We start from the raw sequence: 54,176 nt of genomic DNA on the forward strand, positions 1-54,176 counted from the left end.
GATGAAGGTGGTCGTCACACTCCATTCTTTAACAACTATCGTCCACAGTTCTACTTCCGTACCACGGACGTAACGGGCTCGATTGAGTTGCCAAAAGACAAAGAGATGGTGATGCCTGGCGATAACGTCACGATTACCGTCAAACTCATCGCGCCAATCGCGATGGAAGAAGGCTTGCGTTTTGCGATCCGTGAAGGTGGCCGTACTGTTGGCGCTGGCGTGGTTGCCAAGATTTTGGCTTAAGAAGTAGGTATTACTAGTAACAATATTTAGCGGTTTGCTAACCGGTGACATCAGTGCTGCTGATGTCACCGTGCCCTTTAGAAGTATAACGTGGCAGCACCACACCGCTCTTTGGAATTAATATGCAAAACCAAAAAATTCGTATTCGTCTTAAAGCGTTTGATTACCGTTTGATCGACCAGTCAGCAGCTGAAATCGTAGATACAGCTAAGCGCACTGGTGCGGTTGTTAAGGGTCCAGTACCTTTACCAACTCGTATTGAGCGTTTTGACATTCTGCGTTCACCACACGTAAACAAGACTTCTCGTGATCAGTTGGAGATCCGAACCCATCTGCGTTTGATGGATATCGTTGATCCTACAGAGAAAACGGTTGATGCCTTGATGAAATTGGACCTCCCAGCAGGTGTGGACGTCGAAATTAAGTTGCAGTAATTTGTTTTTTCCAGTCCTGGCGCTTGCCAAGACTGGGTTTTCGGGATAGAATCCAAGACTCTGCTGAATGAAATTTGGCAGTTTTTGAGGTTTTATTAGCATTAAAAACGTTGTAAGTTATTGATTTAGAAGTACTTTTACTTGTAAATCACTTAAATTAATTTTGCCGACCAATCGAAGTCGGCGTGGAGCATGAATATGAGCTTAGGCTTGATCGGCCGCAAGGTCGGCATGACCCGTCTATTTACGGACGAAGGGGAAGCGATTCCTGTCACCGTAATTGACGTGAGCGACAACAGAATCGCTCAAATCAAGACACAGGCAACTGATGGCTATGACGCTATCCAGCTGGCACATGGCACACGGAGAGCTACTCGCGTTAGTAAATCAATGGCTGGTCACTTTGCTAAAGCGGGTGTTTTGGCTGGTAATGCACTCAACGAATTTCAATTAGATGCAGCAAAAATTGCAGAAATGACATTAGGACAAGTAATTCCTGCTGACGCTGCGTTTACTGCTGGTCAAAAAGTGGATGTACAAGGCGTAACAATCGGTAAAGGTTACGCAGGTACCATCAAGCGTTATCACTTCGCTTCTGGTCGCGCATCACACGGTAACTCTAGATCACACAACGTACCAGGCTCTATTGGTATGGCGCAAGATCCAGGTCGTGTTTTCCCAGGTAAGCGCATGACTGGCCACCTTGGTGACGTTACACGTACCGTACAAAATTTAGTCATCGCACGCATTGATGCAGAACGCAATCTCATCATGGTTAAAGGCGCTATTCCAGGTGCCCCAGGCGGTAAAGTTATTGTTGCTCCAGCGGTAAAAACACCGTTGAAGAAAAAATAAGGAGAGCGAATATGGAACTTAAGCTTCTCCAAGACAACGGTACTTTAGGTGCGGGCGTACAGGCTTCGCCAGAAGTATTCGAGCGTGAATATAACGAGGCATTGGTACACCAGGTTGTAGTGGCTTACCAAGCAAATGCACGTAGCGGTAACCGTGCACAAAAAGACCGTGAGCAAGTGAAGCACACCACCAAGAAGCCTTGGCGTCAAAAAGGTACTGGTCGTGCCCGTGCTGGTATGAGCTCTTCTCCGCTGTGGCGCGGAGGTGGTCGTATATTCCCGAATTCTCCAGAAGAGAGTTTCAGCCAAAAAGTTAACAAGAAAATGTACCGCGCTGGTATGAGATCGATTTTGTCTCAGTTGGCTCGCGAAGGTCGTTTGAATGTGGTTGATCAATTCAATCTCGATGCTCCAAAAACCAGAGTTTTAGCCGAAAAAGTAAAAGTAATGGGCTTGGATTCAGTCTTGATCATCGTTGATCAAGTTAGTGAGAATTTGTACTTGGCATCACGTAACTTGCATAAAGTTGCCGTGGTTGAGCCACAGCACGCTGATCCATTGGCTTTGGTTCAATACAAAAAAGTATTGGTAAGCAAAGCTGCGATCGCAAAAATTGAGGAGTTGCTGAAATGAGCCAAGTCCGTAAAAACGATCACAACCTGATGAAGGTTCTGCTTGGTCCTGTTATCTCTGAGAAAGCCACTATGGTTGCAGAGAAAAACGAACAAGTAGTTTCCCAAGTTGCTCGCGACGCTAACAAGACCGACGTGAAACAAGCAGTTGAATTGCTCTTCAAAGTGCAAGTTGACTCAGTTCAAATCGTGAATCAAAAAGGTAAGCCTAAGCGCTATGGCCGTTTTGAAGGTCGTCGTGACCACACTAAGAAGGCCTACGTGAATTTGAAGCCAGGTCAAGAAATCAACTTTGAAGCGGAGGCGAATTAATCATGCCTTTGATGAAAACAAAACCGACCTCACCAGGTCGTCGCTCAATGGTCAAGGTGGTCAATCCTGACCTCCATAAAGGCAAGCCTTTTGCACCATTGTTAGAGCCACAGTTTCAAAAAGCAGGTCGTAATAACAACGGCCATGTCACTACTCGTCATAAGGGCGGTGGTCATAAGCATCACTACCGTGTTGTTGACTTTAAGCGCAACGACAAAGATGGTATTCCAGCAAAAGTTGAGCGCTTGGAATACGATCCAAACCGAAGTGCCAATATTGCATTGATCGTGTTTGCTGATGGTGAGCGTCGTTATATTCCTGCTGCTAAAGGCATGACTGTTGGTCAGGCAATCATGAATGGCTCTGAAGCGCCAATCAAGTCTGGTAACAACTTGCCAGTTCGTAATATTCCAGTTGGTAGCACGATTCACTGTGTAGAAATCCTCCCAGGCAAAGGCGCTCAAGTAGCACGTTCTGCTGGCGGTTCAGCAGTATTGCTGGCACGTGAGGGTGTTTACGCGCAAGTACGTTTGCGCTCTGGTGAAGTTCGCCGTATGTTGATTGAGTGCCGTGCCACTATTGGTGAAGTTGGTAACGAAGAGCACAGCTTGCGTCAAATCGGTAAAGCAGGTGCAAATCGCTGGCGTGGTATTCGCCCAACCGTTCGCGGTGTGGCAATGAACCCAGTAGATCACCCACACGGTGGTGGTGAAGGTAGAACTGGCGAAGGCCGTGTACCTGTATCTCCATGGGGCACTCCAACCAAAGGTTATCGCACACGTCGCAATAAGCGTACAACTTCGATGATCGTTCAACGTCGTCAAAAACGTTAAGCGATAAGGATAAATAGATATATGACACGTTCAGCTAAAAAAGGCCCATTCTGCGACGCCAGCTTAGTAAAAAAAGTTGAAGTTGCACAAGCCAACAAGGACAAAAAGCCGATCAAAACTTGGTCGCGCCGTTCAACAATCCTCCCAGACTTCATTGGTCTGACGATTGCTGTACATAACGGTCGCCAACACGTTCCGGTTTATGTATCAGAAAACATGGTGGGTCATAAGTTAGGCGAATTTGCCTTGACACGTACTTTCAAGGGTCACGCTGCTGACAAGAAAGTAACGAGAAAGTAAGGGGATGATGATGGAAGGTAAAGCTATTCACAAGGGTGCCCGCATTTCAGCGCAAAAGACACGTTTGGTTGCTGACCAAATCCGTGGTTTGCCGATTGCTCGCGCATTAAACATTTTGAACTTCAGCCCCAAAAAAGCTGCTTTCATTGTAAAAAAAGTCGTTGAGTCAGCGATTGCAAATGCTGAACACAATAAAGGTGCTGACATTGATGAGCTCAAGGTATCAGCCGTGATCGTTGATAAGGCAACATCCTTGAAGCGCTTTACTGCGCGTGCTAAGGGTCGTGGCAATCAAATTGAAAAACAAACTTGTCACATTAGTGTGACCTTGAGTAACTAAGGAAAAATATGGGCCAAAAGATTAACCCTACCGGATTCCGACTCGCGGTAACGAAGAATTGGACATCACGTTGGTATGCAAACAATACCGACTTCGCAAAGATGCTGAAAGAGGACGTAGATGTTCGCAGCTATTTGAAGAAGAAGTTAAAGAATGCATCAGTTAGCAAGGTTGTGATTGAGCGTCCCGCAAAGAACGCACGCATCACTATCTATAGCTCACGTCCAGGCGTTGTGATTGGTAAAAAAGGCGAGGACATCGAAGTGCTCCGTCGCGAATTGCAAAAACGCATGGGTGTTCCAGTTCACGTGAACATCGAAGAAATTCGTAAGCCAGAAGTTGACGCACAATTGATCGCTGACTCTATTACTCAACAGTTAGAGAAGCGCATCATGTTCCGTCGTGCGATGAAGCGCGCAATGCAAAGTGCTATGCGTCTTGGCGCACAAGGCATCAAGATCATGTCATCTGGCCGTTTGAATGGTGCTGAGATTGCACGTCGCGAATGGTATCGCGAAGGTCGCGTTCCACTTCATACATTGAAGGCCGACATTGGCTACGCAACTTCTGAAGCAGAAACCACTTACGGCATCATCGGTGTCAAAGTTTGGGTCTATAAGGGCGATACATTGGCTCGTGGCGCAGAAGCTCAAGCGGCTGCTCCATCTGCTGAACCCGCTGCCGAAGAAAAGAAAACTCGTCGTGCTCCAAGTAAAACAGCTGCTCGTAAACCAGCTGCTGGTGCTGACAAGCCATTAGTTGCTGCTAAACCAGCAGTAAGGCGTGTGCGCAAGGTTGAAGCACCTGCCGCCGATACGCAGAAGTCAGGAGAGTGAGCATGCTACAACCAAAGCGTCGCAAGTATCGTAAGGAACAAAAAGGTCGTAACACTGGCGTGGCAGCTCGCGGTAGTTCTGTAGCCTTTGGTGACTTTGGATTGAAGGCCGTTGGCCGTGGACGTTTGACTGCTCGTCAAATCGAGTCAGCACGTCGCGCAATGACCCGCCACATTAAACGTGGTGGTCGTATCTGGATTCGTATTTTCCCAGATAAGCCAATTTCACAAAAACCTGCTGAAGTGCGTATGGGTAACGGTAAAGGTAATCCAGAGTACTACGTAGCAGAAATCCAACCAGGCAAAGTGCTCTATGAGATGGATGGTGTAGACGAACAATTGGCGCGTGAAGCGTTCAAGCTCGCTGCAGCGAAGTTGCCATTGCAAACCACTTTCGTAATTCGCCACTGAGGTTGATCGGAATAGAAATTATGAAAAATAAAGAATTAGCAGTGAAGGATCTGACTGCCTTGAATGCAGAACTGACAGAGCTCTTGAAGGCAAATTTCAAGCTCCGTATGCAAAAGGGCACTCAGCAACTTACAAATACTAGCCAATTGGGTAAAACGAAGCGCGATATTGCTCGTGTGAAAACGTTTATTGCCAAAAAGACCGCGCAGAAATAAGGAAAAAGGGATATGACCGAGTTATCTAAACCCTTGCACCGCACCCTGGTGGGCCGTGTTGTTAGCGACAAAATGCAAAAAACTGTGACCGTGTTGGTTGAGCGTCAAGTAAAGCATCCAGTGATTGGTAAGTATGTTGGCCAGTCCAAAAAGTACCATGCACATGACGAAGCAGGCACTTACAAGATAGGCGATACCGTGGAAATTGCTGAATCTAAGCCAATTTCACGTACTAAATCTTGGGTTGTGACCCGCTTGGTTGAGGCTTCTAAGGGTATTTAAAGCATTTTTAAGGGATTTTGGCGAAGATCCTTCCCAAATCTCTGTTTTGCGTAGTAGAATGGATGGTTTCTCTAGTTTTATTGAGGAGCAGTGTTTTTCTTTAATTCCGGGTTTTAGCATTCGTTAAGGCCCATAGACGGAACCAAGACTGTTTGCCTTTGGCTAACAAGTTGGGGATTAGAAATGATACAAACTGAAAGTAGATTGCAGGTTGCCGATAACACAGGCGCCGGTGAAGTTTTGTGCATCAAGGTATTAGGCGGCTCTAAGCGTCGTTACGCCAGCATCGGAGATGTGATCAAAGTCAGCGTTAAGTCCGCTGCTCCACGTGGCCGTGTAAAAAAAGGTGATATTTATAACGCTGTTGTAGTGAGAACAGCGAAGGGTGTTCGCCGTCCAGACGGTTCATTGATTAGGTTCGATGCAAACGCTGCGGTATTGCTCAACGCTAAGTTAGAGCCAATCGGCACACGTATCTTTGGACCTGTCACACGCGAACTGCGTACTGAGAAGTTCATGAAGATCGTTTCACTCGCCCCCGAAGTTATTTAAGAGGCTGATATGAAAAAGATTCGTAAAGGTGATTCCGTCGTTCTGTTGACTGGCCGCGATAAAGGCAAGCAAGGAACTGTAACGGCTGTTCTCGATGACAAGTTGCTCATCGAGGGTGTCAATGTATACAAAAAGAGCGTTAAACCTAATCCTGCTGCTGGTGTTACTGGCGGTTTGATTGATAAGACTATGCCTGTTCACATTTCAAATGTGGCTGTGGTTGACGGGAACGGCAAACCATCACGCGTTGGTATCAAACTCGTGGACGGTAAAAAGCAACGTTTCCTTAAAACCACTGGCGCGACATTGAGCGCATAAGGGGCGGAGAGAAATTATGAGCACACGTTTTCAAGAGCACTACCAACAAAAAGTTGTAGCTGATTTGATCAACAAATTCGGTTACAAGTCTGTGATGGAAGTTCCACGCATTACCAAAGTGACCCTGAATATGGGTCTAGGCGAAGCTGTGAACGATAAAAAAGTAATCGAAAATGCCGTTGGTGATTTAACCAAAGTTGCCGGTCAAAAGCCCGTTGTAACCAAGGCTAAAAAAGCGATTGCAGGTTTCAAAATTCGTCAAGGGTACCCAATCGGCGCCATGGTGACACTGCGTGGTCAGCGCATGTACGAATTCTTGGACCGTTTCGTGACTGTTGCATTGCCACGCGTACGCGACTTCCGCGGTATTTCTGGTAAAGCATTTGATGGCCGTGGTAACTACAACATTGGCGTTAAAGAACAGATCATTTTTCCTGAGATTGAATACGACAAAATTGATGTCCTCCGTGGTCTCAATATCAGCATTGCGACGACTGCTAAAACCGATGAAGAAGCAAAAGCTTTGTTGGCGGCATTCAAATTCCCTTTCCGCAATTAAGAGGCTAACGTGGCAAAACTATCCCTAATTGAGCGCGAAAATAAGCGCGCAAAAACTGTAGAGAAGTACGCTGCCAAGCGTGCTGAACTCAAAGCGATCATTGCTGATAATTCACGCAGCGATGAAGAGCGCTATGAGGCTCGTTTGAAGCTGCAGGCTCTTCCACGTAATGCAAGCCCGATTCGTCAAAGAAATCGTTGTTCATTAACCGGTCGCCCACGTGGCACATTCCGTAAATTCGGTTTGGCCCGCGGTAAGATTCGTGAAATCGCCTTCCGTGGCGAAATCCCCGGTTTAACCAAGGCCAGCTGGTAAGCGGCGAAAGAATTAGGAGAACTCATGGGTATCAGCGATCCAATCGCCGACATGTTGACCCGGATCCGCAATGCGCAAGCAGTGCAGAAGCCTTTGGTCACAATGCCGTCGTCAAAAGTGAAAGTAGCCATTGCAAAAGTATTGCAAGACGAGGGCTATATTGAAAGTTTCGAAATCAAAGGTGAGTCAGCTAAACCAGTGCTCCACATTGATCTCAAGTACTATGCAGGCCGCCCTGTTATTGAGCGTATTGACCGTGTATCTACACCAAGCTTACGCATCTATAAAGGCCGTCATGACATTCCAGAAGTCATGAATGGTTTGGGCATCGCCATCATTTCAACCCCTAAAGGCGTAATGACAGACCGCAAGGCACGTGCAACAGGCGTGGGTGGCGAAGTTATTTGCTACGTAGCTTAAGGAGCGAAATATGTCCCGCGTAGGTAAATCACCAATTCCAGTTCCGAAGGGAGCTGAAATCAGCATCAACGGCGCAAACATTACTGTTAAAGGCCCATTGGGTACATTGACATACAACTTGCACCCTTCTGTTGGTTTGAAACAAGAAGATGGCGTGTTGACAGTTGTATTAAATGACAACACTCCAGAGGCTGGTGCCTATTCCGGCACAGCACGTGCTTTGGTTAATAACATGGTTGTTGGCGTAACTACTGGCTTTGAGCGCAAGCTCAGCTTAGTTGGCGTTGGTTACCGTGCTCAAGCTCAAGGCGAAACATTGAAATTGCAGTTGGGTTTCTCACACGACATTATTTACAACCTTCCAAAAGGTGTAAAAGCAGAGACTCCATCGCAAACCGAAATCATCATCAAAGGTTCCAACAAGCAACAAGTTGGCCAGGTCGCAGCTGAAGTTCGCGCATACCGTTCACCAGAGCTATACAAAGGCAGGGGTGTTCGCTACGTGGATGAGGTTGTGCATCTGAAAGAAACTAAGAAGAAGTAAGCGAGATTAGAAAATGAATAAAGACGAATCTAGACAAAGACGTGCTCGGCAGACTCGTATTCGCATCGCTGAAGCAGGTGCAAATCGCTTAACTGTTATCCGTAGCAATTCCCATATTTCTGCACAGGTATATAGCCCATGCGGAACCAAAGTTGTAGCTGCTGCTTCAACAATGGAAAAAGATATGCGCCAAGCAATCAAAAATGGCGGCAATGCAGATGCAGCTAAACAAATCGGCAAGTTAGTTGCTGAGCGTGCTGTTAAGGCTGGCGTTGTGGACGTTGCTTTTGATCGCTCCGGTCACCGTTACCACGGCCGTATTAAGGTCTTAGCTGAAGCTGCGCGTGAAGCCGGCTTGAAGTTCTAATAGGTTTAGGAAAAAACATGGCAAAAATGCAAGCTAAGATGCAAAACGAAGAGCGTGATGATGGTCTTCGCGAGAAGATGATTGCTGTTAATCGTGTAACTAAAGTAGTTAAGGGTGGTCGTATTCTCGGCTTCGCTGCACTCACTGTAGTTGGCGATGGTGATGGCCGCATTGGTATGGGAAAGGGCAAAGCAAAAGAAGTTCCAGTTGCTGTGCAAAAGGCAATGGACGAAGCTCGTCGCAAGATGATCAAGGTGCCTTTGCGTAAAGGTACGTTGCAACACTCCGTGCTTGGTCAACATGGCGCATCACACGTTTTGATCTCTCCAGCGAAAGACGGTACTGGCGTTATTGCTGGTGGCCCAATGCGCGCTATTTTTGATGTGATGGGTGTAACAAACGTTGTAGCAAAGTCACTTGGCTCAACAAACCCATACAACATGGTTCGCGCAACGATTGATGGCTTAAGCAAGATGAGTACTCCTGCTGAGATTGCTGCTAAACGCGGTAAGTCAGTAGAAGAGATTCTCGGCTAAGACCCATATTAGGAATCTACAAATGACAAAATCAAACCCCAAAGTCAAATTGCAATTAGTGCGCAGTTTGATCGGTACACGCGAAAGTCACCGTGCAACGGTGCGTGGCTTAGGCTTGGGTCGCATCAATTCAGTTTCTGAATTGGAAGACACTCCAGCTGTTCGCGGCATGATTAATAAAGTTTCTTATCTAGTGAAAGTCATTGGTTAATAACTAGCTAGTAAATAGGCGAAGAATATGCAACTCAATACACTCAAACCCGCAGAAGGCTCTAAGAAAGCACGTCGTCGCGTAGGTCGCGGCATTGGCTCTGGTCTTGGTAAAACTGCTGGCCGTGGTCACAAAGGTCAAAAATCCCGCTCCGGTGGTTTCCATAAGGTTGGATTTGAAGGCGGTCAGATGCCTATGTGTCGTCGTTTGCCAAAACGCGGCTTCGTATCTTTGACACGTCGTCACGTTGGTCAAATTACATTGAACGATTTAGCAAAAATCAATTTGCCAGAAGTGGACTTATTGGTTTTGAAGGCACACGGCTTTGCTGGTGAGCAAATCAACGCAGTCAAGGTTATCAAGACTGGTGAGCTCAAGATTGCAGTAACCATTAAGGGCATCACTGCAACTGCTGGCGCAATAGCAGCAATTGAAGCGGCTGGCGGCAAGCTTGTTGAGTTGGCTTAATAGGTCTTGTCGGGTCATATGGCATTAGCACCTACCAATAGCGCAAGCACTGCAACAGCAGGAGGCAAGTTTGGCGATCTTCGTCGCCGCTTGGTTTTCCTGGTGTTGGCGTTGCTCGTCTATCGTTTGGGTGCCCACATTCCAGTTCCTGGCATTGATCCAGACCAATTAGTGCAATTGTTTGCTGGTCAAAAAGACGGCATCCTGGGAATGTTCAATTTGTTCTCTGGCAGTGCTTTATCGCGCTTTACGGTTTTTGCTTTGGGAATCATGCCGTATATTTCTGCATCGATCATCATGCAGTTGATGATGATCGTTGTTCCTTCTTTGGAATCTTTGAAAAAAGAAGGTCAAGCAGGTCAACGCAAGATTACTCAATATACCCGTTACGGTACTGTGTTCTTGGCGACCTTCCAAGCGCTCGGAATTTCTGTTGCATTGCAGGTTCAACCTGGCTTGGTAATTAACCCAGGCTTGATGTTCGAATTGAATACTGTTGTAACGTTGGTTACAGGTACGATGTTCTTGATGTGGCTTGGTGAGCAGATTACTGAGCGTGGCTTGGGCAACGGTATCTCCATCATTATTTTTGGCGGCATTGTGTCTGGCTTGCCTAATGCATTGGCTAGTCTTTTAGAGCTGGTTCGTACCGGTTCGATGAATATTATTTCTGCTCTATTGATCGTGGTGATCGTTGTGGCAGTGACCTATTTTGTGGTCTTTGTAGAGCGTGGTCAGCGCCGTATTTTGGTGAACTACGCCAAGCGTCAAGTTGGCAACAAGATTTATGGCGGGCAATCTTCATACTTCCCATTGAAGTTGAATATGGCGGGCGTTATTCCTCCCATTTTTGCTTCCTCGATTATTTTGTTTCCGGCAACGATAGCTGGCTGGTTTACCTCGGGTGAGCCAATCAACATGTTTGCCAGAATCATTAAAGATCTGGCTGCAACACTGGCTCCTGGCCAACCGGTTTACACCATTTTGTATGCAGTCGCGATTATTTTCTTCTGTTTCTTCTATACCGCTTTGGTATTTAACAGCCGTGAAACTGCTGAGAATTTGAAGAAGAGCGGCGCGTTTGTTCCCGGTATTCGTCCCGGCGATCAAACGGCGCGCTACATCGACAAGATTTTGGTACGCCTGGTCTTGGCCGGTGCAATTTATATGGTTCTGGTTTGCTTGTTGCCAGAATTCTTGGTGTTGAAGTACAACGTGCCGTTCTATTTCGGTGGTACTTCATTGTTGATTATTGTGGTTGTTGCAATGGATTTCATGGCTCAAGTTCAGTCATTTGTCATGCAGCAGCAGTACGGCTCTCTGATGAAAAAAGCCAACTTTAAGATGGGCGCTTAACTGAATGTCTAAAGATGATGTAATTCAGATGGCGGGAGAAGTTGTAGAGAATTTGCCGAACGCGATGTTTCGCGTGAAGCTAGAAAACGGACATGTAGTTCTTGGGCACATTTCCGGCAAAATACGGATGCGCTACATCCGTATTTTGCCGGGAGATAAGGTGACGGTGGAGATGACTCCTTACGACCTGACGCGCGCCAGAATTATTTTCCGTGCGAAGTAAAGATTAGTAGTACCTATTTTTAAGGGGTGAGTTATGAAAGTTTTAGCATCCGTTAAGTGTATTTGCAGAAATTGCAAGATCATTAAGCGCAAACGCGTTGTGCGCGTGATCTGTTCTTCAGACGCACGTCATAAGCAGCGTCAAGGCTGATCTGGTTAATTAAGAGGAAATCTCATGGCACGTATCGCTGGGGTAAACATCCCAAATCATCAACATACTGTTATCGGTTTAACAGCAATTTTTGGCATTGGCACAAATCGTGCACGTCAAATTTGCAAAACCACAGGTATTGTAATTGACAAAAAAGTTAAAGATCTTACTGACGCTGACTTAAAAAAGTTACGTGATGAAGTAGGTAAGTTCATCACCGAGGGTGATCTTCGTCGTGAAGTAACTATGAGCATCAAGCGTTTGATGGACTTGGGTTGCTACCGTGGCGTTCGTCATTGTAAGGGCTTGCCAGTACGTGGTCAACGTACTAAGACCAATGCGCGTACTCGTAAGGGTCCACGTAAGTCCGGTACCGCACTGAAGAAATAATCAAGAAAGTTTATTGACATGGCACAACAAAAATCCGCTGCAGCTGCTTCACAGCGCGCTCGTAAGAAAGTTAAAAAGAACGTTGCTGACGGCATTGCACACGTTCACGCTTCTTTTAATAACACCATCATTACGATCACTGATCGTCAAGGAAATGCGCTTTCATGGGCAACTTCTGGCGGTCAAGGCTTCAAAGGCTCACGTAAATCAACACCTTTTGCTGCTCAGGTAGCTGCAGAAGTTGCTGGCAAAGTAGCTATTGAATGCGGTATCAAGAACTTGGAAGTTCAGATCAATGGCCCAGGTCCTGGTCGTGAATCAGCGGTTCGCGCATTGAACTCATTGGGCATCAAGATCACTGAGATTCAAGACGTAACTCCAGTTCCTCACAACGGTTGCCGTCCTCCTAAGCGTCGTCGTATCTAAGTTTAGGAAGTTGGTAGGAAAAGTTTTTAGTCGTTTTTTATTAAAGCCCACTGTTCGTCTGATTTAAAGGGCGAACTCACCGCCGGTCGAAAGACTGCGGCAAAGAAAGGAAAACATCGTGGCACGTTACTTAGGTCCTAAGGCCAAATTAGCACGTCGGGAAGGTACCGACTTATTTTTAAAGAGCGCACGTCGCGCTCTGTCAGACAAGAGCAAGTTAGATACTAAGCCTGGTCAACATGGTCGTACATCTGGCTCAAGAATATCGGATTACGGTAATCAGTTGCGTGAAAAGCAAAAGGTTAAGCGTATCTATGGCGTATTAGAGCGTCAATTCCGTCGCTACTTCGCTGAAGCAGAGCGTCGTAAAGGCAATACTGGTGAAACATTGCTCCAGTTGTTAGAGTCACGTCTCGATAACGTGGTCTATCGCATGGGCTTTGGTTCTACCCGCGCAGAAGCACGTCAATTAGTTTCTCACGGCGCAATTATGCTTAACGGCAACGCGGTAAACATCCCGTCTATTCAAGTTAAGCCGGGCGACGTTGTTGCTATTCGTGAAAAAGCGAAGAAGCAAGCGCGTATTACCGAATCACTTAATTTGGTTCAGCAAATGTCTGCAGCTACCTGGGTATCAGTTGACGCAACTAAGCTGGAAGGAACATTCAAGCAAGTGCCAGACCGCGAAGATATCAGCGGTGAAATTAATGAAAGTTTGATCGTCGAATTGTATTCACGCTAATTTAGGCACTCTCAAGGAAAAAATATGCAAACAAATTTGCTCAAGCCAAAGATTATTTCTGTTGAAGCGCTTACTGCCAACCAAGCTAAGGTTGTTATGGAGCCGTTCGAGCGTGGCTATGGTCACACCCTCGGAAATGCATTACGTCGCGTACTCTTGTCTTCAATGGTTGGCTATGCCCCAACTGAAGTAGCGATTGCAGGTGTAGTACATGAATATTCCACTTTGAATGGCGTTCAAGAGGATGTTGTTAATCTCTTGTTGAACCTCAAAGGCATCGTATTTAAATTGCAGTCTCGTGATGAAGTTACCATCAATTTGTGTAAAGAGGGCCCAGGCGTCGTTACTGCAAAAGATATTGATTTGCCACACGATGTTGAAATCGTCAATCCTGACCATGTGATTGCTCACTTGTCTGCTGGTGGTAAGTTGGATATGCAGATTAAGGTCGAAAAAGGTCGTGGCTATGTTCCTGGTAACGTACGCCAATACAACGACGAAACCTCTAAGATCATCGGCCGTATCGTATTAGATGCATCGTTTAGCCCGGTTAGCCGTGTTAGCTATGCTGTTGAGTCTGCTCGTGTTGAGCAGCGTACCGACCTCGACCGTCTCGTTATGACGATTGAAACCAATGGTGTGTTGTCTCCTGAAGAAGCAATTCGTCAAGCTGCAAGCATCTTGGTTGACCAATTGGTGGTATTCGCAGCTCTTGAGAGCAGCGAAGTTTCTGGCGATCTTGCACCAAGCCGCTCTTCAATGGTTGATCCAATGTTGATGCGTCCGGTGAATGATCTTGAGCTCACAATTCGCTCTGCAAACTGCTTGAAGGCTGAGAACATTTACTACATCGGTGATTTGATCCAACGTACAGAGAATGAATTGTTGAAGACGCCCAATTTGGGCCGTAAGTCCTTGAATGAAATCAAAGACGTATTGGCTGCTCGTGGCTTAAGTCTCGGCATGAAACTCGAAAGCTGGCCTCCAGCAAATCTCGAGAAATAATTAGAAAGGAAGCATCATGCGTCACGGAAACGGCTTACGCAAACTAAATAGAACCTCTTCACATCGCTTGGCGATGTTACGCAATATGTCCAATTCTCTTTTGGAGCATGAAGTGATTAAAACCACTGTGCCAAAAGCAAAAGAATTGCGTATGGTTGTTGAGCCTTTGATTACCTTGGGTAAGAAAGACAATTTGGCAAACCGTCGCTTAGCGTTTAATCGCACCCGCGATCGCAATATCGTGACTAAGCTCTTCACAGAACTTGGCCCACGCTACGCAACCCGTCCAGGTGGCTACCTTCGTATTTTGAAGTTTGGCTTCCGTCACGGCGATAACGCCCCAATGGCATTGGTTGAGCTGGTTGATCGCCCAGAAGTCGAAGAAACGGCAGCTGTAGCTGAAGAGGCTTAAGCCTTAGTTTTGCGGTAAATTAAAAAGCCAGGTTTCGGTCTGGCTTTTTTCATTAATCAGTTTATAAATACGGAATGTCCCAGACCACCCTACTTAACTCTAGTAAGCTTTTGGTGGTTGTTACGAGCCTTCCCGGCATGGAAGTTGCTAAGGGCTTGGCGCGCGCTCTGGTTGAGAAAAATTTGGCCGTTTGCGTGCAGTTAACGGAGGGTGTGCAATCCATTTATCGCTGGGATGGAAAGCTTTTCGAGGAGCAGGAAGTTCTGCTATCCGCAAAAACGTCAGCGAGCAAGTAGGCAGAAATATTGAGCTTTATTCAACAGCATCATCCTTACGATCTTCCAGAGATTTTGGCTTTCTCACTTGAGCAATATTCGCAGCAGTATGGTGAGTGGATACAAGCTGAGGTAAGCAAAATATGAAAGTCCAATCAGTTTGGAAATGGCTTATTGCGCTAGTGGTACTTTTCTCTGCTCAGTTTGTTGCTGCAACGGATTTTTTGCCTCCAGAAAAAGCATTCAGGGCTGGGGCAACTTGGTTGGAAAACTCCAATCAAGTTGAGCTAGAGTTTATGCCTGCTAAAGGCTACTACATTTATCAAGAATCACTTCAATTTCAGGCAGGTTCTGGACCCGATAAGCTATATAAAATAAGGCCTGCGCTGCAATTTGGGGTCGAAAAGTTCGATGACACTTTTCAGAAAAAAATGCAGGTCTATAAGCAGCCATTCATGGTGTTGCTAGATGTTAAGCCGATAGCCGGAAAACCCATTTATATCGAAACTACGCTGCAGGGTTGTGCGGAGGCTGGGATCTGTTATCCGCCCATGACGTTAAGATTTCTACTAGCTGCGCCGGGGGTAAAAGCGGCACCCACTCCAGATATTTTAGAGGGCGTATCAGGGCAGTTATCAAGTCAAGGCTCAGAGCCCTCTTTTGATTTGGCCGATTTATGGCGAGAGCGCGATGATGTGGGCGCCATTAACCGTTTTTTACAAAACACTACTACAGCGTATTTATTTCTTGCCTTCTTTGTTTTAGGGCTGGCCTTAGCGTTTACGCCATGTGTCTTGCCGATGTTGCCGATTCTTTCAAGCGCGATTTTCGGAATTTTCGGAACGGAGGATGGCAAGCCGATTTCCAAAGGACGCGCAAGCGCTCTAGCAGTTGCTTATGTTTTGGGTATGGCTTTGGTTTACGCTATTGCTGGCGTCCTCATGGCGGCTCTTGGCGGTAGCGTTCAAAGAGTGCTGCAAAGCCCGGTTGCTTTGGTCGTATTTGCAGTGCTACTTCTAGCCTTGTCGGGCAGCCTATTTGGTCTTTACGACCTGCGCTTACCCCAAGCCTGGCATCAGCATATTGATCGACTGGCAGGGCGACAAAAAGGGGGTAGCGTCTTTGGTGCCTTTGCCTTAGGCGGCATCTCTACCCTAGTAGCCAGCCCTTGTATTACCGCTCCTTTAGCGGGCGTTTTGGCGTTTATCACCCAAGCGGGTTCCCTAGCTTTGGGCGCGGGACTACTCTTTGTGATGGCCTTGGGAATGGGCCTGCCACTACTCCTCATCGCAATAGAAGCGCGCATTTTGATCCCATCGACTGGTATTTGGATGGTTTGGTTACAGCGAACCTTGGGGGTCTTATTGGTTGCAACGGCTATTTGGATTGCCTCACCATTGGTTCAAAAAAATGATTCCGCAACCACCCTAAAAATGATTGATGGCCAAAGCATTCATCAGGTTGGCGAGTTAACGTTTGTTGTTATTCACTCACCCACAGAATTGGATGTGCAACTTCAAAAAGCAAAGAAAGAGCAAAAATTGGTATTACTCGATTTCTATGCCGACTGGTGCATCTCCTGCAAAGAAATGGAGGTCAACACTTTTGCAAACTCTGCGGTGAGCAATGAGCTGAAACAGCTTGTTCTATTGAAGGCTGATGTGACTCGAAATAGCCCAGAAAACCAGGCATTGCTTAGACACTTTGATTTATATGGACCACCAGGGATTTTGATTTTTAATCAACGCTCGGAAGAATTAAAAGAGCAGCGCGTAATCGGCTACATGCCGCCCCAGCGTTTTGTAGAGCGACTGCGAAATATGCTAAAAAATTAAATCCTTTCAAGGATTACTTGGCTGCATGCATTAGGCGCGCAGCCTCGAGTGCAAAGTAGGTCAGCACACCATCAGCGCCCGCCCGCCTAAATGCAAGCAAAGAATCCATCATGACAGCGTCGTGATCGAGCCAACCATTTTGCGCAGCAGCTTTCAGCATGGCATATTCGCCGCTCACTTGATATGCAAAGGTGGGGTAATGAAACTCCTCTTTGACGCGTCGAACGATATCGAGGTAGGGCATTCCTGGCTTGACCATTACCATATCAGCACCCTCGCTAATATCCAGGGCAACCTCCCGCAAGGCCTCGTCGCCATTGGCGCAATCCATTTGATACGTTTTTTTATCAGCTTTGCCGAGATGCTTGGCTGAACCTACGGCATCCCGAAATGGACCATAAAAAGCAGAAGCATATTTTGCTGAATAGGCCATGATGCGAGTGTGAATCAGATTTTTGTGCTCAAGCGCGTCCCGAATTTTTCCAATGCGCCCATCCATCATGTCTGAGGGTGCAACGATGTCAACACCAGCCTCTGCTTGAGCAAGTGCTTGCCTAACCAAAATGGCAGTGGTCTCATCATTCAGAATACGACCTTGCTCGTCAAGCACGCCATCTTGTCCATGGCTAGTGTATGGATCAAGCGCTACATCAGTCATGATGCCTAAATTTGGAAAGCGATTTTTAAGTTGACGAACCGCATTCGGAATAAGACCAGTAGGATTAAATGCTTCTTGGCCATCTGGCGTTTTTAGGGCGCTATCAATTACCGGAAATAGTGCCAGGACTGGAATGCCAAGATCAACGCATTCTTGCGCAATTGGCATGAGCAAATCTAATGAGAGGCGGCTGACGCCAGGCATAGATGCTACCGCTTCCGACTTGCCCTGACCATCGAGCAAAAAGACGGGGTAGATCAAGTCACTGACAGAAATCCGGCTCTCTTGAATGAGTCGACGTGACCAATCCTCGCGACGCATGCGACGAGGGCGGTGTGCAGGAAAGCTGAGCAAAGTATTAGCGTGTGATTTCACCTTCATGTGTTTCTGCTTCAAAAAGCCATTGAATAATTAAATTATCTGCTTCTTCCAAGCCAATTCGCTTGGTGCTTGAAAATAATTGTGCCGTAAGCTGCTTCGATTCACCATTACCATTTGTGGGTGCGGGATCATATTGTTGCAATTGTTCACGCACCGCTTCCAGGGCGTGTTTGCACTCGCTTTTATTGAGTTTGTCACACTTGCTTAGTAAGACATGAATAGGTTTGCCGGTGGGGACAAACCATTGGATCATTTGCTCATCGAGGTCCGTAATCCCGCGCCGAGCGTCCACAATCAAAACCATGCCGACGAGTTGTTTGCGTTCTTGTAAGTAATCACCGAGAAGGCTATTCCAGTGATATTTGGTCTCATGGTTAACGGCAGCATAGCCATAGCCAGGTAAGTCCACCAAACAGGCCAAAAGGCCGTCTTTTGAAAAAAGACCGAAATAGTTGATGTGTTGGGTACGGCCAGGGGTCTTGCTGGCAAAAGCCAGCCTTTTTTGGTTACAAAGCACGTTAATCGCGCTGGATTTGCCAGCATTGGAGCGCCCGGCAAATGCCACCTCCCGTAGGGGTGCTGCAGGCAGGCAATGGGTGTCATTGACTGTAGTAGCGAATCGGGCTTGAAAGAGTTTAGACATGTCGAGAAGCTATTGTAAAATCACGCAAAATCATGAAATATCTCATGGGGTTGGGTAAAAGGTTGCAAATGTAGGGCCCAAACACTTTTAGGAATTTTTGCCAAGGTAAACATAATGCGTCAAACCTCCAAAATCTCCAAATTCACTAGCTTGCGTGCTGGTTTTGCAGCCCTATCCATTTTCGCCTTGATTGGCGTATCTGGGGTAGTCTTGGCGGCAGATGCTGCACCAATGACAGCAGAGGCTAAAGAAGCCGTTTCAGGCAAGCCAAAAGTTGATCCAGCTGCTGGTGGTGAGGCCCTTTACTCTAATGGCGATGCAAAGCGCGGCGTAATCGCCTGTTTAACTTGCCACGGCCCAAAAGGCCAAAGCGCAACGGGCACATGGCCTAAGTTGTCGGCTCAGCATGCTGCTTACACAACGAAGCAATTGAAAAACTTTAAGGATGGCACTCGTGCTAACCCAGTCATGATGGGCATGGCCGCAACATTGACAGAGCAAGATATGCAAAACATTTCTGCATTCTTGGCTAAGCAACCGATATCACAAGGTGTAGCGGTTAATAGGGACACTATTGAATTAGGACAGAGCATTTACCGTGGCGGTATTGCTGCAAAAGGCGTTCCTGCTTGCGCCGCTTGCCACAGCCCAACCGGCGCCGGTATCCCAGCGCAGTACCCGCTTTTGGGTGGCCAGTGGGCTGAATATACCAATGCGCAGTTATTAGCATTCCGCGATGGCGTTCGTAAGAATAGTAGCCAAATGACAACGATCGTTTCCAAGCTTTCTGATTTAGAAATGAAAGCTGTTGCAGATTACATCGCTGGTTTGCATTAAATAATTTTTAAAGTAATAAACCAAAACCCCGCTCATGTAGCGGGGTTTTTGTTGTCCATTGCTCGCAGTGAAAATGCTAAGAAAGTTTTCTTACTTTGGTAAAACACTTTCGCTAGCAAACAGATCATTCGTTTTCTCTCGAGCGCAAATGACGAAAGCATTTTGTCCATCAACCATAATCTCCGCAGGCTTTGGGCGAGTGTTGTAATTGGATGCCATGACAAATCCGTAGGCTCCAACAGAGAGAATAGCGAGAAGATCGCCTTCGTCAACGGCAAGCTGACGGTCTCTACCAAGCCAATCGCCGGATTCGCAAACGGGGCCAACAACATCGTAAGTAACCGATTTGGCATGTTTAGCCTGAACCGGAACAATGCCGTGATGCGCTTCATATAGAGCGGGGCGCATGAGCTCTGTCATAGCCGCGTCCACTATGCAAAAGTTTTTTTCAACGCCGGGCTTGAGATATTCCACGGTTGTTAGAAGCACGCTAGCGTTACCGACCAGAGATCTGCCTGGTTCTAGCACCACATCTAAATGGGCGAAACCACGCTCTGCGACATGATTTAACAGAGTGTTCGTGAATTCAGTGATACCGGGCGGGGTTTCATCGCTGTAAGAAATTCCAAGGCCACCCCCAAGATTAAGATGGTGAATGATGATGCCTTCCCGTTTGAGATGTTCAACCAAATCCAGTACTTTATCGAGAGCATCTAAGTACGGTGCAGTCGTTGTGATTTGTGAGCCAATATGACAATCGATACCAACCACATCAATTTGAGAAAGTTGGGAAGCCTCTCGATACGTTTTTAGAACCTCGTGATAAGCAATCCCAAATTTATTTCCCTTTAAGCCTGTAGAAATGTGCGGATGCGTTTTTGCATCGACATCAGGATTAACTCGTAATGAAATGGGGGCGCGAAGATTGAGCTCGCTAGCAACGCGAATAATTTTATGAAGCTCAGCAATGGACTCAACATTGATGCATTTAACGCCGACTTTTAAAGCCGTTGCAATTTCAGCGGCAGATTTGCCAACACCAGCAAAGACTAGGCTTTTCGGGTCAGCACCGACAGCCAATGCCCTTGCTAGCTCACCACCACTGACTAAATCAAAGCCTGCACCCAGTTGCTTAAAACAATCAATCACTGCCAAATTACTATTGGCTTTCATGGCGTAATGAATACGGGCACGACGCTTACCGTTGGAATCGATGCACGCTTTGTCATACGCTCGGTAAGCCTCAGTTAATGCTTTTTTGCTATACACATAGAGTGGCGTACCAAATTCTTTTGCTAAATCTGCCAATGGAATTTCTTCGGCATACCAATTGCCATTACGCTCGGTAAATCCTGATAATTTGGGAAGAGGAATTGCTTTGCTTGTCATTGCTGGGCCGACGGAGAAGTGCTGGTGGTAGCGGGTGGTGGATAGAGTTTGCCTTTTGGCTCAGGCTCGGTTGGAGCAGGTGGAATAGGCGGTACATTTGGTAGATAAAGAGGACCCCTAACCCCGCATCCCACAAGGGATATTAGGAGGCTAATGCCGAGGGCTCGATGAAGAATCGCTATCATGAATATCTCTAAAACGAATGATTGAATATAGCATGCAAGGCTCTGAGATGAATCCAAATAATTCTGGTGTAGAAACGATCGATGACAAGCAGTTTCACCAACTAGGTAGCCAATTGTTGCAATCGATCGAAGTGGCTCTAGAGGCCGCTGATGATGAATTAGATTTAGATTTGGACGTTGAGCGCCAAGGCGGCAATGTCATCACTATTCGTTTTCGAGACAAAAGCGTCATTGTGGTGAACACCCAACCTCCTTTGCATGAAATTTGGGTGGCTGCTAAATCGGGTGGATATCACTATCGCTGGGCAGGCACCATGTCGCAGCCATTGTGGCTAGATACCAAGACCGGTAAAGAGCTTTTGAGCGATTTATCTACCTTTGCTAGCACTCAGGCGGGACGGCCAGTCAAAATTCAATTGCTGTAATTAGTAGGAAATTATCGGCTTAGGCAGCCCCAGCTGCGGCCAAGGTTTCCATGACCTGAGCATCTGGGACGCTCAGTATTTGGGCCTTACCAATCTTCTCTAAAACAACATAGCGAATTTGGCCGCCCTCAGTTTTCTTGTCCACTTGCAAAAGCTCCATATAACGCTTCGCACCAAATTTTGGTGGGTTGGTAGGAAGATTCATCGATTGAATGATTTTCGTGATACGCTCAACATCAACCTTGCTAATCAAATCGAGTCGGCAGGATAGGTCGGCCCCTAGAGCCATTCCACAACCAACAGCTTCGCCATGTAACCACTCTCCATAACCCATCCCTGCCTCAATAGCGTGTCCAAATGTATGGCCAAAGTTTAAAGTTGCGCGGATACCACCTTCGCGCTCATCAGCAGAAACGACTGCCGATTTAATTTCGCATGACCGCAATACCGCATGGCTCATCACATCAGTATCACAAGCGAGCAATAATTTTGCATTAGCTTCGATCCAATCCAAAAATTTTGCATCGGCAATTGCACCATGTTTAATAACTTCGGCAAGGCCTGCCGAGAGTTCGCGCGCGGGGAGTGTTTTTAAAGTATTGAGGTCGGCAACAACTGCAACTGGCTGATGAAAAGCGCCAATCATGTTTTTACCCAGCGGGTGATTAATGCCGGTTTTGCCGCCAACCGAAGAGTCTACCTGTGACAAAATTGTCGTAGGCACTTGAATAAAGCGAGTGCCGCGCATAAAGCTGGCTGCTGCAAAGCCAGTCATATCTCCAATCACGCCACCGCCTAAAGCAATGAGCATAGTTTGGCGATCGGCTCCAAATTTCAGCAGATCGTCAAAAATGAGCTGAAGATTTTTCCAGTCCTTATAAGACTCTCCATCAGGCAACACAATGGTTTGGACAGACTTACCAAAGGTGCTTAAAGTTTTGGTGAGGCGTTGTGCATACAAAGGCGCAACAGTCGTGTTGCAGACGATATAAATTGAGGTTGACTTTTCGCAGGCGTTAAATAAAGCTGGCTGATCAATTAAATCAGTTCCTATGTAAATAGGATAGCTGCGATTGCCTAAATCAACTTCAAGTGTTTTCATCATAAATTTCAGTTAGAGAGTTCAAGCTGCATGATTAATGTATTGACCAATTGATTGACACTAGGCTTGCCAGTTTCAATGATATGGTCAGCTATCTTACGATAGAGTGGGTCGCGAATGGCATATAAATTTTCTAATATTTTCTTGGGGTTACCATTGCGCAGCAGAGGGCGTCCCTCGCCCCCCTTGGTCCGATGCCATAGCTCCGTTGGGTTGGCATAAAGATAAATGACGGTGCCCTGTTCACTTAATGCTTTGCGATTTTCCGGTAAAAGTACGGCGCCACCGCCTGTCGCCAACACAATATTTTTTTCGCTGGTGACTTCGCGAATAGCTTGTACCTCACGTTTACGAAAACCCGCTTCTCCCTCCATCTCAAAGATGACCGGAATTTTGACTCCACAACGCTCTTCAATAACATGATCGGCATCAAAAAAACGGCGCCCTAATTTTTTTGCAAGTACCTTACCAACGGTTGACTTCCCGGCGCCCATTAGGCCGATTAGAAAGATATTGTTGGTCGCAGAGTTCATCCTCTGATTTTATTAGGGTTTATCGAGAACAGTAGGGGTTAAGAAGACTAAGAGCTCGGTTTTATCTTTTAATTTGGATTTATGACGAAATAAAGCCCCAATCAGAGGAATATCGCCTAGCAAAGGAACCTTTACCTCATCCTCGCTCTCGGTTGTTTGAAAGATCCCGCCAATAATTGCGGTTCCACCATTTTTAACGGTGACTTCAGAGCTCAGAGTTTTGGTATCGATTGCGTAGCCTTGCTCTGTTTTCATGCCAATGGTGTCCTTGTTAATCCCCACTAGGATCGAAATCTTTCCGTCTGGATGAATTTTTGGCAATACCTCCAATCGCAGATTTGCTTTTCTAAATTGCAGTTTGCTGCCATTTTGTGAGGTTGTTTGATAAGGCAATTCAGTGCCTTGTTCGATTGTTGCTTTAACCTGATCCCCTGTCATAATGCGCGGGTTGGAAAGTATCTTTCCCCGCCCTTCAGATTCAAGGGCTGATAGTTCAATTTGCAGAAGTCGACTTGCGTTTTTCGAAAGTAATGTTGCAGCAACGGTTGCGGGATGAAAGCCGTTTACTCCTGCACCCGCTAAATCAACATTTCCATGCATCTTATTGTTCCCGAGTTGCCCATGCCGTCAGCTTGGTGGCTTAATTTCGTACCTAGCTCTCTAGCAAAACGCTCGTCAGCCTCTACGATTCGGGCTTCAATCAGAATTTGCCTAGGGCTATTGATGTGGTCCCCACCAAATAAAAGTGCGGCATCTTCACGGCGATGTTTTTGGAATGCTGAAATTTCTGCATAAGGACCAATCCAATAAATATCCCCGTTTCGAATTAAGCGCAAACCGCGGCCAGCCAAAATGGAATGCAGTGCAGTTTGCCATGGGGTCTGATTTAGATCGACTGTGATTTTGCCTTTGATGGAATCGCTTAGTAAAAAATTGGTTTGTCCAATCTTGGCAAGAATTTGTAAAAGTTCTGCAACTTCAATATCTACAAACTGCAAACTGATGGGCACTTCAAATACGTTATGGGGCGCTGATGCCGCATTTGCGTTGGCGCTAAAAATCACTGCCAATAGGACAATCCGAAAACGTGATTGGACATATTTTTGAATCGACAAATCATTCAGGTCTTGACGGTTTAAGGGTGAGCGATTTCCCTTGTGGGTGTGGAAGGTAGCAAGTTCTTTTTTCAGGTTGGTGAGTCGCCATTCACCCAAGGAAATCGATCCCTTTTTAAGCATTACCATCCCTTTGCCATTGTGAAAAAAGCACGCTGAGAGTCCTGGATTTGGCTTAGGCCTAAATAGCGCCAATGTCGTAGTTCAGACTCCAGAGGTATTGCCAAATCCATTGGTTTTGAGTTCTTAGAGGACTTATTTTTATTAAAAGAGTGAATACTTACTTCTAATAAATCCATTGATTCATATATTTCATCCTCTACATCCAGGATTTCTTCTCGTAAGGCGACCAACTCTTTTTGAAGTTTGGAGACCTCTAATTGAAGATGATGATTCGATGCTGAAAGATCACTCGGAGCTTGCTCAAAGAGAGCAAAAAGGTAAAGGCCAAAACAGGCCAATTCTATTCCAAGTCCTGCCAAAACCCCAATCTTCTTGAGGTCAACTAAGCCAGGGAGTTGGATTTGAATGGGTGCTTTTGCAGGAGCTTTAGGGGAGGCTGGCTTCCGTATTCCATGGAGGTCTGGAATGACAGGATCATCGCCCAGTTCGTATAAAAGCTTATCAAAGGATTGCGGTGAGATATGGCGTGAAGGCATGCCCTATTTTTAAAAAAGGAAGTCTAAAAATCAATCAGGATTTCGTGACTTTTGTGTCAGAAAGTACAGGTTTTGAATGTTTTAGTGAAATCACTTAAGCACCCTATAATTTGAGCTTATGGCGCTTCCCCCAAAAGACAAGCTGACGTTTAATCAACGTCCTATTCGTCAGCCCGATAGACGCTTGCGTCAACCTCGTTTGGATCCTGGTTTGCCACGCAAGTCATCGGGCGGCCCCCTTATTAAAGCGTTGCTCATTCTTGGGGTTGCCTTAGCGTTAGTGGTAACTATGTTGTTAGGTTATGCATTTTTAGTTGCCAAACCCAATCTACCGAAAATTTCTGCCTTAACGGACTACAACGCCAAAGCGCCTTTGCGGATTTATACGGCGGATAAAGTTTTAATTGGTGAGTTTGGCGAGGAGCGCCGAAAAGTCATTCCGCTAAGTGAGATGCCGGCAAGCATGAAAAATGCTGTGTTGGCAATTGAGGATGATCGGTTTTATTCGCATGGTGGCGTTGACTATGTGGGCATTATTCGAGCTGCCGCTACAAATTTACGTGGCCATCTATCTCAAGGCGCGTCGACCATTACGATGCAGGTTGCGCGTAACTTCTTCCTCAGCAACGAGAAGACCTTTAGTCGCAAAATTTATGAAGTCTTGTTGGCCTGGGAAATTGAATCGCAATTAACCAAAGACAAGATTCTTGAAATCTACATGAACCAAATTTTCTTGGGTCAACGCGCGTATGGATTTTCTAGCGCAGCACAGATTTACTTTGGTAAAGATTTACAAGACATCACGATCGCTGAGTCGGCAATGTTGGCGGGTTTGCCTAAAGCCCCTTCGGCCTATAACCCAGTAACAAATTTCCGGCGTGCAAAGATTCGCCAAGAATATATCTTGCAACGAATGCGGGATCTCGGCTACATCAGCACTGACGAGTACCAGAAGGCGATGGCAGAAGAATTACACATTCGAGGTCTAGGGAATGAGTTTGCCGTAAGGGCTGATTTCCCTGCGGAGATGGTGCGCCAGTTGCTGTTCAGTCAATATGGCGAAGCTATTTATTCTCAGGGTATTGATGTCTACACAACGATCGTTAAGGCCGATCAAGATGCAGCCTACAAAGCGGTTCGTCGTGGAATTTTTGAATACGATTTACGCCATGCCTATCGTGGGCCAGAAGGTTTTATTGAATTACCCGAAGATCCAGTGAAGCGTCAGCGTGCCATTGATGAAGCATTGTTAACCTATCCACAACTCGATGATCTGCAATCTGGTGTTGTGTTAGATGTGAAGCCAAAAGAAATGCAAGTCATGATTTCAACGGGTGACACTATTACGGCAAAGGGCGAAGGTATGAAGCTGGCTGCCGCATCGATAACGGATAGCACGCAACCCAAAAAACGCTTACGTCCAGGCGCGATTGTGAGATTGCTTTCCGATGGGGGCGTTTGGAAACTGGCACAACTGCCACAGGTGGAGGCCGCTTTTGTGTCTATGAATGCCGATACAGGAGCAATTCTTTCTCTAGTGGGCGGATTTGATTTCCGACGCAATCAATTCAATCACGTCACGCAAGCATTGCGGCAACCAGGCTCATCCTTTAAGCCGTTTATTTATGCTGCTGCGATTGAGAAAGGTTTCACCCCCGGCACCATGGTCAATGATGCCCCGTTATCGATTGGCAGCATGGAAACTGGCAGTCAAGCGTGGGAACCAAAAAATTACGATGGTAAATATGACGGCATGATGCTCTTGCGTACTGCTTTAGCAAAATCCAAGAACTTAGTCTCTGTGCGCATCATTCGAGCTATTGGCCCATCATATGCACAAGAATATATTCAGCGTTTTGGGTTTGAGCCAGAGAAGCATCCCCCGTACCTCACCATGGCGTTAGGTGCTGGATCAGTCACTCCATTGCAAATGGCTTCGGCATACAGCGTATTTGCGAATGGTGGCTATCATGTAGATCCATTTTTAATTAGCAAGATGGTGGACTCTAAAGGCAATGTGCTTTTTGAAGCAAAGCCTACTATTGTTGGTGACGGTGCACCGCGTGTACTAGATGCTCGGACTGCCTTTGTGATGGATAGCCTGTTGCAGGAAGTAACGAAGACAGGCACCGCTGCTTCGGCTCGCGCTAAGTTGGGTCGTAGTGATGTCGCTGGCAAAACCGGCACTACGAATGAATCCCATGATGCTTGGTTTGCAGGTTACAACCCGAAAGTAGTCGCTATTGCCTGGATTGGTTTTGATAAGCCTGCAAGCTTGGGTGATCGAGAAACCGGTGGGGGCCTAGCTTTGCCAATGTGGATCTCCTATATGTCCACTGCTTTAAAAGATGTGCCACAGGAATCGCGTGCCGTACCTGAAGGCGTCACGCAAGCAGATGGCGATTGGTTTATTCCCGAATTTTCTCGTGGTAGTGGAGTGCGCGAACTGCAGTAGTTCGTCATCATCATGGCTCGGCAAGCGCGCACCGTTATTCCTGGCCAAGCAATGCACGTGTTGGTACGCGGCAATAATCGTGCAGCATTATTTTTTAGCGAAGAGGATCGTCGCATCTATTTAGATTGGTTGCGGGATGCCGCACGACAATTTGGTTGTGCTGTTCATGCGTTTGCATTGATGCCAAATCATGTGCATCTATTGCTTACACCACAAAATGAACATGCATTAGCAAAGACGATGCAATCGCTAGGTCGTCGTTATGCCCAATATTTCAATCAACTGCATCATCGCTCGGGAACAATTTGGGAGGGGCGATATTGGTCATCATTAATAGACCCAGATTATTTTTTACGGTGTCAGCGTTACATTGAGTTAAATCCTGTTCGGGCAGGCTATGAATCTTCTCCTCAAGATTCGCTATGGACAAGCTTTGCAACCCATATTGGTGGAAAAGCTGAGCCATGGTTATTTGACCATCCGTATTTCTGGAAGTTGGGTAATACCCCCTTTGAGCGGCAGTTGGCTTGGGCAAACTTTGTGAAGGAAGGCGCTCCACACTGGGAGGACCGACAGATTACCGAATCCCTCATTCGTTCAAAACCCTGGGTGAGTGATATTTACGCTAAAAAGCTTTTAAAACATTTTGGTGCTTCATCAAAATAAATGGGACAGAGTCATTTTATTTCTATTGCGTCGATATGGGTATTCACCTATATTTGATCCTCCAAAAGTAATTAGGCCTTCGAGCCATCGGAAATACTATGACTACACAAATCAAATCAGATCTTCGCCCAATCGCTCAAGGTTTATATGACCCTAGTAATGAGCATGATGCTTGTGGTGTCGGATTCGTAGCGCACATTAAGGGTAAGAAATCCCACGAGATCGTTTCCCAAGGTCTGAAGATTTTGGAGAATTTAGATCACCGGGGCGCGGTAGGCGCTGATCCGCTGATGGGCGATGGCGCAGGAATTTTGATTCAGATTCCAGACACTTTGTATCGGGAAGAGATGGCTAAACAAGGCGTCACATTGCCACCGTTAGGTGAGTATGGCGTAGGCATGATTTTCTTGCCGAAAGAGCATGCATCACGTTTGGCCTGCGAACAGGAATTGGAGCGCACTGTGCGCTTGGAGGGACAAGTCGTTTTAGGTTGGAGAGACGTTCCGGTTGATGTGAAGTTACCGATGTCGCCCACAGTGCAAATGACTGAGCCATTCATTCGGCAAATTTTTATTGGCCGTGGCCGTGACATTATGACTACTGATGCACTTGAGCGTAAGTTGTATGTCATTCGTAAAACCGCAAGCCATGCGATTCAAGATTTGCATCTCAAGCATGGCAAAGAATATTTTGTTGCATCAATGTCTGCACGCACGATTGTGTACAAGGGTTTGCTCTTGGCGAATCAAGTGGGCGCCTACTATCAAGACTTGCAAGATCCGCGCACTGTATCGGCTCTGGCCTTGGTGCATCAACGTTTCTCCACAAATACTTTCCCAGCTTGGGAGCTGGCTCACCCGTATCGCATGATTGCCCACAACGGAGAAATCAATACGGTTAAAGGTAATGTCAACTGGGTTAAGGCACGTGAAGGTGCAATTAGCTCCCCAGTGCTGGGGGACGACTTACAAAAACTTTGGCCCTTAATTTATCCAGGTCAATCTGATACTGCATGTTTTGATAACTGCTTAGAGTTGTTGGTGATGTCTGGATATCCACTGGCGCAAGCCATGATGATGATGATTCCAGAAGCATGGGAACATCATACATTGATGGATGACAATCGTCGTGCGTTCTATGAATATCACGCATCGATGATGGAGCCATGGGACGGTCCAGCAGCAATGGCATTTACGGACGGTCGTCAAATTGGCGCAACATTGGACCGCAACGGTTTACGTCCAGCGCGCTACTACGTAATCGATGATGATTTGGTCATCATGGCTTCTGAGGCGGGTGTATTACCGATTCCGGAAAGCAAGATTGTTCAAAAATGGCGCTTGCAGCCAGGCAAGATGTTCATGATCGATATGGAGCAGGGCCGCATCATTGATGACGTTGAGCTCAAGAATGCCGTTTCTAAAGCCAAGCCGTATAAGAGCTGGATTGATGCGGTTCGCGTGAAGCTTGATGAAGTTGACGCTAGCAAAGCGGACTTGATCGATGAAAAGACCACCATTCGTCCAGCAGCCAAGCTGCTCGATCGTCAGCAGGCGTTTGGTTACACCCAAGAAGACATTAAGTACCTCATGGCTCCAATGGCCATGAATGGTGAAGAGGCGATTGGGTCGATGGGTAACGATAGTCCGTTGGCCGTACTCTCCAATAAGAATAAGCCGCTATATAATTACTTCAAACAGTTGTTTGCGCAGGTGGCCAATCCGCCGATTGATCCTATTCGTGAAAACATGGTGATGTCTTTGGTTTCTTTCATTGGTCCAAAGCCAAACTTGTTAGATACCAACAACATCAATCCTCCAATGCGACTAGAAGTGAGTCAGCCAATTTTGGATTTTGATGACATCACGAAGATTCGTCACATTGGCCACTACACCAATGGCAAGTTCCAATCCTATGAGTTGGACATTTGCTATCCAGTAGCCTGGGGCAAGGCAGGTATTGAGGCGCGCTTGGCTTCTCTGTGTGCAGAAGCTGCCGATGCTGTTCGCTCTGGTTACAACATTTTGATCGTGAGTGATCGTCAAGTGGATGAGAAGCATGTTGCTATTCCAGCATTATTGGCAACTTCTGCTATCCATCAACATTTGGTTCAAAAAGGACTACGTAATAGTGTGGGCCTCGTGGTTGAAACAGGCAGCGCTCGTGAGACTCATCACTTTGCGCTCTTGGCGGGTTATGGGGCTGAAGCTGTTCACCCATATTTGGCAATGGAAACCTTGGTCGATATGGCCAAAGGTTTGTCAGGCGACTTGTCTGGCGAAAAAGCAGTGAAGAATTTTGTCAAAGCTGTTGGTAAAGGCCTTCAAAAAGTTATGTCCAAAATGGGTATCTCGACTTACATGTCGTATACCGGCTCACAAATTTTTGAAGCCATTGGTTTGAACCGCGACATTATTGATCAATACTTTAAAGGGACACCATCTAACGTGGGTGGTATCGGTGTATTCGAAGTAGCTGAAGAAGTCTTACGTATGCACAGCGCTGCTTTTGGAAATGATCCCGTTCTAACGAATATGCTCGACGCTGGTGGTGAATACGCCTTCCGTATTCGTGGTGAGAACCATATGTGGACTCCTGACACTATCGCGAAGTTGCAACACTCAACACGTATTGGTGCTGATAAGGGGTATCAGATTTATAAAGAGTACGCCAACATCATTAATGACCAAACCAAGCGTCAAATGACCTTGCGCGGCTTATTTGAGTTCAAGCTTGATCCAAGCAAAGCCATTCCATTGGATAAAGTTGAGCCGGCGAAAGAGATCGTGAAGCGTTTTGCAACGGGCGCGATGTCTTTGGGATCCATTTCAACTGAAGCGCATGCCACTTTGGCGATTGCGATGAACCGTATTGGTGGTAAGTCCAATACAGGAGAGGGCGGTGAAGATCCAAACCGCTACGTTAACGAACTCAAAGGTATTCCGATTAAGAAAGGCGAAACCCTTTCGGGTATTTTGGGAAGTGAAGTAGTCGAAGCCAATATTCCATTGGAAGATGGCGATTCTTTGCGCTCCAAAATTAAACAAGTTGCGTCAGGTCGTTTTGGGGTCACTACAGAATATCTCCGTTCTGCCGATCAATTGCAGATTAAAATGGCGCAGGGCGCAAAACCTGGCGAAGGCGGTCAATTGCCTGGCGGAAAAGTATCCGATTACATTGGTAAATTACGTTTCTCAGTTCCGGGAGTCGGTTTGATTTCGCCTCCTCCGCACCATGATATTTATTCGATTGAAGATATTGCTCAGCTCATTCACGACCTGAAGAATGTCAATCCGAAAGCAGACGTTTCAGTAAAGCTGGTTTCCGAGGTTGGAGTGGGAACTGTTGCCGCTGGTGTTGCTAAGGCAAAAGCAGATCACGTAGTCATCGCTGGTCATGATGGCGGTACAGGCGCATCTCCACTGTCCTCTATTAAGCATGCTGGCTCTCCATGGGAGCTTGGTCTAGCTGAGACTCAACAGACATTGGTGCTTAATGGATTGCGTAGCCGTATTCGTGTTCAGGCCGATGGCCAGATGAAGACTGGTCGCGACGTGGTGATTGGCGCTCTATTGGGCGCAGATGAGTTTGTTTTTGCTACAGCCCCCCTAGTCGTTGAAGGTTGCATCATGATGCGTAAGTGTCACCTCAATACCTGCCCAGTGGGCGTTGCAACTCAAGACCCCGAATTGCGCAAGAAGTTCTCTGGCAAGCCTGAGCATGTAGCGAACTTCTTCTTCTTCATTGCGGAAGAAGCGCGCGAAATCATGGCGCAACTGGGCATTCGAAAGTTTGATGACTTAATTGGTCGCGTTGACTTACTCGACACCCGTAAAGGTATTGAAAACTGGAAAGTGCATGGTTTGGACTTCAGCAAAATTTTTGCTGAGCCACAAGTAGCTGGTGATGTGCCACGTTATCAAGTGCTAACTCAAGACCATGGTCTTGAAAATGCACTCGACAATATTTTGATTGAGAAGAGTAAGCCCGCTTTAGAGCGTGGCGAGAAAGTCTCCTTTATCGTCCCTGTGAAAAACGTGAACCGTACTGTCGGTGCAATGCTGTCTGGCGAAGTAGTGCAACGTTATGGCCATGCAGGTTTACCGGATGACACGATCCACATCCAGTTGAATGGCACTGCAGGCCAGAGTTTTGCGGCATTCTTGGCGCGCGGTATCACCTTAGACTTGGTGGGCGATGGAAATGACTACGTAGGTAAGGGTTTGTCAGGTGGTCGCGTCATCGTTCGTGCTCCCCATGAATTCCGTGGCGATACCTCGAAGAACATCATCGTTGGCAATACCGTACTGTACGGTGCGATTGCTGGCGAAGCATTCTTTAATGGCGTTGCTGGCGAACGTTTTGCAGTACGTAATTCAGGCGCTACCACCGTTGTAGAGGGCACTGGCGACCACGGTTGTGAATACATGACCGGCGGCACGGTTGTTGTTCTGGGAGCAACTGGTCGTAACTTTGCAGCAGGCATGAGCGGCGGTATTGCTTATGTCTACGACGAAGATGGTTTGTTTGACAAGCGTTGTAACACCAGTATGGAAACTTTAGAAAAAGTGCTGCCATCCGCAGAGCAAAGCGCCAAGATTCCGAAGGCTGAATGGCATGCCCCTGTTGATGTGAAAGTCGGTGGCGAGCGCTTGACAGACGAGCAAATCTTGAAGAGCTTGATTGAGTGCCATTTCCGCTATACCGGCTCGGAGCGTGCTAAGGCAATTCTGGCTGATTGGGACAATGCTCGCAGTCGGTTTGTGAAGGTCCTCCCAACGGAGTACAAACGTGCTCTGGGCAAATTATGGGAGAAGGCGCAAAAGAAAGCAGTTACTGACTAATTAATACTGATAGACATAAAAGATACCAAGGATTCGATATGGGTAAGGTCACTGGATTTATGGAGTTTGAGCGCGTCGATGAGACATACGAAGCGCCCACTAAACGTCTCCACCATTACAAAGAGTTTGTTGCTGCATTAACGGATGAAGAAGCAAAAGTTCAGGGAGCGCGTTGCATGGACTGTGGCATTCCGTTTTGTAATAACGGCTGCCCAGTGAACAATATCATTCCCGACTTCAATGACTTGGTATTTCATAGTGACTGGAAAAATGCACTGGATGTATTGCAGTCAACCAATAACTTCCCGGAATTTACTGGCCGCATTTGTCCAGCGCCTTGCGAGGCCGCATGTACATTGGGCATCAATCGTGCGCCAGTGGGTATTAAATCCATTGAGCACGCCATCATTGATAAAGGCTGGGAAAGTGGTTGGGTAAAACCACAGCCATCGAAAACAAAACCCGGCAAAAAAGTGGCAATCGTTGGCGGTGGGCCTGCAGGCATGGCTGCTGCTCAGCAATTGGCGCGCGTTGGTCATGATGTAACTGTTTTTGAAAAGAATGATCGTATTGGCGGTTTACTCCGTTACGGCATCCCCGACTTCAAAATGGAGAAATGGCTTATCGATCGTCGCGTAGAGCAAATGCAAGCCGAAGGCGTGAAATTTGAAACCGGTGTTTTTGTTGGTAAGGAAGCAATAGGCGCTGCGGTCAAAAATTACTCGACCAAGACGGTTTCCCCAGATCAGCTCATGAAAGATTTTGACGCAGTGGTGATCACTGGTGGCGCTGAGCAGCCTCGTGATCTTCCTGTTCCGGGCCGTGAGCTTGATGGCGTTCATTTCGCATTGGAGTTTTTGATTCCACAAAACAAAGAAAACGCTGGCGACTTTAAGAATGAAATTCGGGCAACGGACAAAAATGTCGTAGTGATTGGTGGTGGTGATACAGGCTCTGATTGTGTGGGCACTTCAAATCGCCATGGCGCAACGAAGATTACCCAATTTGAATTATTGCCACAGCCGCCAGAAGTTGAAAATAAGCCATTGGTATGGCCGTACTGGCCAACGAAGCTTCGCACTTCTTCTTCTCATGAAGAGGGTTGCGATCGCGATTGGTCGGTTGGTACGAAGCGTTTTGAAGGTAAAAACGGCAAAGTTGAAAAACTAATTGGCGTTCGCCTGGAATGGAAAGACGGAAAAATGTCAGAAGTTCCAAATTCTGAATTTGAGATCAAGGCCGATTTGGTGCTTTTAGCAATGGGCTTTGTTTCACCAGTTCAGCAAGTTCTGAATGCATTTGGTGTTGAAAAGGACGCTCGTGGTAACGCTAAAGCAACCGTAGAGGGTCAAAATGCCTATCAAACGAATGTTCCGAAAGCATTTGCTGCGGGAGATATGCGTCGTGGGCAATCCTTGGTAGTTTGGGCAATACGTGAAGGTCGTCAATGCGCCCAGGCAGTAGACCAATATTTGATGGGATCATCCGTTTTGCCCCGATAATATCGGGGATATGAATAGTTCGTTTCCAAGCGCATTGGATACTAAAAAATCCCTAGGTGATGTTGTCGTTGCTATCAAGGACGTCGACTTCTCCTATGCGCCTGGCGAACGACAAATTCTGTCGGGACTCAATATGGAGTTTCGGCGTGGTCAAGTCGTTGCGGTCATGGGCGGATCGGGATGCGGCAAAACGACAATCCTGAGATTAATTGGCGGCCAATTTACAGCGCAATCTGGGCAAGTTTTCTTTGAAGGCAAAGACATCGGTACGATGTCGGGTAGCCAATTGATGCAAGCACGTCGTCGCATGGGCATGCTGTTTCAGTTTGGTGCGCTATTCACAGACCTTAGTGTTTTTGAAAATGTTGCATTTCCATTGCGCGAGCATACCAATCTGAGTGAAGAGCTTTTGCGTTCGCTAGTGTTGATGAAACTAAATGCAGTAGGTTTGCGTGGAGCTCGTGATTTAATGCCCTCGCAAATTTCTGGAGGCATGGCAAGACGTGTTGCGCTCGCTAGAGCAATTGCTTTAGATCCGCCGCTCATCATGTATGACGAGCCCTTTGCGGGCTTAGACCCGATCTCCTTGGGCATCACCGCACGGTTAATTCGAGATTTAAACGATGCCCTGGGAGCCACGAGTTTATTGGTGACTCACGATGTTGAGGAAACCTTTGAAATTGCAGGTTATGTGTACTTCATTGCCAATGGAAAGATTGGCGCGCAAGGCACTCCAGAAGAATTAAGTCGCTCTACCGATCCATTTGTTCGCCAGTTTCTAGACGCTGCCCCGGATGGTCCAGTACCGTTTCATTATCCAGGTCAAAGCTTTAAGGATGATTTTGGAGTGAGGGCCTAATGCCTCTATTACAGGCGTTGCTTAATCTATTTGGGGACCTTGGGTTTTTTATTCATCGCAATTTGACTAGTCTTAGTTTAGCTGCACGAATGTTTGTTGCAGTCATTTGGCGCTCTGGCTTTTTACTAAAAAGACCGCGTTTAGTAATTGACCAAATACTCATTGTTGGCAATCATTCGTTTGTGATCATTGCCGTATCTGGCTTGTTCGTCGGATTTGTATTGGGGTTGCAAGGTTATTACACACTCAATCGTTATGGTTCAGAGCAGGCATTAGGTTTGCTAGTTGCCCTATCTCTAACCCGTGAACTGGGTCCAGTGATTACCGCCTTGTTATTTGCAGGGCGCGCTGGCACGTCCTTGACCGCCGAGATTGGGTTAATGAAAGCAGGCGAGCAACTAACTGCTATGGAAATGATGGCGGTTGATCCATTAGGTCGCGTGATTGCCCCGCGCCTTTGGGCGGGCATTATTTCAATGCCGTTGCTGACTACCATCTTTACGGCAGTGGGTGTATTGGGCGGCTATTTTGTTGGCGTGCCGTTAATTGGAGTTGATTCAGGGGCATTTTGGTCGCAGATGCAAGGTGGTGTTGACCTCTTTTCTGATATTGGAAACGGCTTAATTAAGAGTTTGGTTTTTGGTGTGGCGGTGACATTTATTGCCTTGTATCAAGGCTATGAAGCAAGACCTACCCCTGAAGGTGTTTCACAGGCAACCACGCGGACTGTGGTAATTTCGTCATTGTCAGTGTTGGCGTTAGATTTCTTGCTCACCGCATTGATGTTCTCGAACTAGAAAGAATAAACTGAGGCCCTTATGAGAAAAAGTGCAATTGATGTCTGGGTAGGAATTTTTGTTGCCATCGGCCTGTTGGCGGCATTATTTTTGGCCTTGAAGGTGGGCAATATGAATGCTGTCTCATTTGCACCGACATACAAAATTTCCGCTCGCTTTGACAATATCGGCGGCTTGAAGCCTCGCGCTCCTGTAAAAAGTGCCGGCGTTGTCGTTGGTCGCATTGCCAATATTGCGTTCGATGACAAAATCTATCAGGCAACCGTGGTGATGACGATCGATGAGTCTTATAAGTTTCCCAAGGATTCCTCCGCAAAGATTTTGACTTCAGGCTTGCTGGGCGAGCAATATATTGGTCTAGAAGCGGGTGGATCTGACGATATGTTGGCAAATGGAGAGAAGATTACCCAGACACAATCTGCAATTGTTCTTGAGAATTTAATTAGCCAGTTTTTGTACAACAAGGCTGCAGACAGTGGTCAAGAAAAAGGCGCTACAAAATAATGTTTTGGGTGTGCAGGCTCACAAGCCAAATAAAGCAATTGCTTTTGCTGCTGGTAGCCGCCAGCTTAGTGGGTTGTGCCTCGATTCCGGCTGGTGTTGAGCCATCCCCGCAAGATCCTTGGGAATCCTTTAATCGCTCTGTGTTTGAATTTAACGAAGGTCTTGATGCTTGCCTCCTCAAGCCCGTAGTGGCAGGCTATCGTTTCGTACTCCCAGAGTTTGTGCGCGAAGGAATTTATAACTTCTTTAGCAACTACAACGATATTTACACCGCATTATTTAATTTGTTGCAAGGTAAGCCAGGTTACGCATTTAATGACTTCATGCGAGTTGTCGTTAATACGACGATGGGTCTGGGTGGCTTGATCGATTTGGCAACGCCAGGTGGTCTTGAAAAGCATAAAGAGGATTGGGGGCAAACCTTGGGTGTATGGGGTGTCCCAGCGGGTCCTTATGTAGTCTTACCCTTCTTTGGTCCCAGCAATGTACGAGACACCTTTGGTACCGTGGCGGACTTGGAGTCTGACTACCTATTTAGATTGCTGCCGAACGTTGCATTAAGAAATAGCATCACCGGATTACGTGTTGTAAACGCTAGGAATACTTATTACGAGGCGGGTGATTTGCTCGATGGTGCAGCCATAGATAAATACAGTTTTATGCGCGATGCCTATATTCAGCGACGTGAGTATCAAGTTAATGAAGGTCGCGATGACGAAGAGCCGCTCATGCCGGTCTACGAAAACCCGTACGAATAAATAAGCTGTTAGCGGGCTAAAATGAGCCCTTATTGACTGAATTAGAAATAACGACCAAGCGAGCTAAATTAATGAAAAAATGCGGATGGATTTCAAGTGTTTTAGCGGCTGTCTCACTGAGCTTTTCAAGCCCCCTATTTGCGCAAGCTCCGGATCAGACGACCCCACCAGATGCATTAATCAAGATGGTCGTTACTGAGGTCATGGCTTCTGTAAAAGCCGATCCTGAAATTCAGAAAGGGAATATCCCCAAAATTGTTGATTTAGTGGAAAAGAAAATCGTTCCCTATGCCGACATGCGTCGCACTACGGAAATGGCAATGGGGCCGAATTGGAAAAAAGCGACACCTGAACAACAGGCGCAACTCACTTTTGAGTTTAAGGGGCTGCTTATCCGAACCTATTCCGGTGCGTTGAGTCAGTTACGCGATCAGACTGTGCAATTTAAAACGCTTCGCGCAGCACCAGACGATAAAGAGGTCGTTGTGAAGACTGTTGTATTAGGTCGCGGCGATCCCGTGCCATTGGACTACCATTTAGAAAAAACCGATAAGGGTTGGAAGGTCTACGATATGAACATCATGGGCGTATGGCTTGTAGAGGCCTACCGCAATCAATTTGCGAATCAAATTAGCCAGAATGGTATCGAGGGCCTTGTGAAATTTTTGCAAGAGCGTAATAAGCAGTTAGCTGCCGCAAAACCTGCAAATTAATTCTAGAAATATGCCCTTTCTTTTGCCGCAAATAGTTACAGAAGCAAATGCTCTGCAGTTGGAGAAAGAGGGTGTGATGAACATTTCGTCTTTGCAAACGATTGATTGTTCAGCGCTGACTGATTTTGATTCAACAGTATTAACGGTGTTTCTGGCTTGGCAAAAAAAGTTACAAGCGGATGGAATAAAAATGGCGCTTGAGCGGCCACCTGAAAAATTAAAAGTGCTAGCCAGTGTCTATGGCGTCTCAGAATTGTTGGGTTTATAAACGTGCATTCTGCGATATCAATAAAACATGCATCAAAGCATTACGGAGCTCTTCAGGCTCTTGACGATGTTTCTTTGGAGATTGAGTCGGGAGAATTTTTTGGGCTTTTGGGCCCCAATGGCGCTGGAAAGTCTACGCTCATTTCGATCTTGGCGGGCTTAGTAAGGGCGGATAAAGGGCAGGCGGCCATTCTTGGGGCAGATGTGCAAAGCGCTTTCCGTGAGGCCCGCCGCATGCTTGGTGTAGTTCCTCAAGAATTGGTTTTTGATCCATTCTTTACAGTACGTGAAACTTTGCGCTTTCAGTCAGGTTACTTTGGCATTCGTAAGAACGATGCATGGATCGATGAGATCATGGCGAATTTGGATCTGACTGGTAAAGCCGATAGCAATATGCGCGCGTTATCTGGTGGAATGAAGCGCCGAGTCTTGGTTGCGCAAGCATTAGTACATCGTCCCCCTGTGATTATTCTGGATGAGCCAACTGCTGGCGTAGATGTGGAGTTGCGTCAGTCTTTGTGGCAATTCATCAGTCGCCTAAACCAAGATGGGCATACGATCGTATTGACCACGCACTACTTGGAAGAAGCGGAAGCTTTATGCCAACGAATTGCAATGCTGAAACAAGGCAAAATTGTTGCGCTCGATATCATCGCCAATTTATTAACGCGCTACGGCTCGAATAAAAAAAATGGTGATGGCAGAATGGACCTCGAAGATGTTTTTGTGAACATCATGTCGGGGAGCGCATTGTGATTAATCGTTTACAAAGAGTGCTAAATAAGCCGGCGCTTGAATACGGCAGCGGTTTCCCGACACTTCTCTTCAAAGAAGTAAAGCGCTTTTATAAGGTGGCTTTCCAAACAGTTGCGGCTCCTGTCTTAACAGCTATTTTGTATTTAATGATTTTTGGCCATGTATTGGATGGTAAAGAGGTTTACGGTCGCCTGAGCTACACAGCATTCTTAATTCCTGGCCTGGTGATGATGAGTGTTTTGCAAAATGCGTTTGCAAATACCTCATCTTCATTGATTCAATCGAAGATTACTGGCAATCTTGTCTTTATATTACTTGCGCCACTAAGTCACTTTGAGTTTTATGCGGCATATATTTTGGCGGCGGTATTCCGAGGGATTGTCGTGGGCTTCGGCGTATTTATCATCACAATCTGGTTTGGTATGCCTACGTTGGAATACCCGATTTGGATTTTGGTATTTGCGTTCTTGGGGGCGGCAATATTGGGAAGCTTGGGCTTGATTGCCGGCATCATGGCAGATAAGTTTGATCAGCTTGCGGCGTTTCAAAATTTCATCATCATGCCTGCGACCATGCTGTCCGGTGTTTTTTATTCCATTCATTCGCTACCGCCAGCCTGGCAAGTCGTGCCCCATTTCAACCCAATTTTTTACATGATCGATGGTTTTCGCTTTGGCTTTTTTGGAGTGTCCGATGTTGCCCCATGGAGCAGCCTAGCAATCGTGTTGTGTTTCTTTATTGTCGTCTCGGCTATTGCTTTGCGTCTATTGCAAAAGGGCTACAAGCTGCGCCATTAATCATTAAATTTTAGAAATCAAATTCGTGCGTTTTTGGAGAGAAGGATGTTGCCAACCCCTGAGCAAATTGAGGGCTATATTAAGCAAGGAATTCAATGCACCCATATCCAAGTCGAGGGTGATGGACAACATTTTTTTGCCACCATTGTTAGTCCAGAGTTTGAGGGCAAGCGTTTAGTGCAACGGCATCAGTTGGTTTATGGCGCAATGGGTGATCGCATGAAGGCTGAAGTACATGCCCTATCAATCAAAGCATTTACCCCCGAAGAGTTTGCACAAAGTTCTGCACAATAAAATTATTAAATTAGGCTAAATAGCCATTACTGGAATCGTTTCATGGATAAATTACGAATGGTTGGCGGAACCCCCTTAAAAGGTGAGGTCAAAATTGCTGGTGCTAAAAATGCCGCATTACCCATTCTGTGTGCATGTTTGTTGACGGATGAGCCGGTGGTTTTGCGTAATCTTCCAGACTTACAAGATGTGCGAACGATGCTCAAACTTTTGCAAGAAATTGGTGTCGCTGTGAGCTTCCCCAATCCAAGCGATCGCAATCATGTTGTACTGAATGCAGCAGTCATTAAGAGCTCAGAGGCAACCTATGAAATGGTTAAAACGATGCGCGCCTCGATTTTGGTTCTTGGCCCATTGCTTGCCAGAATGCATAGCGCGAAGGTTTCTTTGCCAGGCGGTTGCGCGATCGGTGCCCGTCCTGTAGACCAGCACATAAAAGGCTTAAAAGCCATGGGCGCGAGCACCAAGATTAAGAGTGGCTATATTCAGGCTGAAACCAAGCCGCTATCGGAGCGCCTCAAAGGCGCCTCTATTCTGACGGACATGATTACAGTCACCGGTACAGAAAATTTACTGATGGCTGCAACACTGGCTTCTGGTACTACCGTTCTAGAAAATGCTGCGCGCGAGCCAGAGGTGGGTGACCTAGCTGAATTGCTAGTCAAAATGGGCGCGAATATTTCTGGAGTTGGCACCGATCGTCTAGTAATTGAAGGTGTTGAAAAATTGCATGGTGCAGAACATTCTGTAATTCCGGATCGCATCGAGGCAGGTACTTTCCTTTGCGCAGTCGCTGCGGTTGGTGGGGGGGTGTTGGTCAAAGATTGTCGTCCAGATACTTTAGATGCGGTGATGGTGAAGCTGAGGGAGGCGGGGCTGCAAATGGAGGTAGGTCCCGATTGGATCAAGGCATCAATGCAGGGCCGCCCTAAAGCAGTGAGTTTTCGAACGTCCGAGTACCCTGCGTTTCCAACGGATATGCAGGCACAACTCATGGCTGTGAATGCCGTTGCTAGCGGCAGCTCCATGATCACAGAAACGATTTTTGAGAATCGCTTTATGCATGTTCAAGAGCTAAATCGTCTTGGAGCGGATATTGCAATTGAGGGTAATACGGCGATTTCACAGGGTGTAGATAAACTTTCGGGCGCGATCGTGATGGCTGCCGACCTGCGTGCTTCTGCCAGTTTGGTTATTGCTGGTTTGGCTGCTCAAGGCGAAACCCAGGTGGACCGGATTTACCATTTAGATCGTGGTTATGACCGCATGGAACAAAAGCTAACCCTTCTGGGCGCCAATATTGAACGCGTGAAGTAACTGACACGCCTAACTGGGCGATAATAACCTGATGAAATTGACGTTGGCCCTCTCTAAAGGGCGTATTTTCGAAGAGACTGCAGAGATCCTCTCTAAGGTTGGTATTGTGCCAAAGGAGGATCCTGAGAAATCACGCAAACTGATCATCGAGACATCTAATCCCGATGTACGGTTGATTATCGTGCGCGCCTCAGATGTTTCGACATATGTGCTATTCGGGGGAGCAGACATTGGCGTCGCGGGTCTAGATGTATTGATGGAAAAAGGCACGGATGGCTTGTACGTTCCTTACGATTTGAACATTGCAAAGTGTCGGATGTCCGTGGCGGTCCGTGAAGGTTTTGATTATGCCGCCGCTGTCCAGCAGGGGTCGCGTTTGAAAGTTGCCACAAAATACGTTAATTGCGCTCGTGAACACTTTGCGAACAAAGGTGTGCATGTCGATACCATTCAGCTTTATGGTTCTATGGAACTCGCCCCATTAGTTGGTTTGGCAGATGCAATTGTTGACTTAGTTTCTACTGGCAACACTCTCAAAGCCAATGGCTTAGTGGAAGTGGAGCCCATCGCTGATATCAGTGCGCGTTTGATCGTCAATCAAGCTTCCTATAAACGTAAGCGCACTCAACTACAGCCAATTTTTGAATTGCTGCAGTAAGCACATCGTCAATACTTAGCGGACACATTGCATGTCTTCATCGATTGAGGTTAAGCGCCTCAATAGCCAGGATTTAGGTTTCAAGGAAACACTGCTATCCAGCCTTTCATTGCCGACGGCTGATGATGTGGCCATCGATACCGCTGTGGTAAAAATTTTGTCAGCGGTGAAGGAGCAAGGAGACTCCTCGGTCCTCGCTTATACAAAGCAATTTGATCGGCTAAATGTTTCCAGCGTTTCGGATTTAGAAATTCCCCGTCAGGATCTAGAGTGCACCTATAGCGCCTTAGCGAACGAGCAGAAAAATGCGCTCGATATTGCTGCGAAACGAGTACGCGCATATCACGAGCGACAAAAGAGCGAAACGGGATGTCACTCTTGGGAATATGAAGAGGCCGATGGAACAAGATTGGGTCAGAAAGTGACGCCGTTGGATCGCGTGGGCATTTATGTGCCCGGTGGAAAAGCAGCTTACCCATCCTCGGTTTTGATGAATGCAATTCCTGCCAAGGTTGCTGGTGTTGCTGAGGTCATCATGGTGGTGCCAACCCCGGATGGGGCGCGCAACTCTTTGGTATTGGCTGCAGCATATTTGGCTGGTGTTGATCGCGTCTTTACGATTGGCGGTGCTCAGGCAGTGGCTGCCTTAGCCTATGGTACGAACACGATTCCTGCGGTGGACAAGATAGTTGGTCCAGGCAATGCTTACGTTGCTGCAGCCAAGCGAAGAGTATTCGGTACGGTGGGCATCGATATGATCGCCGGCCCATCTGAGATTTTGATCTTATGTGATGGTTCTAGCAATCCTGCTTGGATTGCAATGGATTTGTTTTCTCAAGCCGAGCATGATGAACAAGCCCAATCGATTTTGCTATGTCCCGATGCTGGATTCATAGCGCAAGTTCAAGAAAGTATTGATCGTTTGCTCCCTGAGATGCCGCGGGCAAACGTGATTGAGACTTCATTAACGAAGCGAGCGTTACTCATTCAAGTCCAGGATATGAATGAAGCTTGTGACATTGCTAATGCGATTGCCGCAGAGCATTTGGAAATTTGTGCTGAAGATCCGCGGAAATGGGCTGAGAAGATTCGCCATGCAGGTGCTATTTTTATGGGAAATTACACCAGCGAATCCCTCGGCGATTATTGTGCTGGACCCAATCACGTCTTACCTACGGCCCGAACAGCGCGCTTTTCGTCGCCATTGGGCGTCTACGATTTTATTAAGCGCTCTAGCATGATTGAGGTGAGTGAGGCTGGCGCACAAACCTTGGGTAGGGCGGCGAGCACCCTAGCGCATGGCGAGGGTTTGCAAGCGCATGCTCGTGCTGCTGAAATGCGTGTATCTAAGTCATATGGGAACTATGACTAGAAAAAAACTTTTGATTGAAGGTTTGAGGGGAATAAACCATTCATATGCCCTTGTAAATCAAAATCAATTATTGCAATTAAGAAACAGTCATTTCGAATCATTTCATAATGATCTGCCTTTTTATAATCACAAATGGAGTAAAGCATTAAATGGATCGGGGTTTGACGAGTCTAGCTCACAACAGTTAAGCAATATTCCATCACTAGACAATAATCTAATTCAGTCAGATATTACTTATAGAATCAGTTTCCCATATCGCTTCTATAGCGGTAATACAAAAAGGTTATTCGTATACGGCACATTTATCAAAATGATTTGAAGAGCGGCATTTCAAATGCACGTTTGAAAAACATCACTCCTTCATATTGGTCCAAGGAAAGCTTTTTACGTGCTGGATTTCTTGATGAGCAAGTGGTTGTAGTTCCGCATGAAGTGTCTGATGTGTTTTGGCCTATATCAAGCGATCGAAGGTTACATTTTTAGAAATGCTTTAAGGTGTCAAGATGATGATTTTTTACTTTTATCAATGGCGCCATGATGGGCAATAAAGGCATTGATAAATTATTGACATCATATGCTTTTGAAAGAAAAATATCCCCATATAAGATTGGTTTTGTAATCAATTCCGAAAAGCTTGCAGTAAACCGGATAAAAACTGTAAGTAATGTCTGGAAAATGGACGGGCTTACTTTGTTTTAAAAGGCCTGCAAAAACATGCGCCAGTACTTCATCAGAGCCATTGCCCAAAAACACTTGATTTGAATGAAGGCCATGTAATTTGGCAATGGCGTTTTTTAAGTCTGCGCCTTGATTGCTGCTAGCGCTTTAGGCAACGGTCCGTAAGGGCTTTCATTGGTGTTGAGCTTCACCAACCGATTCATTTTCGGCTGTTCCCCGGTATGTAGGGTGTCAAAGTTTCAACAACAGGGCTCCAAAAACGGCTCATTAATGTACTCAGTTTAAAAATCAGAGGGAATTAACAATAAGTTCTGCATTTAAATATCTTCTAGGAATGATATTATGAAGTTTCATTTAACACTTCGCCTCGCGGCGTTAGAAGCATGCGGCAAGCCGACGTCACCCGAAATACTTCGGAAACCAAAATTCAGATTTCCATCAATTTAGATGGTGCCGGTAAGGCTGAGCTAGCCTCAGGCGTTCCTTTCCTAGACCACATGTTGGACCAAATTGCCCGTCACGGGATGATTGATCTCAAGGTTGTCGCGCAGGGCGATACCCACATTGATGATCATCACACGGTTGAGGACGTTGGCATTACCTTGGGGCAGGCATTTGCAAAGGCGGTAGGGGATAAAGCAGGGATCACCCGTTGTGGGCATTCTTATGTCCCATTGGATGAAACCCTCTCTCGCGTGGTCGTGGATTTCTCTGGTCGTCCTGGCCTTGAATTTAATGTGCCATTTACTCGCGCTCGAGTAGGTAATTTCGATGTGGATCTCAGTATTGAGTTCTTCCGTGGTTTTGTAAACCATGCGGGAGTGACTTTGCATATTGATAATTTGCGCGGGATCAATGCGCACCATCAGATTGAGACGGTTTTCAAAGCCTTTGGACGGGCTTTACGTATGGCCTTGTCTGTTGATCCTCGTGCATCGGGTACCGTTCCATCAACTAAAGGCAGTCTTTAATCTTCATTTTTTAGTTGCCGGTTTGATAACAGCAAAGATAGGCTAATTTTGGCGCAGACTATTGCGATCGTCGATTACGGAATGGGCAATCTTCGTTCTGTGTATCAAGCGCTTCATCATGTGGCGCCTAGTGACAAGGTATTAATTGCGCATCAGCCGGAGGAAATACGATCAGCCGACCGTGTAGTCTTGCCTGGTCAAGGGGCGATGCCAGATTGCATGAAACATCTAGAGGAGTCGGGGCTTTTAGAATCCTTGTTGGAGACCTCTAAAAATAAGCCTTTACTGGGCGTTTGTGTGGGCGAGCAAATGCTATTTGATAAAAGTGCTGAAGTGCGGACAAATGAAGTTTGGACCCCGTGTTTAGGGCTGATATCGGGTGAAGTACGGCGCTTTGATTTGGCTGGTACAAAACAAGCTGATGGATCCGCATACAAAGTGCCTCATATGGGCTGGAATCAAGTCCGCCAAGATCGATCTCATCCGATTTGGGATGGAATCCCTGATCTGACAAGTTTTTATTTTGTGCACAGTTACTTTGTGTCTCCATGTCATAACGAAGATACTGTAGGATCTACAGAATATGGAGCATGGTTTACTTCTGCGGTGGCAAAGGATAATATTTTTGCAACACAGTTTCATCCTGAAAAAAGCACAGAATATGGATTGAAGCTTTATCAAAATTTTGTTTCTTGGCGACCTTAATCAATTTTTAACGTTTTACTATGCTGCTTATTCCCGCAATAGATCTGAAAGACGGCCACTGTGTTCGACTAGAGCAAGGTGATATGGATAAGGCTACGGTGTTCTCTGAGGATCCAGGCGCAATGGCTACTCACTGGATTAGTAAAGATGCACGCCGTTTGCATTTAGTTGATCTCAATGGTGCTTTTGCTGGAAAATTGAAGAACGAGTCAGCCATTAAATCGATTCTGAAGGCGGTTGGTGATGAGATCCCGGTTCAGTTGGGTGGCGGTATTCGTGATCTTGAAACAATTGAGCGTTTATTGGATGACGGTATCAGTACCGTCATTATTGGTACTGCTGCGGTTAAGAATCCCGGTTTTGTACAAGATGCTTGCACCGCGTTTCCTGGCCATGTAATGGTGGGTCTAGATGCACGTGATGGCAAAGTGGCAACCGATGGCTGGAGCAAGAACACGGGACATGAAGTGATTGATCTCGCCAAGAAGTTTGAAGACTGGGGCGTTGAAGCGATTATCTACACAGATATTGGTCGGGACGGCATGCTCAAGGGCGTCAATGTTGATGCCACCATTAAATTGGCGCAAGCTATTCGTATTCCAGTCATTGCCAGTGGCGGCTTATCCAGCAATAAAGATATTGATGCACTCTGTCAGGCTGAAGAGGATGGCGTCATGGGGGTGATTGCTGGCCGGTCAATATATTCCGGCGATCTTGATTTAGCGGTGGCCCAAAAATATGCCGATGAGTTAACGCTTAAATATAAAAAGAAACTCATCTAGTGTTAACCAAAAGAATTATTCCGTGCTTGGATGTGACGGCGGGACGAGTTGTTAAAGGGGTGAACTTTGTGGGTTTGCGTGATGCTGGTGATCCTGTCGAAATCGCCAAGCGTTATGACACTCAGGGTGCAGACGAACTCACATTCTTAGATATCACCGCCACTTCAGATGGCCGTGATTTAATCTTGCACATCATTGAAGATGTGGCATCGCAAGTATTTATTCCATTAACAGTCGGAGGGGGCGTGCGTGCAGTCGCTGATGTGCGTCGCTTGCTGAATGCCGGCGCGGATAAAGTGAGCATGAATTCTTCGGCAGTGGCTAATCCTGATTTAGTCTCCGATGCAGCTGCTTACTATGGATCTCAATGCATTGTGGTAGCTATTGATGCCAAGCGGACTGAGTCTGGAAACTGGGAAGTATTTACTCATGGCGGTAGAACAGCTACGGGTATTGATGTTGTTGAGTGGGCGACTGAGGTAGCTAAACGGGGTGCAGGCGAAATTTTATTAACGAGCATGAACCGCGATGGCAGTAAGGATGGTTTTGATTTAGCACCTACTGCGGCAGTAAGTGATGCGGTTTCGGTTCCAGTCATCGCTTCTGGTGGCGTGGGCAATTTACAGCACCTGGTTGACGGCATTACCAAGGGTCATGCTGATGCGGTTCTAGCTGCAAGTATCTTTCACTATGGTGAATTTTCCGTTGGGCAAGCAAAAGAATATATGGCTGCTCAGGGAGTCCCGGTTCGCATTTAGTGCAATTTCAGGATTTATCACTTTCACGGTAAAGTTCAGGTATGAACAAGCCCATGAGCACTTTCACTCCGATTGAGTCTATTCAAGCCGGTTCTTGGTTAGATGCGGTTTCTTGGAACGAACAAGGTCTCGTGCCCGTCATCGCGCAAGAGTTCGGCAGTAATGACATTTTGATGATGGCTTGGATGAATCGAGATGCGCTCATGGCAACGCTGCGTTTAGGTGAGGCGGTTTATTGGACCCGTTCACGTCAAAAGCTATGGCACAAGGGCGAAGAGTCTGGCCACACCCAAAAGGTAAAAGAAATTCGTTTAGATTGTGACGGAGATACGATCTTGTTGATCGTTGAACAAAAAGATGGGATCGCTTGTCATACGGGTGAGCACAGCTGTTTTTTTTCAGCAGTGGGATTCTAGTCAATTAACTTGGGTCAATGAGTCAACCCCCAAGAAATAAAAGACATAAAATGAAATCATGAGTAACCCAACAGATAAATCTTCCAATTTAGATTCCGCATTAGCTCATCTAGCTGATGTGGTGGATCAACGTCGCGACGCATTTAAGGCTGGCAACGCTGACCCAAAAACCTCTTACACAGCATTGCTTTTCTCAAAAGGGGATGATGGCATTCTCAAAAAAATTGGAGAAGAAGCTACCGAAGCAGTAATGGCCGCAAAAGGTGTTCGGGCATCTGGTTTAGCCCCAGAGCAACAAAAGTTATTTGTGGGTGAAATGGCTGATCTTTGGTTTCATTGCTTGATTGCACTCTCCCAATTTAATTTGCGTCCTGAGGATGTGATGGCAGAGCTTGATCGTCGTCTTGGTACTTCGGGTATTGAAGAAAAAGCAGCCAGAAAAGCCGCAAATAAAGAATAAGGTTTTTGATGTCACACGATCCAAATTGCCTATTTTGTAAGATTTCACAGGGCTTGATACCGTCATCCAAGGTGTACGAGGATGACGAGATTTATGCCTTCAAAGACATAAATCCAGCGGCACCAGTGCATTTTTTAATGATTCCGAAGAAGCATATTCCCATGTTGGAGTCAGCAGAAAGCATTGATGCTCCTTTGCTGGGTAGAATGATGGAATTAGCACCCCGCCTTGCCAAAGAGCAAGGTTGTCGTCCTGGAAAAGACGGCGGCTTTCGATTGATGGTGAATAACGGTGCGGATGGTGGTCAGGAGGTTTATCACTTGCATTTGCATGTGATGGGCGGTCCCCGCCCCTGGAAAAAGTAAGTTAAGAGATCAGTTCAGGATTCCAAGGAGATTCAAAATGGGTTCATTTAGCATTTGGCATTGGTTAATTGTTTTAGTGATCGTGATGTTGGTGTTTGGCACTAAAAAATTGCGCAATATTGGCCAGGATTTAGGTGGTGCTGTTAAGGGTTTTAAAGATGGCATGAAATCGACAGACGAACCTAAAGAACAAATTCAACAAAGTACTGCTAGCACTGATAAGACTGTGGATGTTCAGGCTAAAGACGTTAACAAATAATTCCAGTGATTGATTTAGGAGTTTCAAAGCTTGCTTTGATTGCTGTAATCGCATTGGTGGTGGTGGGTCCTGAGCGCTTACCCAAGGTCGCCAGAATGGCCGGAAATTTATTTGGTCGTGCGCAACGCTATATGGCGGATGTCAAAGCAGAAGTGAACCGACAGATGGAGGTTGAGGAATTTAAAAAATTCCGTGAAGACAGTGCCTCTGCCTTGAAAGAGGTTGAAAACAGCATCAGCTCTGTTGCAAGCGAAGCAAATGCCAATTTAACGGACCAGGCCGACATCTTTGAAACGCGCTTTGAGGCATTGCCGCTTGATGAAAAATCAGTACTAAAAAAGACTCAGCGTCAGGGCCGAAATAGTTGGGGAGTAAAGCGATCCGCAAAACCCATTTGGTACAAGCGTTCAGCGGGAGTTCGTGCTCGCGTGCAATCTGGGGCGGCCAGAATGAAACGTTTTCGCCATACTGCTGGCAAGTAGGCCTGCAAAATCAAATTAAAGGTCGATTCGCATGCCTGAAAACAATACCCCTGAAGATTCTGGAATTCAAGAATCGGTTTTGTCTCATCTTTTTGAGCTTCGGGATAGGGTAGTTAAATCCGTTCTGGCAATTATTGTTGCCCTTGTCGGCTTGGTTTATTGGGCCCCCGATATTTTTCATCTCTTTGCACAACCACTTTTAGATGCGTTGCCTGCTGGCGGAAAAATGATTGTGACTGACGTGACCGGTTCGTTTTTTGTACCCATGAAAGTGACGATGTTAGTTGCCTTTCTGATTGCGTTGCCGGTTGTGATCTATCAGTTGTGGGCTTTCATAGCCCCAGGCTTATACCTTCATGAGCGCAAATTGATTCTGCCGCTCGTCGTCAGTAGCTATACCCTGTTCATTATTGGTATGGCATTTGCTTATTTCTTGGTATTTCCTACGGTATTTAAATTCATGGCGAGTTATAACGCCCCGCTTGGTGCTGAGATGTCGACGGATATTGATAACTACCTCAGCTTTGCTATGACAACCTTTTTGGCTTTTGGTGTCACCTTTGAGGTGCCGGTCGTCGTGGTTGTTTTGGTGCGTATGGGCATGGTTTCCTTGGCAAAGTTAAAGGAGATCAGGCCATACGTGATTGTGGGGGCATTTGTAATATCAGCAATCCTTACTCCGCCAGACGTACTTTCTCAATTGCTGTTAGCTGTACCAATGACTCTGCTTTATGAATTGGGTCTGTTGATTGCGCGCCTTTATGTTCCCAATCCTACTGTAGAGGATGCGAATACACCATCAAGCTAAAGCAGCTCGGTACCTTTTTGTTTTTTTATGTTTTGCCGAAAAGTAGTACCCAACCAGTCTGTAACTTGATCGAAGCGATACCGTCTTTGACGCAAGTTGCCTTCCAGTTCCATATCAGCTCCAGCAGAAACTTTCCCTGCCGCTAGTAGAGCGCGACGTTGTTGAATCGTCTCAATTAGGATCAGTCTGGGTAGTATTTTGGGAAGTTCCCAACGAATATCGACAACTACACAATGCTCATGCTGAAGTTGCCCCACCTTAGCGAGTAAAAGCTCTGCTTTAGTAAAGTTAAATTGATTAGCAATGATGATTCGGTGGCATAGGAGCATCCATTCCTCATCAATCTTATATTCGGCATGATGACTAATTGCCATATTGGCGAACTGAGCGAGCTCATGCCAATCATTTTCTTCTGGCTTAGAGCAACTAGTAAGAATTTTGCCAAGTAATTGTGTGGCTTCACTAACGCCTTGTTGGTGAGCCTGCCAAGCCCAATAAGATGCTTGTAGACCCTTTACTTTTTCTTCGATTTTGTCGCGTTTACGCCAGAGGTTGGCGCCCTTACGATATTGTGCTTGGGGGTGACCAAGATCTGCAGCGCGATCAAAACATCGGTCACTTTCTGCGGCGCTGTACCCAGAAAATTGCGGGCGTCGATAAATCTCACCGAGAGCGAACCATGCATCTCGATCGCCATCTTTAGCTGCTAGCGAAAGCCAGTGAGCGGCTTTTTTAAGTGAAACATTTGATTTTCCGTCCTGGCTCCCATCAAATTGCGCGAGGCGCAGTCCCAAGGCCATTTTGGCAGCAGTTAACCCAAGTTCGGCAGCACGAACTAACGCATCTTCATTTTGGTCTTTTATCCAGGCATCCCAAAGAGAGGAAAGGGCTTCATTTTTGGGTTGAAGTTGAATCAGCAATTCTTTTGCTTGATGAGTAAACTCAGAATTACTTTCCGCGATTTCTTGCAGGTACTCTTTGGCAACTTTTTGAAGTCCACCGAAGTCTAAGTTGGCAAATCGTTCGTTAGAGGAAATGGACAATCCTTTTGAAAGCCAGTCAGATAATTTTGATTGAATATCCTCATTTGCTGGGTTGATGAGTAGGTGGATCAACTGCCACCGAGCCATCAGACTGGTTCTCGGCGACTCTTTTGATTCTGCTAGTGCCCAAAAATGATCCCACCCGAATTGAAATGCTGGGGAGCTAATGGTTTTGGCTAACGGAACCTCAGCAAGGCGTTTAAAAACTTCCTGAATATCTTCGTTTAGCCCTAAATTTTCTGTATCTAATTGATTTTTAAGGGATAAATATGATTTTTCTAGCCAAATTAACGCATTGGAGGGCTGAATAGGAGTCTTAAAAGCGCCTGTAAGGTAGGCTTCAGACAATTGTTGTTGCGCATATACATCACCAAAGCGTGCAGAACTAAGGATTTTTAAGAATTCGCGACTAGCCATATAACAATTTTTGCATCTAAGAGCCCAAAAAGGCACAAATCCAACGTCTTGTTGCCGAGATACAACGAAGAAAGCCAAAAAACTACCTTTTGACAAGCAAAAAGTACCCCTAAATGCTCTTGGCAGCAATCTGCCACATCAAAGGAAGGAAAATTCATAGGTCCCAGCTTTATTTGGGCATTACTTTCAATTTATGGAGATTTACAGAATGAAAAAATCGCTATTTGCTATCGCGGCCACAACAGCTATTGCTGGTGTTGCTCATGCACAGTCCAGCGTTACCGTTTACGGTATTTTGGACGTTGGTTTCTCAGACAAGTCAACGCGTACTGGTACAGCTTCATCTGGTGGCGTTAATAAGACAAACGCAAATTTGTTTACTGCGGACGCTGAGCAATCCGGCCGTTTGGGTTTCAAAGGTACTGAAGATCTTGGTGGCGGTGCTTCTGCATTCTTCACTATTGAAACAGGCTTAACACCAGCTGGTTCACAAATGTCCACTATGAATAACCGTCAATCATTTGTTGGTTTGAAAAAGAATGGCATTGGCGCTCTCTCAATCGGTACTCAGTACACTCCAATCCACAACGCGTTTGCTGCTACTGACCCTGGTCAAAACAACACAGTTGGTAACGTTGTACATCCTTCCGCTGGTACAGAAGGTTCACAGCAAGCCTCTTCATCTGCATACACCATTAGCACAACCAACACCTTGGTTGCTAGCTCTGATAAGTTTTCTGGATTCCAAGTTCAGTTGAACTACTCACAAAACATGCAAGATGCTACTCAGCGTGGTAACGCCACAACTGTTGCTACAAACGGCGGTAACATCAACTGGAACGGCTGGGGTATTGGCGCTAACTACACATGGCAAAAGCTGTATGTAACCGCTGCATATCAGGCATTCAAAAACTCTACAGATAACGCTAACCCACTAACTGCTGCTTATACAACTGTATTGAACCCAGGTACAACTGTTAGCCAAACAACTTTGACTAATGTTTCTGATAATCAAGTTTACGTTGGCGCAACTTATGACTTCGGTATTTTGAAGGCTTATGCTAACTACATTAACCGTAAAGTTACAAGCAACCTCAACTCTAACAACTACTACAGCCGTACTGCTCAGCAGATTGGTGTTCGTAGCTACATCACTCCAACAATCGAATCATGGGCTTCTATCGGTAACGGTCGAGCCAACGTATTTGGTAACGGCGAGCCAGCTGTTAACTTCGATGCATGGCAGCTTGGTAGCAACTACTGGTTGAGCAAGCGTACTAACTTGTACGGTATCTATGGCCAAACATTAACTTCCTCTGGAAGTTCTTCTGTATTGGGTTACAATACTTCGGCAGCTGCTAGCCAGTTTGCTTTGGGTGTACGCCATACATTCTAATAATTTGCTAGCTATGCTAGTTTAGTTTTAGATTGTTGTAACTGAAGTAACGTTAAACCCACTGTGGCAACGCAGTGGGTTTATTCTTTGTAAACCCAAAATTCCCTTTAAAGACTATGAATGATGACCCGTTATTGACTCAAAACCAGAGACAATTGGCTCATGATATTTTTTTAAGAGGATTAGCAGAACATCAAGCAGGACAATTGTCGGGGGCGCAAGATTTATACCGAGAAGCATTACGCTATGACTCATTGCATGCCGAGGCAATTCACCACCTTGGAGGTGTCGAAGTCCAATACTCCAATTATGAGAATGCTCTAAAGCTCATTACTGAATCCATACAGATCAACCCCTCCAATGGGGTCGCTTTAAAGAACCGAGGCTTGGGCCAAGCAATATTTGGATGACTTTATCGGAGCACTTAGCGACTTTTTAGAGGCTAAAAAATTTTCACCGAATGATCCAGAGTTGGATTACAACTGTGGAAGTGCTTACTTAGGTCTGCATGAATATGAAAAAGCGCTTCAATATTTTGAGGGGCTAATTAATCGAGGGCATGTCAATGCGTTGATCTTGAATGATCAGGCAAATGCCTTCCACGAATGTGGAAAAACTCAGGACGCACTCGCATCGTATGATCAAGCGATTACTCTGGATCCGTATTATCCGGATGCTCACTACAACAAAGCGCTACTGTTGCAATCTGAGAATCGGCTGGAAGAAGCGTGTGTTGAGCTTCAGAAAACCGTTGATATTGATCCCTGCAATAAACAGGCCCTGAATAATCTTGGAATTATCCATGAAAAAATTTATGACTTTCCAAGCGCCTTAGAGGTGCTGAAGAGGGCGGTTGAGATTGATCCAGATTATGTAGAAGCACATGCAAATTTGGGAAATATCTATTCATCATTAAAGCAAATGGATCTAGCTATCCAATGTTATGACAAGGCGATATCTTTGAAAAATGGTCTGTCACAATTCTATAACAATCGAGCAAACGCGTTGGGTGAACTGGATGGGTTGGAAGAGGCATTGGAGGATTATGAGACCGCTATAAAGCTCAATCCCGATTATGTAGATGCTTATAGCAATAAGGCGTTAACGTTGTATGAAATGAAGAAGCCTAAAGAAGCGCTTGAAACTTACCAGTAAGCGCTTCAGCTAAAACCAAATTATGAATATCTTTTTGGTTTGCGTATGCATACTAAGATGATTATCTGCGAATGGGAAAATTATGAGCAGGAGCTTGCAGAATTATTTGAACGAATTGATGCAGGAGAAAAAGCTACTACCCCATTTCCGTTATTGGCATTGACCGATTTGTGTGAAATACAAAAGAGAGCAACAGAGCT

General features: G+C 46.2%; 72 protein-coding genes and 3 pseudogenes (1 of these 75 running past the window's edge). 64 read left to right on the forward strand and 11 right to left on the reverse strand.

Translation table 11 applies throughout. The features are described from left to right. From BQ1619_RS00005 to dsbD, 32 genes and pseudogenes are all read left to right on the forward strand, one after another. On the forward strand, positions 1–243 hold a 243-nt coding region (locus tag BQ1619_RS00005), incomplete at its 5' end, for an EF-Tu C-terminal domain-related protein (RefSeq protein ID WP_462803986.1). A gap of 122 nt (positions 244–365) precedes the next feature. After that, a complete protein-coding gene (gene rpsJ, locus BQ1619_RS00010; protein ID WP_011901899.1) occupies positions 366–677 on the forward strand; it encodes a 30S ribosomal protein S10 in 312 nt (103 codons plus the stop codon). Between the two features lie 198 nt (positions 678–875). Further along, positions 876–1,532: a 50S ribosomal protein L3 gene (gene rplC / locus BQ1619_RS00015; RefSeq protein WP_114663447.1), complete on the forward strand. Its 657-nt coding sequence runs from the start codon at positions 876–878 to the stop codon at positions 1,530–1,532. An 11-nt stretch (positions 1,533–1,543) separates the two neighbouring features. Next, complete coding sequence (rplD, locus tag BQ1619_RS00020) at positions 1,544–2,164, forward strand: 50S ribosomal protein L4 (RefSeq protein ID WP_114661466.1); 621 nt, start codon at positions 1,544–1,546, stop codon at positions 2,162–2,164. Continuing rightward, on the forward strand, positions 2,161–2,475 hold the full coding sequence (gene rplW / locus BQ1619_RS00025) for a 50S ribosomal protein L23 (RefSeq protein ID WP_114661468.1): 315 nt from the start codon (positions 2,161–2,163) through the stop codon (positions 2,473–2,475). Before rplD ends, rplW begins: the two co-directional genes overlap by 4 nt. Before the next feature lie 2 nt (positions 2,476–2,477). After that, positions 2,478–3,308: a 50S ribosomal protein L2 gene (gene rplB / locus BQ1619_RS00030; RefSeq protein WP_114661470.1), complete on the forward strand. Its 831-nt coding sequence runs from the start codon at positions 2,478–2,480 to the stop codon at positions 3,306–3,308. 21 nt (positions 3,309–3,329) lie between these two features. Continuing rightward, a complete protein-coding gene (gene rpsS, locus BQ1619_RS00035) occupies positions 3,330–3,608 on the forward strand; it encodes a 30S ribosomal protein S19 (protein ID WP_114661472.1) in 279 nt (92 codons plus the stop codon). Positions 3,609–3,615: 7 nt separating this feature from the next. Then, positions 3,616–3,948, forward strand: a complete 333-nt coding sequence (gene rplV / locus BQ1619_RS00040) for a 50S ribosomal protein L22 (RefSeq protein ID WP_197711924.1) — start codon at positions 3,616–3,618, stop codon at positions 3,946–3,948. 8 nt (positions 3,949–3,956) lie between these two features. Next, positions 3,957–4,784, forward strand: a complete 828-nt coding sequence (gene rpsC / locus BQ1619_RS00045; protein ID WP_114661474.1) for a 30S ribosomal protein S3 — start codon at positions 3,957–3,959, stop codon at positions 4,782–4,784. Between the two features lie 2 nt (positions 4,785–4,786). Beyond that, entirely contained in the window at positions 4,787–5,194 is a 408-nt protein-coding gene (rplP, locus tag BQ1619_RS00050) for a 50S ribosomal protein L16 (protein ID WP_114661476.1), read from the forward strand. A gap of 20 nt (positions 5,195–5,214) precedes the next feature. Continuing rightward, positions 5,215–5,409, forward strand: coding sequence for a 50S ribosomal protein L29 (gene rpmC, locus BQ1619_RS00055; RefSeq protein ID WP_114661477.1), 195 nt, complete (start codon positions 5,215–5,217; stop codon positions 5,407–5,409). 12 nt (positions 5,410–5,421) lie between these two features. Next, positions 5,422–5,691 (forward strand): 30S ribosomal protein S17, encoded by a 270-nt coding sequence (gene rpsQ / locus BQ1619_RS00060; RefSeq protein WP_114661478.1) that lies wholly within the window; start codon positions 5,422–5,424, stop codon positions 5,689–5,691. A gap of 183 nt (positions 5,692–5,874) precedes the next feature. After that, a complete protein-coding gene (gene rplN, locus BQ1619_RS00065) occupies positions 5,875–6,243 on the forward strand; it encodes a 50S ribosomal protein L14 (protein WP_114661479.1) in 369 nt (122 codons plus the stop codon). Between the two features lie 9 nt (positions 6,244–6,252). Continuing rightward, positions 6,253–6,561: a 50S ribosomal protein L24 gene (rplX, locus tag BQ1619_RS00070; RefSeq protein WP_114661480.1), complete on the forward strand. Its 309-nt coding sequence runs from the start codon at positions 6,253–6,255 to the stop codon at positions 6,559–6,561. A 16-nt stretch (positions 6,562–6,577) separates the two neighbouring features. After that, a complete protein-coding gene (gene rplE, locus BQ1619_RS00075) occupies positions 6,578–7,120 on the forward strand; it encodes a 50S ribosomal protein L5 (protein ID WP_114661481.1) in 543 nt (180 codons plus the stop codon). Between the two features lie 9 nt (positions 7,121–7,129). Further along, positions 7,130–7,435, forward strand: a complete 306-nt coding sequence (rpsN, locus tag BQ1619_RS00080; RefSeq protein WP_114661482.1) for a 30S ribosomal protein S14 — start codon at positions 7,130–7,132, stop codon at positions 7,433–7,435. 24 nt (positions 7,436–7,459) lie between these two features. Continuing rightward, entirely contained in the window at positions 7,460–7,855 is a 396-nt protein-coding gene (rpsH, locus tag BQ1619_RS00085) for a 30S ribosomal protein S8 (RefSeq protein WP_114661483.1), read from the forward strand. Positions 7,856–7,865: 10 nt separating this feature from the next. Then, positions 7,866–8,399, forward strand: coding sequence for a 50S ribosomal protein L6 (rplF, locus tag BQ1619_RS00090; RefSeq protein WP_114661484.1), 534 nt, complete (start codon positions 7,866–7,868; stop codon positions 8,397–8,399). Between the two features lie 13 nt (positions 8,400–8,412). Next, positions 8,413–8,766: a 50S ribosomal protein L18 gene (gene rplR / locus BQ1619_RS00095; RefSeq protein ID WP_114661486.1), complete on the forward strand. Its 354-nt coding sequence runs from the start codon at positions 8,413–8,415 to the stop codon at positions 8,764–8,766. A gap of 17 nt (positions 8,767–8,783) precedes the next feature. After that, a complete protein-coding gene (gene rpsE / locus BQ1619_RS00100) occupies positions 8,784–9,302 on the forward strand; it encodes a 30S ribosomal protein S5 (RefSeq protein ID WP_114661487.1) in 519 nt (172 codons plus the stop codon). Between the two features lie 22 nt (positions 9,303–9,324). Beyond that, positions 9,325–9,513 (forward strand): 50S ribosomal protein L30, encoded by a 189-nt coding sequence (rpmD, locus tag BQ1619_RS00105; protein WP_114661488.1) that lies wholly within the window; start codon positions 9,325–9,327, stop codon positions 9,511–9,513. Between the two features lie 27 nt (positions 9,514–9,540). After that, complete coding sequence (gene rplO, locus BQ1619_RS00110; RefSeq protein WP_114661489.1) at positions 9,541–9,981, forward strand: 50S ribosomal protein L15; 441 nt, start codon at positions 9,541–9,543, stop codon at positions 9,979–9,981. 18 nt (positions 9,982–9,999) lie between these two features. Continuing rightward, a complete protein-coding gene (gene secY / locus BQ1619_RS00115) occupies positions 10,000–11,337 on the forward strand; it encodes a preprotein translocase subunit SecY (protein ID WP_114661490.1) in 1,338 nt (445 codons plus the stop codon). A gap of 4 nt (positions 11,338–11,341) precedes the next feature. Continuing rightward, entirely contained in the window at positions 11,342–11,560 is a 219-nt protein-coding gene (gene infA / locus BQ1619_RS00120; protein ID WP_114661491.1) for a translation initiation factor IF-1, read from the forward strand. A gap of 33 nt (positions 11,561–11,593) precedes the next feature. Then, positions 11,594–11,710, forward strand: a complete 117-nt coding sequence (gene rpmJ, locus BQ1619_RS00125) for a 50S ribosomal protein L36 (RefSeq protein ID WP_012357167.1) — start codon at positions 11,594–11,596, stop codon at positions 11,708–11,710. A 24-nt stretch (positions 11,711–11,734) separates the two neighbouring features. Further along, positions 11,735–12,100 carry a 30S ribosomal protein S13 gene (rpsM, locus tag BQ1619_RS00130; protein WP_114661492.1) on the forward strand — a complete coding sequence of 122 codons (366 nt, stop codon included), beginning with the start codon at positions 11,735–11,737 and terminating at the stop codon, positions 12,098–12,100. 18 nt (positions 12,101–12,118) lie between these two features. Continuing rightward, positions 12,119–12,526: a 30S ribosomal protein S11 gene (rpsK, locus tag BQ1619_RS00135; RefSeq protein WP_114661493.1), complete on the forward strand. Its 408-nt coding sequence runs from the start codon at positions 12,119–12,121 to the stop codon at positions 12,524–12,526. Between the two features lie 118 nt (positions 12,527–12,644). Beyond that, entirely contained in the window at positions 12,645–13,268 is a 624-nt protein-coding gene (rpsD, locus tag BQ1619_RS00140; RefSeq protein ID WP_114661495.1) for a 30S ribosomal protein S4, read from the forward strand. A 24-nt stretch (positions 13,269–13,292) separates the two neighbouring features. Next, positions 13,293–14,273, forward strand: a complete 981-nt coding sequence (locus tag BQ1619_RS00145) for a DNA-directed RNA polymerase subunit alpha (protein WP_114661497.1) — start codon at positions 13,293–13,295, stop codon at positions 14,271–14,273. Between the two features lie 16 nt (positions 14,274–14,289). Then, on the forward strand, positions 14,290–14,685 hold the full coding sequence (gene rplQ / locus BQ1619_RS00150; protein WP_114661499.1) for a 50S ribosomal protein L17: 396 nt from the start codon (positions 14,290–14,292) through the stop codon (positions 14,683–14,685). 74 nt (positions 14,686–14,759) lie between these two features. Beyond that, positions 14,760–15,107 (forward strand): annotated as a pseudogene (cutA, locus tag BQ1619_RS00155) (divalent-cation tolerance protein CutA). Next, complete coding sequence (gene dsbD, locus BQ1619_RS00160) at positions 15,104–16,795, forward strand: protein-disulfide reductase DsbD (protein ID WP_114661501.1); 1,692 nt, start codon at positions 15,104–15,106, stop codon at positions 16,793–16,795. Before cutA ends, dsbD begins: the two are co-directional and overlap by 4 nt. A gap of 13 nt (positions 16,796–16,808) precedes the next feature. Here the strand turns inward: dsbD and hemB are convergent, their stop codons facing one another. Continuing rightward, entirely contained in the window at positions 16,809–17,834 is a 1,026-nt protein-coding gene (hemB, locus tag BQ1619_RS00165) for a porphobilinogen synthase (protein WP_174222107.1), read from the reverse strand. After that, on the reverse strand, positions 17,812–18,477 hold the full coding sequence (gene yihA, locus BQ1619_RS00170) for a ribosome biogenesis GTP-binding protein YihA/YsxC (protein ID WP_114661503.1): 666 nt from the start codon (positions 18,475–18,477) through the stop codon (positions 17,812–17,814). Before yihA ends, hemB begins: the two co-directional genes overlap by 23 nt. Positions 18,478–18,591: 114 nt before the next feature. On the opposite strand from yihA, the gene BQ1619_RS00175 reads away from it, so the two are divergent. Continuing rightward, a complete protein-coding gene (locus BQ1619_RS00175; RefSeq protein WP_114661505.1) occupies positions 18,592–19,314 on the forward strand; it encodes a c-type cytochrome in 723 nt (240 codons plus the stop codon). Positions 19,315–19,404: 90 nt separating this feature from the next. Here BQ1619_RS00175 and lysA read toward each other — a convergent pair whose 3' ends face one another. Together lysA and lptM are read right to left on the reverse strand one after the other, a co-directional pair. Next, positions 19,405–20,703, reverse strand: coding sequence for a diaminopimelate decarboxylase (gene lysA / locus BQ1619_RS00180; RefSeq protein ID WP_114661507.1), 1,299 nt, complete (start codon positions 20,701–20,703; stop codon positions 19,405–19,407). Further along, positions 20,700–20,888 (reverse strand): LPS translocon maturation chaperone LptM, encoded by a 189-nt coding sequence (gene lptM / locus BQ1619_RS08555; RefSeq protein WP_162784554.1) that lies wholly within the window; start codon positions 20,886–20,888, stop codon positions 20,700–20,702. The genes lysA and lptM overlap by 4 nt, the downstream gene beginning before the upstream one ends. Positions 20,889–20,905: 17 nt before the next feature. Here lptM and cyaY point away from each other — a divergent pair, with 17 nt between their 5' ends. After that, positions 20,906–21,313 (forward strand): iron donor protein CyaY, encoded by a 408-nt coding sequence (gene cyaY, locus BQ1619_RS00185; protein ID WP_231968349.1) that lies wholly within the window; start codon positions 20,906–20,908, stop codon positions 21,311–21,313. Between the two features lie 19 nt (positions 21,314–21,332). On the opposite strand, the gene aroB is transcribed toward cyaY, so the two are convergent. Genes aroB through BQ1619_RS00205 form a run of 5 tightly spaced genes read right to left on the reverse strand, consistent with a single transcriptional unit; the run spans position 21,333 to position 24,722 of the window. Continuing rightward, positions 21,333–22,415, reverse strand: coding sequence for a 3-dehydroquinate synthase (gene aroB, locus BQ1619_RS00190; protein ID WP_174222108.1), 1,083 nt, complete (start codon positions 22,413–22,415; stop codon positions 21,333–21,335). An 8-nt stretch (positions 22,416–22,423) separates the two neighbouring features. Continuing rightward, a complete protein-coding gene (locus BQ1619_RS00195; RefSeq protein ID WP_114661509.1) occupies positions 22,424–22,948 on the reverse strand; it encodes a shikimate kinase in 525 nt (174 codons plus the stop codon). 12 nt (positions 22,949–22,960) lie between these two features. Further along, positions 22,961–23,548, reverse strand: a complete 588-nt coding sequence (locus tag BQ1619_RS08805) for a hypothetical protein (protein WP_197711791.1) — start codon at positions 23,546–23,548, stop codon at positions 22,961–22,963. Further along, the gene (locus tag BQ1619_RS08810; RefSeq protein WP_197711792.1) at positions 23,527–24,186 is read right to left on the reverse strand and encodes a secretin and TonB N-terminal domain-containing protein; all 660 of its coding nucleotides are present in this window, start codon (positions 24,184–24,186) and stop codon (positions 23,527–23,529) included. The genes BQ1619_RS08805 and BQ1619_RS08810 overlap by 22 nt, the downstream gene beginning before the upstream one ends. Continuing rightward, positions 24,186–24,722 carry a hypothetical protein gene (locus tag BQ1619_RS00205; RefSeq protein ID WP_114661510.1) on the reverse strand — a complete coding sequence of 179 codons (537 nt, stop codon included), beginning with the start codon at positions 24,720–24,722 and terminating at the stop codon, positions 24,186–24,188. Before BQ1619_RS00205 ends, BQ1619_RS08810 begins: the two co-directional genes overlap by 1 nt. 118 nt (positions 24,723–24,840) lie before the next feature. Here BQ1619_RS00205 and BQ1619_RS00210 point away from each other — a divergent pair, with 118 nt between their 5' ends. The 16 genes from BQ1619_RS00210 to hisD all read left to right on the forward strand — a co-directional run bounded on the left by BQ1619_RS00210 (position 24,841) and on the right by hisD (position 43,281). Then, entirely contained in the window at positions 24,841–27,177 is a 2,337-nt protein-coding gene (locus tag BQ1619_RS00210) for a penicillin-binding protein 1A (protein WP_114661511.1), read from the forward strand. Between the two features lie 12 nt (positions 27,178–27,189). Then, the gene (locus BQ1619_RS00215; protein WP_114661512.1) at positions 27,190–27,843 is read left to right on the forward strand and encodes a transposase; all 654 of its coding nucleotides are present in this window, start codon (positions 27,190–27,192) and stop codon (positions 27,841–27,843) included. Between the two features lie 98 nt (positions 27,844–27,941). Beyond that, positions 27,942–32,687: a glutamate synthase-related protein gene (locus BQ1619_RS00220; protein WP_114661513.1), complete on the forward strand. Its 4,746-nt coding sequence runs from the start codon at positions 27,942–27,944 to the stop codon at positions 32,685–32,687. A 38-nt stretch (positions 32,688–32,725) separates the two neighbouring features. Then, positions 32,726–34,189: a glutamate synthase subunit beta gene (locus tag BQ1619_RS00225; protein WP_114661514.1), complete on the forward strand. Its 1,464-nt coding sequence runs from the start codon at positions 32,726–32,728 to the stop codon at positions 34,187–34,189. A 10-nt stretch (positions 34,190–34,199) separates the two neighbouring features. Then, positions 34,200–35,048, forward strand: coding sequence for an ABC transporter ATP-binding protein (locus tag BQ1619_RS00230; protein ID WP_114661516.1), 849 nt, complete (start codon positions 34,200–34,202; stop codon positions 35,046–35,048). Continuing rightward, positions 35,048–35,845: a lipid asymmetry maintenance ABC transporter permease subunit MlaE gene (mlaE, locus tag BQ1619_RS00235; RefSeq protein WP_174222084.1), complete on the forward strand. Its 798-nt coding sequence runs from the start codon at positions 35,048–35,050 to the stop codon at positions 35,843–35,845. The genes BQ1619_RS00230 and mlaE overlap by 1 nt, the downstream gene beginning before the upstream one ends. Positions 35,846–35,866: 21 nt before the next feature. Next, positions 35,867–36,349 (forward strand): outer membrane lipid asymmetry maintenance protein MlaD, encoded by a 483-nt coding sequence (gene mlaD / locus BQ1619_RS00240; RefSeq protein ID WP_114661518.1) that lies wholly within the window; start codon positions 35,867–35,869, stop codon positions 36,347–36,349. Between the two features lie 44 nt (positions 36,350–36,393). Continuing rightward, complete coding sequence (locus tag BQ1619_RS00245; protein ID WP_231968351.1) at positions 36,394–37,107, forward strand: MlaA family lipoprotein; 714 nt, start codon at positions 36,394–36,396, stop codon at positions 37,105–37,107. 71 nt (positions 37,108–37,178) lie between these two features. Further along, complete coding sequence (locus BQ1619_RS00250) at positions 37,179–37,820, forward strand: MlaC/ttg2D family ABC transporter substrate-binding protein (protein ID WP_114661522.1); 642 nt, start codon at positions 37,179–37,181, stop codon at positions 37,818–37,820. Between the two features lie 10 nt (positions 37,821–37,830). After that, positions 37,831–38,088: an STAS domain-containing protein gene (locus tag BQ1619_RS00255; protein WP_114661524.1), complete on the forward strand. Its 258-nt coding sequence runs from the start codon at positions 37,831–37,833 to the stop codon at positions 38,086–38,088. Positions 38,089–38,090: 2 nt separating this feature from the next. Continuing rightward, a complete protein-coding gene (locus BQ1619_RS00260; protein ID WP_162784555.1) occupies positions 38,091–38,843 on the forward strand; it encodes an ABC transporter ATP-binding protein in 753 nt (250 codons plus the stop codon). Then, entirely contained in the window at positions 38,840–39,640 is an 801-nt protein-coding gene (locus BQ1619_RS00265) for an ABC transporter permease (protein ID WP_231968352.1), read from the forward strand. The genes BQ1619_RS00260 and BQ1619_RS00265 overlap by 4 nt, the downstream gene beginning before the upstream one ends. A 45-nt stretch (positions 39,641–39,685) precedes the next feature. Further along, positions 39,686–39,934, forward strand: coding sequence for a BolA family protein (locus BQ1619_RS00270; protein WP_114661530.1), 249 nt, complete (start codon positions 39,686–39,688; stop codon positions 39,932–39,934). Positions 39,935–39,976: 42 nt separating this feature from the next. Next, positions 39,977–41,251 (forward strand): UDP-N-acetylglucosamine 1-carboxyvinyltransferase, encoded by a 1,275-nt coding sequence (gene murA, locus BQ1619_RS00275; protein ID WP_114661532.1) that lies wholly within the window; start codon positions 39,977–39,979, stop codon positions 41,249–41,251. A gap of 31 nt (positions 41,252–41,282) precedes the next feature. Further along, positions 41,283–41,909, forward strand: a complete 627-nt coding sequence (gene hisG, locus BQ1619_RS00280) for an ATP phosphoribosyltransferase (RefSeq protein WP_114661534.1) — start codon at positions 41,283–41,285, stop codon at positions 41,907–41,909. Between the two features lie 31 nt (positions 41,910–41,940). Next, positions 41,941–43,281, forward strand: coding sequence for a histidinol dehydrogenase (gene hisD / locus BQ1619_RS00285; protein WP_114661536.1), 1,341 nt, complete (start codon positions 41,941–41,943; stop codon positions 43,279–43,281). Positions 43,282–43,893: 612 nt separating this feature from the next. Here hisD and BQ1619_RS00295 read toward each other — a convergent pair. Next, positions 43,894–44,227, reverse strand: a pseudogene (locus BQ1619_RS00295) (aminotransferase class I/II-fold pyridoxal phosphate-dependent enzyme); the annotation flags it as partial. Between the two features lie 115 nt (positions 44,228–44,342). On the opposite strand from BQ1619_RS00295, the gene hisB reads away from it, so the two are divergent. The 10 genes and pseudogenes from hisB to tatC all read left to right on the forward strand — a co-directional run bounded on the left by hisB (position 44,343) and on the right by tatC (position 49,965). Then, complete coding sequence (hisB, locus tag BQ1619_RS00300) at positions 44,343–44,930, forward strand: imidazoleglycerol-phosphate dehydratase HisB (RefSeq protein WP_114661540.1); 588 nt, start codon at positions 44,343–44,345, stop codon at positions 44,928–44,930. A gap of 48 nt (positions 44,931–44,978) precedes the next feature. After that, positions 44,979–45,635, forward strand: a complete 657-nt coding sequence (hisH, locus tag BQ1619_RS00305; RefSeq protein ID WP_114661542.1) for an imidazole glycerol phosphate synthase subunit HisH — start codon at positions 44,979–44,981, stop codon at positions 45,633–45,635. A gap of 20 nt (positions 45,636–45,655) precedes the next feature. Continuing rightward, positions 45,656–46,417, forward strand: a complete 762-nt coding sequence (hisA, locus tag BQ1619_RS00310) for a 1-(5-phosphoribosyl)-5-[(5-phosphoribosylamino)methylideneamino]imidazole-4-carboxamide isomerase (protein ID WP_114661544.1) — start codon at positions 45,656–45,658, stop codon at positions 46,415–46,417. Next, the gene (hisF, locus tag BQ1619_RS00315; RefSeq protein ID WP_114661546.1) at positions 46,417–47,175 is read left to right on the forward strand and encodes an imidazole glycerol phosphate synthase subunit HisF; all 759 of its coding nucleotides are present in this window, start codon (positions 46,417–46,419) and stop codon (positions 47,173–47,175) included. Before hisA ends, hisF begins: the two co-directional genes overlap by 1 nt. A gap of 53 nt (positions 47,176–47,228) precedes the next feature. Beyond that, positions 47,229–47,573 (forward strand): annotated as a pseudogene (hisI, locus tag BQ1619_RS00320) (phosphoribosyl-AMP cyclohydrolase); the annotation flags it as partial. Between the two features lie 76 nt (positions 47,574–47,649). After that, entirely contained in the window at positions 47,650–48,051 is a 402-nt protein-coding gene (locus BQ1619_RS00325) for a phosphoribosyl-ATP diphosphatase (RefSeq protein WP_114661548.1), read from the forward strand. Between the two features lie 8 nt (positions 48,052–48,059). After that, positions 48,060–48,416, forward strand: a complete 357-nt coding sequence (locus BQ1619_RS00330) for a histidine triad nucleotide-binding protein (RefSeq protein WP_114661550.1) — start codon at positions 48,060–48,062, stop codon at positions 48,414–48,416. Positions 48,417–48,453: 37 nt separating this feature from the next. Next, entirely contained in the window at positions 48,454–48,675 is a 222-nt protein-coding gene (tatA, locus tag BQ1619_RS00335; RefSeq protein ID WP_114661552.1) for a Sec-independent protein translocase subunit TatA, read from the forward strand. A gap of 5 nt (positions 48,676–48,680) precedes the next feature. Continuing rightward, on the forward strand, positions 48,681–49,157 hold the full coding sequence (gene tatB, locus BQ1619_RS00340) for a Sec-independent protein translocase protein TatB (RefSeq protein ID WP_114661554.1): 477 nt from the start codon (positions 48,681–48,683) through the stop codon (positions 49,155–49,157). 31 nt (positions 49,158–49,188) lie between these two features. After that, a complete protein-coding gene (gene tatC / locus BQ1619_RS00345; protein ID WP_114661556.1) occupies positions 49,189–49,965 on the forward strand; it encodes a twin-arginine translocase subunit TatC in 777 nt (258 codons plus the stop codon). Here tatC and BQ1619_RS00350 read toward each other — a convergent pair. After that, positions 49,962–51,425, reverse strand: a complete 1,464-nt coding sequence (locus BQ1619_RS00350; RefSeq protein WP_114661558.1) for a tetratricopeptide repeat protein — start codon at positions 51,423–51,425, stop codon at positions 49,962–49,964. The two genes, tatC and BQ1619_RS00350, sit on opposite strands and share 4 nt — an antisense overlap. A gap of 208 nt (positions 51,426–51,633) precedes the next feature. Between BQ1619_RS00350 and BQ1619_RS00355 the strand changes: the two genes are divergently transcribed. The 4 genes from BQ1619_RS00355 to BQ1619_RS00370 form a co-directional block, all read left to right on the forward strand. After that, a complete protein-coding gene (locus BQ1619_RS00355) occupies positions 51,634–52,821 on the forward strand; it encodes a porin (protein ID WP_114661560.1) in 1,188 nt (395 codons plus the stop codon). 74 nt (positions 52,822–52,895) lie between these two features. Further along, positions 52,896–53,231: a tetratricopeptide repeat protein gene (locus BQ1619_RS00360; protein ID WP_162784556.1), complete on the forward strand. Its 336-nt coding sequence runs from the start codon at positions 52,896–52,898 to the stop codon at positions 53,229–53,231. Next, entirely contained in the window at positions 53,224–53,976 is a 753-nt protein-coding gene (locus BQ1619_RS00365) for a tetratricopeptide repeat protein (RefSeq protein ID WP_114661564.1), read from the forward strand. Before BQ1619_RS00360 ends, BQ1619_RS00365 begins: the two co-directional genes overlap by 8 nt. A gap of 57 nt (positions 53,977–54,033) precedes the next feature. Beyond that, positions 54,034–54,176, forward strand: the 5' portion of a protein-coding gene (locus BQ1619_RS00370; protein WP_114661566.1) for a hypothetical protein. 124 nt of this gene lie beyond the right edge of the window; the window shows 143 of its 267 coding nt (coding positions 1–143); it begins with the start codon at positions 54,034–54,036; the stop codon falls past the right edge of the window.

The organism is Polynucleobacter necessarius (assembly GCF_900095195.1).
In the GTDB taxonomy this organism is placed as follows: domain Bacteria; phylum Pseudomonadota; class Gammaproteobacteria; order Burkholderiales; family Burkholderiaceae; genus Polynucleobacter; species Polynucleobacter necessarius_G.

Bases quoted from the DNA above. Each gene is read 5' to 3' on its own strand.
- infA (WP_114661491.1), top strand. From the start codon at position 11,342: ATGTCTAAAGATGATGTAATTCAGATGGCGGGAGAAGTTGTAGAGAAT.
- hisB (WP_114661540.1), top strand. From the start codon at position 44,343: ATGCGGCAAGCCGACGTCACCCGAAATACTTCGGAAACCAAAATTCAG.
- rplX (WP_114661480.1), top strand. From the start codon at position 6,253: ATGAAAAAGATTCGTAAAGGTGATTCCGTCGTTCTGTTGACTGGCCGC.
- rplV (WP_197711924.1), top strand. From the start codon at position 3,616: ATGATGGAAGGTAAAGCTATTCACAAGGGTGCCCGCATTTCAGCGCAA.
- BQ1619_RS00325 (WP_114661548.1), top strand. From the start codon at position 47,650: ATGAGTAACCCAACAGATAAATCTTCCAATTTAGATTCCGCATTAGCT.
- rplW (WP_114661468.1), top strand. From the start codon at position 2,161: ATGAGCCAAGTCCGTAAAAACGATCACAACCTGATGAAGGTTCTGCTT.
- BQ1619_RS00330 (WP_114661550.1), top strand. From the start codon at position 48,060: ATGTCACACGATCCAAATTGCCTATTTTGTAAGATTTCACAGGGCTTG.
- lysA (WP_114661507.1), bottom strand. From the start codon at position 20,703: ATGACAAGCAAAGCAATTCCTCTTCCCAAATTATCAGGATTTACCGAG.
- hisA (WP_114661544.1), top strand. From the start codon at position 45,656: ATGCTGCTTATTCCCGCAATAGATCTGAAAGACGGCCACTGTGTTCGA.
- hisD (WP_114661536.1), top strand. From the start codon at position 41,941: ATGTCTTCATCGATTGAGGTTAAGCGCCTCAATAGCCAGGATTTAGGT.
- BQ1619_RS00210 (WP_114661511.1), top strand. From the start codon at position 24,841: ATGGCGCTTCCCCCAAAAGACAAGCTGACGTTTAATCAACGTCCTATT.
- mlaD (WP_114661518.1), top strand. From the start codon at position 35,867: ATGAGAAAAAGTGCAATTGATGTCTGGGTAGGAATTTTTGTTGCCATC.
- tatA (WP_114661552.1), top strand. From the start codon at position 48,454: ATGGGTTCATTTAGCATTTGGCATTGGTTAATTGTTTTAGTGATCGTG.
- BQ1619_RS00225 (WP_114661514.1), top strand. From the start codon at position 32,726: ATGGGTAAGGTCACTGGATTTATGGAGTTTGAGCGCGTCGATGAGACA.
- rpsK (WP_114661493.1), top strand. From the start codon at position 12,119: ATGGCACAACAAAAATCCGCTGCAGCTGCTTCACAGCGCGCTCGTAAG.
- BQ1619_RS00230 (WP_114661516.1), top strand. From the start codon at position 34,200: ATGAATAGTTCGTTTCCAAGCGCATTGGATACTAAAAAATCCCTAGGT.
- mlaE (WP_174222084.1), top strand. From the start codon at position 35,048: ATGCCTCTATTACAGGCGTTGCTTAATCTATTTGGGGACCTTGGGTTT.
- BQ1619_RS00145 (WP_114661497.1), top strand. From the start codon at position 13,293: ATGCAAACAAATTTGCTCAAGCCAAAGATTATTTCTGTTGAAGCGCTT.
- rpmC (WP_114661477.1), top strand. From the start codon at position 5,215: ATGAAAAATAAAGAATTAGCAGTGAAGGATCTGACTGCCTTGAATGCA.
- BQ1619_RS00350 (WP_114661558.1), bottom strand. From the start codon at position 51,425: ATGGCTAGTCGCGAATTCTTAAAAATCCTTAGTTCTGCACGCTTTGGT.
- BQ1619_RS00355 (WP_114661560.1), top strand. From the start codon at position 51,634: ATGAAAAAATCGCTATTTGCTATCGCGGCCACAACAGCTATTGCTGGT.
- rpsC (WP_114661474.1), top strand. From the start codon at position 3,957: ATGGGCCAAAAGATTAACCCTACCGGATTCCGACTCGCGGTAACGAAG.
- cyaY (WP_231968349.1), top strand. From the start codon at position 20,906: ATGATTGAATATAGCATGCAAGGCTCTGAGATGAATCCAAATAATTCT.
- BQ1619_RS00270 (WP_114661530.1), top strand. From the start codon at position 39,686: ATGTTGCCAACCCCTGAGCAAATTGAGGGCTATATTAAGCAAGGAATT.
- rplE (WP_114661481.1), top strand. From the start codon at position 6,578: ATGAGCACACGTTTTCAAGAGCACTACCAACAAAAAGTTGTAGCTGAT.
- rpsJ (WP_011901899.1), top strand. From the start codon at position 366: ATGCAAAACCAAAAAATTCGTATTCGTCTTAAAGCGTTTGATTACCGT.
- rplP (WP_114661476.1), top strand. From the start codon at position 4,787: ATGCTACAACCAAAGCGTCGCAAGTATCGTAAGGAACAAAAAGGTCGT.
- hemB (WP_174222107.1), bottom strand. From the start codon at position 17,834: ATGAAGGTGAAATCACACGCTAATACTTTGCTCAGCTTTCCTGCACAC.
- BQ1619_RS00175 (WP_114661505.1), top strand. From the start codon at position 18,592: ATGCGTCAAACCTCCAAAATCTCCAAATTCACTAGCTTGCGTGCTGGT.
- rplF (WP_114661484.1), top strand. From the start codon at position 7,866: ATGTCCCGCGTAGGTAAATCACCAATTCCAGTTCCGAAGGGAGCTGAA.
- rplD (WP_114661466.1), top strand. From the start codon at position 1,544: ATGGAACTTAAGCTTCTCCAAGACAACGGTACTTTAGGTGCGGGCGTA.
- rpmJ (WP_012357167.1), top strand. From the start codon at position 11,594: ATGAAAGTTTTAGCATCCGTTAAGTGTATTTGCAGAAATTGCAAGATC.
- yihA (WP_114661503.1), bottom strand. From the start codon at position 18,477: ATGTCTAAACTCTTTCAAGCCCGATTCGCTACTACAGTCAATGACACC.
- rpsS (WP_114661472.1), top strand. From the start codon at position 3,330: ATGACACGTTCAGCTAAAAAAGGCCCATTCTGCGACGCCAGCTTAGTA.
- aroB (WP_174222108.1), bottom strand. From the start codon at position 22,415: ATGAAAACACTTGAAGTTGATTTAGGCAATCGCAGCTATCCTATTTAC.
- BQ1619_RS00255 (WP_114661524.1), top strand. From the start codon at position 37,831: ATGCCCTTTCTTTTGCCGCAAATAGTTACAGAAGCAAATGCTCTGCAG.
- BQ1619_RS08810 (WP_197711792.1), bottom strand. From the start codon at position 24,186: ATGCTTAAAAAGGGATCGATTTCCTTGGGTGAATGGCGACTCACCAAC.
- lptM (WP_162784554.1), bottom strand. From the start codon at position 20,888: ATGATAGCGATTCTTCATCGAGCCCTCGGCATTAGCCTCCTAATATCC.
- rpmD (WP_114661488.1), top strand. From the start codon at position 9,325: ATGACAAAATCAAACCCCAAAGTCAAATTGCAATTAGTGCGCAGTTTG.
- hisG (WP_114661534.1), top strand. From the start codon at position 41,283: ATGAAATTGACGTTGGCCCTCTCTAAAGGGCGTATTTTCGAAGAGACT.
- rplQ (WP_114661499.1), top strand. From the start codon at position 14,290: ATGCGTCACGGAAACGGCTTACGCAAACTAAATAGAACCTCTTCACAT.
- rpsE (WP_114661487.1), top strand. From the start codon at position 8,784: ATGGCAAAAATGCAAGCTAAGATGCAAAACGAAGAGCGTGATGATGGT.
- rplR (WP_114661486.1), top strand. From the start codon at position 8,413: ATGAATAAAGACGAATCTAGACAAAGACGTGCTCGGCAGACTCGTATT.
- rplC (WP_114663447.1), top strand. From the start codon at position 876: ATGAGCTTAGGCTTGATCGGCCGCAAGGTCGGCATGACCCGTCTATTT.
- BQ1619_RS00215 (WP_114661512.1), top strand. From the start codon at position 27,190: ATGGCTCGGCAAGCGCGCACCGTTATTCCTGGCCAAGCAATGCACGTG.
- rpsQ (WP_114661478.1), top strand. From the start codon at position 5,422: ATGACCGAGTTATCTAAACCCTTGCACCGCACCCTGGTGGGCCGTGTT.
- murA (WP_114661532.1), top strand. From the start codon at position 39,977: ATGGATAAATTACGAATGGTTGGCGGAACCCCCTTAAAAGGTGAGGTC.
- rplN (WP_114661479.1), top strand. From the start codon at position 5,875: ATGATACAAACTGAAAGTAGATTGCAGGTTGCCGATAACACAGGCGCC.
- rplO (WP_114661489.1), top strand. From the start codon at position 9,541: ATGCAACTCAATACACTCAAACCCGCAGAAGGCTCTAAGAAAGCACGT.
- dsbD (WP_114661501.1), top strand. From the start codon at position 15,104: ATGAAAGTCCAATCAGTTTGGAAATGGCTTATTGCGCTAGTGGTACTT.
- BQ1619_RS00205 (WP_114661510.1), bottom strand. From the start codon at position 24,722: ATGCCTTCACGCCATATCTCACCGCAATCCTTTGATAAGCTTTTATAC.
- BQ1619_RS00195 (WP_114661509.1), bottom strand. From the start codon at position 22,948: ATGAACTCTGCGACCAACAATATCTTTCTAATCGGCCTAATGGGCGCC.
- BQ1619_RS00220 (WP_114661513.1), top strand. From the start codon at position 27,942: ATGACTACACAAATCAAATCAGATCTTCGCCCAATCGCTCAAGGTTTA.
- rpsM (WP_114661492.1), top strand. From the start codon at position 11,735: ATGGCACGTATCGCTGGGGTAAACATCCCAAATCATCAACATACTGTT.
- BQ1619_RS00250 (WP_114661522.1), top strand. From the start codon at position 37,179: ATGAAAAAATGCGGATGGATTTCAAGTGTTTTAGCGGCTGTCTCACTG.
- rplB (WP_114661470.1), top strand. From the start codon at position 2,478: ATGCCTTTGATGAAAACAAAACCGACCTCACCAGGTCGTCGCTCAATG.
- tatC (WP_114661556.1), top strand. From the start codon at position 49,189: ATGCCTGAAAACAATACCCCTGAAGATTCTGGAATTCAAGAATCGGTT.
- rpsH (WP_114661483.1), top strand. From the start codon at position 7,460: ATGGGTATCAGCGATCCAATCGCCGACATGTTGACCCGGATCCGCAAT.
- BQ1619_RS08805 (WP_197711791.1), bottom strand. From the start codon at position 23,548: ATGCATGGAAATGTTGATTTAGCGGGTGCAGGAGTAAACGGCTTTCAT.
- secY (WP_114661490.1), top strand. From the start codon at position 10,000: ATGGCATTAGCACCTACCAATAGCGCAAGCACTGCAACAGCAGGAGGC.